Source organism: Rhizobiaceae bacterium (genome assembly GCA_023953835.1).
GTDB lineage: Bacteria > Pseudomonadota > Alphaproteobacteria > Rhizobiales > Rhizobiaceae > Mesorhizobium_G.
The window spans coordinates 54428-109510 of record JAMLJB010000004.1 but is presented as its reverse complement, the minus strand read 5'-3'; the positions used below and the strand labels follow the sequence as shown (position 1 = coordinate 109510).

Here is a 55083-nt window from a genome sequence, read left to right as displayed (position 1 = left end):
CTGCGGACCGATCCTGGCGGGCCGCCATGCGAACCGCCGGATCGCGGCCGCGGATTTCGTCCTCTACCTTCCACAACTCGGCCATTGTCGAGACCGTCTGCGTCGCCAGACGCGACACGCCGCTGACGTGCAACTCATAAAAGCGCCGGCGTAGATGCGCCCAGCATCCCGCGAGTGTCACGGTATCGTTGGCGCCGGCATTTGCCTTGGCGAGCTTGGTATAGGCGGAATAGCCGTCCACTTGCAGGATACCGGTGAAGCCGGCCATGTGGCGTGCGACACACGCGCTGCCGCGACTGTCTTCGAAGCGGTAGGCAACCATGGGCGGCGATGTTGCGCCATATGGCCGATCATCGCGCGCATAAGCCCATAACCACGCTTTCTTCACCTGGCCGCTGCCTGGCGCAAGGGTCGGCAACGACGTCTCGTCGGCAAACACCCTTTCGGCCTGGCGGATGCGCTCCAGCACATAATCGGCCAGTGGCTGAAGCTCGAAGCCGATCTTGCCCATCCATTGCGCCATCAGCGCGCGGCTGAGTTCGACGCCGTCACGGGCATAGATGGTCTCCTGACGATAGAGCGGCAGCCCGTCGGCATATTTGGAGACCGCGATCTGGGCCAGAAGCCGTTCGGTGGGAATGCCGCTCGCGATGATGTGGACGGGCGCCGGCGCCTGGGACACGCCGTCGCGGTTTCGGTAGGCATATTTCGGGCGGCGCGTGACGATCACCCGGAACTTCGCCGGCGTCACGTCCAGGCGTTCCGACACGTCCTCGCCGATCAGGAGCCGGTCCAGACCTTCGCAATCCTCGGGCACCTCCGGCTCGATAACCTGCTCCACCCGCTCGAGATGGGCGGCAAATCCCTTGCGTGGGCGTGGCGCGCGCTTCGCACGACCGGGTGCTACAGCCTCCAGATCGGCAATCGCTTCGCCGACGCCGCTCTCGATCTCCTCGAACACGAAGGCACATTGCTCGTCGTTCAGCCGCTCCGAGCGCCGGCCATAGCGCGATCGCTCCAGCATCTTCACGATCGCCGTCAAGGTGGCGATACGTTCATCGGCCGCTTTGATACGGGCCTCAGCGACTTCCGCCCGACTATCAGAGATAGCGATCCGCTCGGCCGCCAGACGTTCGTTCTGAGCGGCCTGGTTCTCCAGCAGCACTGCCTTTTCGGTCAGCGCCAGAACCATCGCCTTCAGCGCGTCAACGTCGTCGGGAAGCTCTGCGACAGCCGTCTCCATGGCCGTCATCACAGCACAGATCAGGCCGTTTTCCCAACCGTTTCAGAGCCGTGATTCACTTTGCCTCAGGCACGTCAGCCCAAGCTTTGGGGTCGCTTCACCCCTACCGGCCGAACCCGCTTCCAGTCCAGGCCGTCGACCAGTGCAAGCAGTTGCGCATGGTTCAGCCGAAGACGCGCAGGCCCGATCCGGGGCCAACAAAACTGCGATTTCTCCAGCGTTTTTGCATACAGGCAGACCCCGGAGCCATCCCACCAGACGATCTTCACCCGATCTGCTCTTTTCGGACGGAAGACATAAAGAGAACCATCGAAAGGATCCACACCGCCGTCACGAACAAGCGCCATCAACGACAATGGTCCCTTGCGGAAGTCGACCGGCGTGCTCGCAACATAAACAGTAACGCCCGAGGGGATCATGCCGCTCGTGCCGCCCGGATGACCCGTGCAAGATGATCTGGATCCACGTTCGCCCCGACCCGCACGATCAGGTCGCCCACGACAATTTCGATCGCAGCGCCATAGGCCGGCTCGAACCGGGTGAACTGAACCGCAGGACCATTGTCCTCCGAGGCCGGCAAATCCTTCCCAAGAGCTTTGCGCCGCCAGCCGAACAACTGCGACGGCGCCATCCCCGCTTCCCGTGCGATGGCCGAGACGTTTGCGCCAGGCACAAGCGTTTCCGCTACAAGCCGGGCCTTCGCCTCTTCCGACCACTGACGGCGACCTCGAAGGGGACGCGCAGCAAGATGCTCGATCACCTGACTGTTTCTATCATCAGGCATAGGCCTGCTTATGGAAATTTCCATCATCAGCTCCAAATCCCAAAGCTGATGAATCCCAAATCCCCGCTGCCGCCGCTACGTGGGATGTCCTTGCCGCTTACGCTGTTTTACGCCGGACTGGATGAGGTTCGGCAAGAAGTCTTCGACCTGCGCAAGGAGATTGCAGCCCAAGGTGAAAGCTCCGAATGGCGGCCTATGCGGGTCGAGCGGATCGAGCTTCCCACGCCAACGGCGGAAACTATGCTGACCTTGCTCAATGAGGGGATCGGCCCGCTGATAATGGATTACGAGATAGTGGAAACGATCGCCTGACATTGGGCGGGTGAGCGTCAGTTTCCTTCGCCTGCCAGGGAGCCGGAGACTGTTGGAGCGTTCTCGAGGCGAATTGGCTCGATCATTCGGGCATCGTCGTTGCGCATCTTGTCCTTCGTGGATTTGTTGACCTCGCGGCCGACGCGGTAGAATTTCAGCCGCCCATCGAGATTGTGGCTCAGCAACTGTTTTGCGTCCGGAACGGAGGTGACGGGGTCGAGCCAGGCGTCATAGACTGATGGGTCGAGGATGATTGGCTGACGATCGTGAAGCTGGCGCATCGGTTCATCTGCCGCCGCCGTCAGAATGGTGCAACTCGTGAGATCGAGCGCCTTGTTGTAGGCCCACAGACCGGCAAAGCTGAAAGGTTGGTGGTCCGGCCGAAAGATATGCCAGGGGTCTTTCTCGCCATCGGCCGGGCTCTTTGTCCACTCGTAAAATCCGTCCGCCGGTATCAGACAGCGCTTGCTTTTGAAGGCGTCCCGGAAAGCAGGCTTCTTTTCCGCATCCTCTGATCGGGCGTTGAACATCGGATATTTCGGGATCTCTTTTGCCCAAAACGGCACCAGCCACCATCTGCCTTCGTGCAGCTTTTGTCCGTCATCTGCACTGGTGATGAAGGGAACGGTTTGTGTTGGCGCGATATTGTATCGCGGCTCCATGTCGTTCCTGCCGGTGTCGGCCGGCGCCGTGAGCCGATAGAGACGATGGATTTCAGACCAGGGCAGATAGCGGGTGTAGCGGCCGCACATGGGCTTCCTTTCGCGTAGTCAGCGCTTTGCGGCCGATTGAGTCAGCCCGACCTCTTTTCCAGCGTGTCGATTGCGTTCAGAACGGCTTGCCGCTTGGGGTCGACCGGGTCAACCGGTCTGAAGCTGGATAGCTGAAGGGCAGTAAACGCGATCGTGACCTCGTTGACCAGTTCCTGCGCATGACGTTCGTCCTCGACGTCGGCCGCCACGATCCAGGCGAGATCGCCGATGGTGGCGTCGAGGTACTCGCTTGGCTTGGTGGCCTCCTCGACGCGTGATCGAAGCAGGGCAAGTGCCGTCGTGCGATCGACAAGTTGGGTTGCCGGATCGGTGACGAGCTGTAGGTGAGCGCTCAAGGGCGGTGATCGCCCCTGTTGCGCCCATTGCGCACATGCCGCCTTGACGGCCGCGTGGTCGGCCTCGTCCCAGACGGAGGCGTTATCCATGTCCTGGTCCGAAATGTCGAAGTCGTCGGGAAAGCCGGCGATGTCCCAGGCTTCACGTAGGCTGATGCCGTCGGCTGCTTGCGCGGGGGAAATGCCGGCACGGCTGAATACGGCGATCGCCGCGTCCTCTCCACGCTGTAGCTCGTTGGGGGTAGCCTTCGGAATTGAAATCTTGACGACCGGGAAGTTCCGCTCGATGCGTTCGTGTCTCATGGCGAACTCCTGTCGGGGCATAAAATAGGAACAGAATGAGAACGCGAGTCAAGTGGGAAATTTAGAAATCGGGTAGCAAGATCGGTCGGTCGAAGAGGGAGACGGTGTCTATGAGCGGCCGAGGCGTTGATTATGTCGATCGGTGGATCGGCAAGCATGTGAACCTGGAGATGTATGAACGAGGTGACAAGGACCGACCGCGGAAGCTGGCCGAGCAATGCCTTGCCGATGCGGCGAGGGAGGGAATTGTGGCGGGTGAAATCACCGAAGAACTCGGGGATCTGGCACGGAAATTGGGATTCGCGCTCGAGGACACCGTAGAAGGGTGGTCGCGGGACTGATAAGGAAATTATTCCTTTTCCTCTTGACGGTCGAGCCGGATTCTGTGTTCTCATTCTGTTCTCGTGACAGAATGAGAACACAGAATGCGCAAGCCGGAGACAATCGAGCGCCTCTACCTCGATATGGATGGCTTCTTTGCCAGCGTCCACCAGCAGTGTGATCGGCGCCTGCGCGGCCGTCCTGTCGGCGTCGTGCCGTTCGAGGGCACGACGCGCACGGCCGTCATTGCCTGCTCGCGGGAGGCGAAAGCCTATGGCGTCAAGAACGTCATGCCGATTGAAGAAGCGAAGCGGCTTTGTCCCGACCTGATGCTGGTTCCGCAAGAGCCGGACCTGTACCGGCGCGCTCATAATGCGCTGCTGTCGGAAATTGAGACCGTTATTCCGATCGACACGGCGAAGTCGATAGACGAGCTGACGTGTCGTCTCGATGCGAGCGGCCGGGCGGACCCGTGGTCCCTGGCCGCTCGCATCAAGGCGGCGATCGCCGACAACGTCGGACCATGGATTACCTGCTCGATCGGCTTTGCCGCGAATCGTCAGCTCGCAAAAATGGCCTGCAAGGAAGGCAAGCGTCATGTTGGCGGCTATGGCGATGGCCTCGCGATTTGGTCGCCGGCGGACCTGCCCGCGCCGCTGCTGGCCGTGAATATGGAGGATATTCCCGGCGTCGGCGGGAATATGGCGAAGCGGCTTTACCGTGCCGGCATATCTTCCACCGAAGCGCTCTACAGCCTTCAGCCGAAGCACATGCGCAAGCTGTGGGGCAACGTCACCGGCGAGCGCTTGTGGTATGCCCTGCATGGTTACGACATACAGGCGCCCGCTTCGAGCCGCGGCATGTTCGGGCATGGCCGCGTGCTTCCTCCGGAGGCGCGCAACGTCGAGGCGGCGCGCGGGATTTCGCGCCTGTTGCTGACCAAGGCGGCGCGGCGGCTGCGGCGCGAAAATTACTATGCGTCGGGGCTGTGGCTCTGGCTTTCGATCCGCGACGGTTCGTGGATGGGGAAATGCGCCTTGCCTGTCGTCAACGACGACCAGGCCATCCTTTCAGCCCTGGGCGAACTGTGGGGCAGGGTGCATCGCGCCTATCCGCGCGGCCTCACGATTTTCCGTCTTGGCGTGACGCTCTACGATTTGTCGTCGTCGAACGAGCGTCAGCTCGATTTGCTGCTCAACGACGATCGGCAGCGCCGGCGTTGGGAAAACGCCAGCCAGGCTATCGACGGGCTCAACATGCGCTATGCCGGCACGGTGGTCAGCCTCGGCATGTGGCGGCCGCCGGCCGGCGGCCATGTCGGCGGCAAGATCAGCTATACGCGCATTCCCTCGGCGGAGGATTTCTGGTGATGGGCTGGAAACAACAAATCCGTGTGGGTGATCTGGCTGACCATCAAAAGATCGAGGCGCGATGCAAGCGATGTGGGCACGTCCATTACCTGACGCGTGCGACGGTCTGCACGTCTCCGGAGCGCGAATTTATCTACATCGACGAGCTGGAGCGCGAGACGGTGTGCAGGGCGCGCGGGTGTCGGGGCGCCGTCCGTCTGTCCATGGTGCGGCTAGATGAATTGAGCGGCTTTGTCGGCGGGCTGGCCTAGCGCGGTCTCGTCTACCCGAGCACTCATGCCTCGCCCGCCGCGTGCTCCTCTTCGTACTCCAATTCCTTCGCAGCCTTGGGAATAAGCGCCAGCCACTCAGGCCCGACGCGTTCGATGGCTTCGGGCAGTGTGTAATTCATCTCGGCCAACCACTCGGGCCTGTTGAGGACAATAGCAACGGTCAGCCGCTCGCTTGTCGAGAGGACACCGTAGTCATTCTTGCGCTTGGCTGAGCGTGATACGGCAAGTATGTGCTGTAGTTCGTTATCCGTCATTGAATCGTGCCTCCTATACAGTGGCAGGGCCTAGTACACTGCCCTGCCGAGTTGTTGCCGGTTCACTATTGCAGGGCGTCAATGCCCTTGCGGCGGATGACGTTCAGCAAGGCAAGGGCTGGTCCCTTAGCCTGTCGAGCACCGCGCTCAATCTGCGAGACATAGCCGGTCGTCATGTTGAGGTATCGAGCGAACGCGGCTTGGCTCAAGTGCGCCTGTTCGCGCACCGCGCGCACTTCCGCTCCCGTAATCGGCGTCTCGGTCGGCAGGGCCTTCTCCCCAAGGTGGCGGGCCGTGATCTTCTCATAGGTCGCCTCGTCCATGATCCCATGGCGGCGCTGCGCGCCCGCCATTTCCGCGATTTCACGGGCAAGGCGGCTAGGCTTCTTCGTCGTGGTCATGCTCGATCTCCTGCAAATCTCCGTCCTGTAGCGCCTGCCTTACGACCTCGGCCGATGCGGCAAGCCAGTTCGCGCCGATCGTGCGCAGGTCCTCCAATTCGTCATCCTCGATGTTGTCGCGGTCACTCTTGGCAAACCCGTATAGAAACACCGCGCGGTCGGCCGTCCGATAGGCGACGATCATCCGAAACCCGCCAGAGCGGCCTTGTCCGGGCCGCGCTACACGCTGCTTGATGAGGCCGCTGCCTAGATCGGCGTCGATCAATCCGCGCTCTGCCCGCGCGATCGCCTCGCGCAAGCTGGCGTCGGCGATCCGTTGCCGGCGCGCAAACCGCACCACGCCCCTGATCTTGAATATCAGCACGCCGCCTCTCTATAGCACTCTCTACTATAGTACATATTGCTACAGACTTCAACGGTTGGGGGTTGGGGTTGGTTCCGGCTGGGGGCGAAATGCTACGTTAATCGGCTTCGAGGGGCTAGATCATGCTCACTCAAACCGGCTATCGAAGACTCCTCACAGATGATCGCAACACCCTGCAATAAATCCAATACTGCGCAAATTGCAATTTGGGTGAGAAAAACAACAGCAGGCTTACCGCCTAGTTGCGTTCCATAATGTTTATTATGCGATATTTTTTTTATACTGTTATTTTGTAGAGATATATTGATTTTGCAAAGTAGGAATATCACCCTACTCGTTCGTGAGCAAGAGCGAAGACTGCGGGGCGGGACTGATTATAATGAGCGGCGCGAGTTAGGAGAAAGAAGAGGATAGCTCGGATGTGGCGCGGGACGGCAACGATCGAAAAGGTTAGCAACTGTCAACGCCATTCGAGGCGCGATGCGGACAGCGGCGGGAGTTCAGATCTGCCTACGCATGAGGACGGCGGCTGTCGTTCGCTATCGAATATTCTGAGGTGATTTCGGCCAGCGCGCTTGGCCCGATAGAGCGCGATGTCGGCGTTTTCGAGCAACTGACGGGCATCGAAACCATGCAAGGGAGCGAACGCAATGCCGATGCTGACGCCGATGGTCACCGTCTCGTCGCCAATGTCATAGGGTTCGCTGACGGCCCGCCGGAAGCGCCGCGCCGCCACCACGGCATCATCGCCATGGTCAGCACGGCTGATCAGGACGGTGAACTCGTCGCCGCCCACGCGCGCGACAAGGTCGCTGGCTCTTGAAGTCGATGCCAGGCGTCGCGCGACCTCGACCAGTATGGCATCACCGGCCGCATGTCCGTAGCGGTCATTGACGGGTTTGAAACCGTCGAGATCGAGGCATAAGACGGCGACGATCCCTTCCCCTGGATCAAGCGTCGAAAGCGCCCGGTCAAGCCGCCGCTTCAACAGTCGGCGGTTGGCAAGGTCGGTCAAGGGATCATGATCAGCATGATGTTCAAGCAACGCTTCGGCCTCTCTCCTGGCGGTAATCTCGGCCACCGTGCCGGCATAGCAGGCCGGCCGGCCAAGCACGTCGGGGACGATCCATGCCGTCTCAGTGATCCAGATGCGCTCGCGCGTGCCATGCCGATAGATTTCCGACACGAAGTCAGTGACCTTGCCGTGCTCCTTCATCAGCCGGCAGAACGCGTCGCGCCGCATCGGATCGACGTACCATTCGGTCGCGATGTCATTGATAGCGGCAACGAACTCTTGTTCGCTTCGGTAGCCGTGCAGGCTGACCAGCGCAGGATTCGAGCGCAGCAGGCGGCCACCGGGCGTCGATCGATACATTCCGACCACCGGATTATTGAAGAATGCATCGAATTCGGAAGCCGCCACCTCGGGTACGCTGCCGCCAGCGTCAATTTCTTGCACCGCGAGCCATTGCTGACACGCTTCTGCCGTCAGCAATTGGAGCCGGATTGTCGATAGCGCAGTCTGCGGGATGGCATTCTGACCAGAGGCCAAAACATTGTCGTCTGGATCGAAGAGCATAATGGACGGCAAATCGCATAGCAGGCTGCAGGATGCCAGAATGGCGCGACCTTAGCGTTAACGAATGGTTTAGCGGGTGCGCTGGTTACGAAGCACCCTGCCGACCAGGGTTTCACCCAAAGAGGATGCAACCTATTTCAACCATGATTGTCGTTTCCCGGTTCGCGTTGTAATCGCTCGGCGCGTCTTTCCAGCACCTCAGAGGCGATACGAGTGTCACGAGCGGCATCGGTCGGATTCTGTGCCATGGCCATCTTGAGCACGGCTTTCAGGAATACAGAGGTTTCCGGAAGGCTTGTCATGGCATCGATTTCGGGTTCGAATTTCACTACTATTGTCTCTCCATGCGTCTTCGCGTCGATAGCCGTATGCTATCTTCGGTTGTAGGCATCAGCCTGCGAATTCCCATGCGCCAGCGTCTTTGGTAGTTTCAAATCGGGCGAATCAGTGGCTTCTTGATGAGCATCGCAATGGACAGCAAGGCCTCAGGCGCCGAATTTCCTGAATATGTTGATGAAACAAGCATAGTGGTCGCTGTCAGTGGGCTGGTCAAATGGTTCGACGTTGCCAAGGGATATGGCTTCATCCAGCCGGACGACGGCGCTCTTGGAGATGTCTTCTTGCACGCCCACTGCCTGCAGCGCGACCGCTACCCCACGGTCCTTCAGGGCGCGCGGTTGCATTGTCTGGCGGCACAGAGCGACAAAGGGTTACAGGCTTTCAAGGTCCTGTTGGTCGACAATTCACTGGCCACAGCGGGGATCGATGCGGCCGTTGAACGCTGTCTCAATAAGGTAAGGGACATCTATGGTCCCGAACCGGTGACCGTTAAATGGTTCAATCGCGAAAAGGGGTTCGGCTTTCTGACTCGCGGTGTCGGCACCGAGGATATTTTCGTCCATATGGAAACGTTGCGTCGGTTCGGCATGACCCGCCTCCTGCCCGGAGATGCCGTCAAGATCCGCTTCGGGCGCGGCGCCAAAGGTTTGTCGGCCATTTCCATCCACCCGATTGCCTCATAGGGCCTTGAACGACGGGTGATTTGTGTCTTCGATGGCGAGAGCAGCGCGATCGGACAACCGTAGCTGATTTCATTGCAAGCAGTCGCCGAAGAGCAGTGAGGCTATAGCCGACCAGGTCGGAGGTTTCGGGATTTTCGCGACAGGTTGGGGATAGGTTTCATGAAACTTTTTGCCATCTCGGAGCGAAAACCTGCCGACAAGTGGAAGGAGCGATTTTCCGAGTCATGGCCGCGCTATCGTGAGTGGTATCTGAGCGAGGGAGAAGCGGCTCGCCCCACACTGGAACAGGCGAGAACCGCGATAGGCAAGCACATGCCGGAACTCCTGCCGCTCTATGATCGTGTTTGTAATCTCGCGACCGCCGACGCGATCGCGCAGCGCGCATTGTCGCTGTATCGCACGCCGCCTGTCATCTCTGGATGCAGCGTGGCCCTGGCTCCCGGCGACGAACCCATTTTGGTGCGAAACTACGACTTCAGCCCGGATTTCTTCGAGGGAACAGTCCTTCATAGCCGGTGGCTAGATCATGATGTGGTCGCGACCTCGGAAGCGTGGATCGGATGCCTTGACGGCGTCAACGCGGCCGGTTTGGCCGTCGCTCTAACGTTTGGGGGGCGAATTGCACACGGTGAGGAAGGTTTTCAAACACCGTTGCTCCTGCGCTATGTGCTTGAGACTTGTATTACGACTGCGCAGGCCATCCAAACCTTGCAGCGTCTTCCTGCACAGATGGTCAATAACGTGATGCTTCTCGATAGGAGCGGCGATTATGCGGTGGTGTATTTGTCACCGGACAGGAAGACCGCCGTTCGAAAGGTTTCAATTACAACAAACCATCAGCTTGCCTTGGAATGGCCGGAAGACAACAGACGGTCCGAAACGGCCGAGCGGTCGGAGTGCTTGACTCGACTCAGAGCCGACAAACCCGATTTGAAGACGTTTATCGGCGCTTTTCATCAGAAGCCGCTCTACCGCACGGCATATAGTGAAGGGCTTGGAACGCTTTACACTGCTGTCATCCGGCCGATATCCGGAACGATAGAATATCATTGGCCTCGCCAACCGCAATGGGTGCAATCAACGGACCATTTTTTGGAAGGCGCAAGGGAACTGCCGGCCTGAAACGTTGTCGCGAATATCCTACAGACCGTCCTAAAACGCTGCCGGCATGGGCTCGTGGGTGGATCTAAGCTTGATCGATGAGAACTTCTCCGGCGATTTCCGAGTATCGGCGCTTGGCGGCGCATATGGCCTCAACAGGACGCTTCCGGACTGTTTCGTGCGATTATAAGGCGGATTTCGGGGCGATCATGCCTTCGCGGCGGCGATCAGGCCGGGAACCCCGACGATGGTGATGGCCCTTTTGATATTATAGGCGAGCGCGGTGAGGCTGAACTCCCCTCGCACGTTCTCCAGCCGGCGCATCAGGAACGCGCCCTGGTTCATCCACTGTTTGATCGTGCCGAATGGATGCTCGACGCTTTCCCGCCGCCGGTCGAGGACTTCGGGCCGGGCAGCAAGCCGTGCCGCCATGCGGTCGAGAACGGCTTCGTTCTCCAGTCGTGAGACGCGGCGGAAGGTTTTGGTGCAGCGTTCGCGCAGGTGACACGCCTTACATGCATCGCGGTTGCTGTAGTCGATTTTCACATTGTCGCGAGACTTGCTCTCGTAGCGCGCCGACAAAACCTGCTGGCCGGGGCAAATATAGGCATCCCGGGCCGCATCGTAACGGAAGTCGTCCTTGGAGAAGAACCCCTCGCGCACGGCAGGACCGCGGATCGGTTTGGGTACGTAGGCGGTGATACCCGCATTCTCGCAAGCCTCTATGTCCTCGATCTTGAAGTAGCCGCGATCGGCGACGGCCTCGATCTGCTCTACGCCGAGTGTCTCCATTGCCGCCGCGGTCGTCGGCGCGAGCAGCCCCATGTCGAGGACCTGGTTGCTCACTTCCTGTTCGGCGATCAGCTTGTGCTTCACATCGACGGCGAGCTGGATGTTGTAACCGACGCCGACCTTCGTCATGCGCGCCATGGCGCGGGCATCCGGGTCCGTCAGCGAGATCTGATCGTCGCCGGTGCGCTCCAGTTCATCCAGCAGCGCCTTATGCCGGGCGCGCTTGCCCTTGATCGCCGCGATCTTCTCCGCCAGATCGCCGCCCGAGCCGTTGCCGCCGCTCGCCCTCTCCTCGTCGGCATCGCCCGCGTCCAGCCGCTTCATATAGTCGGCCAGCTTCTCGTCCGCCTCGCGGATGAACTTCGCTAGAGTGCCGCGCGTGAAGTTGCGGTCCTTGTTGTTCACCGCCTTGATGCGCGTGCCGTCCACAGCCAGAAGCTCGCGGCCGAACAGGTCAAGCTGGCGGCAAAGGATGACGAAGTCGCGGAATACCTGTTTGAAGGCCACCCGGTTCACGCGCCGGAAATCGGCAATGGTGCGGAAATCCGGCTTCAGGTGCCGGAGCAGCCAGATCACCTCGATATTGCGGTGCGTCTCGGCCTCCAGCCGCCGGCTTGAGCGCACGCGATTGATGTAGCCGTACACGTACAATTTAAGAAGATCGGCCGGATCGTAACCCGGACGCCCCGTCTCCCTCGCCGCCACCCGCACGAACCCGGCGGCAGAAAGATCGAGGCCGTCAACGAAGGCCTCTATGAAGCGGACCGGGTTGTTCGGCCCAACGTAGTCATCAACCGCCTCCGGCAGAAGCAGCAATTGCGAGCGGTCTGTTCCTGAAAGATGCGCCATGGCAAAACCTACCACAGGCCGCTACACGCCGGAATCCTGCAGCGGGTTTTCAGACGGTCTGCCTAAGTTTCGCGACAAGATCGCCGACGCTGATTTTTCAGGGAAAATTCTGTCGCAAATGTCGTGTGCGAAAGTCCGCTTTACGCGACTGATTTTTGCGACACGTCGCGGCCCGAATTCCGGGCCGTTGCGGACGTGGTGTAGGTTTCAGAAGTTTTGCGACTTCGAGATAAAATTGATTCTAAGGCTGTCTCAGCTAGACTACCTCCATGCAGAAGGCACTGGTATTCGGCATAACAGGCCAACTCGGCGCGGCCGTCGCGGATCGACTGCTAGAAGCTGGCTGGCAGGTTTGGGGTGTGGCACGCGGTGATAGGATGCCGCCTGCCTCGCTGCTGAAACACGGCGTTCGCCCGGTTGAGGGGGCGAACGAAAGCTATGAAGGGGTCGTCCGCAACCTCGAATTTCCGATTGATGCGGTTTTCGTTCCCACCGCCTATGATATTCTGGATGCAACGGACCTGCTGGCCGCCAACACAAGGATGGGTTCACTGGTCGTCATCTCGTCGTCCAGTGTCTATGCCGACGACATAGGCAGGTCGTTGGACGAGGCAAGCGAGACGGGATTCCCGGTCTTCGGCGGGCCGATCAGCGAGGACACACGCACCGTCGCGCCGGGGCCGCAAACCTATTCGACGCGAAAGGTCGCCATGGAGCAGGCTTTGCTCGCATCCGGCTTCCCCGTCACGATCCTTAGGCCCTGCGCGATCTACGGCCCGCTTGCCAGACATCCGCGCGAATGGTGGTTCGTGAAACGGGCATTGGACGGGAGGGATCGCATTCCCGTGTGTCGGGGAGCCAGGAGCGTCTTCCACACAAGCAGCGTGCGCGGCATAGCCGACATTGCGGAAATTTGTATGTCGTCACCAAGGCAACGCATCCTGAACGTAGCGGACACGACACCCCTGACGGTCGCGGAAATCGCCTCCGCGATCGCGGAGGCGCTCGGGAAGCCGATCCACCTAACTCCCTTCGAGGGTGGGCCAGTTGGCCCCTCGTACGTCGGCGCGACACCTTGGTCAGTGGAGAGGCCCTATGTCCTAGATACCTCGCAGGCCATGGAACTCGGATGGCACGGAGGCGAATATAGGGGTCAAGTTGCGGATGCCTGTCACTGGATTGTGGAAGCGGCCAGAATAGGAGACTGGAAGCGCCATTTCCCGACCTTCGCCCAATATGGCTATGATGCGTTCGATTACCAGGCGGAAGACGCGTGGTTTGCAGCGAGGTGAACGCGGCGACCGGCGGAAAGACCTTCCGGTGGCGGAATACTCAGAATTTGTGCAACGATCCGGCAACTAGCGGGATAAAGCCAACTTAATGTTCAGCGCAACAAATCGGGTTTCCGGGCTGCTATCCAGTCCCGCAGTCGGCTTTGCAGGCTGGGAACAGCCGCATGGTGATTGAGGAAATCAGTAATCCGCATGACCTCCCATCGCTCCCCTTCGTTGCCGAAGCGTACATCCTCCAATCGTTCCCGGTCCAAAGGCGCAACGAGAAAATAGCTAAAACCTGCTCCTCCTACGGTTCCGGAATAAGGGCGGCACCACTCCACCGTAGCCGCATCAATTGTTAGGCCAAATTCCTCCTCAACCTCGCGGATGGCGCAAAATATCGGCGTCTCATCGCCTTCCCTCCCGCCACCGGGCAGGTCCCAAAGGCCGGGGTTAGGTATGGTAGGAATGTCGTCTCGCTTGTAGGTGACAAGGCAATCCCCCATCACCAGAGCAATCTTGGCCCCGTGAAAATCACGACCGTCCCACATGGGTTCATGTGTAGGGTCGACGGCGATGTATGGCAATGTCCGCATTGGACTTAAACCGACTATCGCAAAACCTAGTATTTTTGCGACAACGAAGATTCGTCTACTCGACCGACAGTGCGGACCCGGCCCTCTCATTTGTACAAGAACGTCGAAAACGCACTAGGTGAAAGATATTGAATCGCCGGATCGGACGCATCCGCCTTTATTCGAGGAGGATCAGGTATGAGCGTTCCCCGATCTCTGCCCACCGTCTCGAGCCACCCTAAGACGGTTTCCACCAGACCTTCGGTGACGGCCTCATCCGTGATTGTTAAGGAGATCGACCTGAGCTTCGTGCCCAGGCCGAACGCGGCTGTTAAATCATCCGGATTGACGCGTCGCACCGAAGCTGGGTTGGACACATCATCAAAGGTAACGAGGAGCGGGTAGCTTGGCCTGGAAACGTTGCGTTCCTCGCGCAGATTTTCCAGCCGCGTAGCCCAAATCTCGACATCCTCTCTGCCGAAACCAGTTTCATCTCTGAACGTCTCTTGAGCGATAGTTTCCGCATTTGTCAGCACCGCAAAAAGGTAACGGCCCGGTGCCACCTCGACGAACGCCGCCTCTCCCTTGACCCCGCCGGTTCCTTTTCGCCCGATCCCCGGCACGTTGTTTTCTATTCGCAGGCTCACCCGAGACACGCTTGAGCCAACCTTCAGCCCATCCGGTGTTTCGACTTTTAGCGTCAGCTTTTGGTTCCACGAAAAGCTCGGCCCCCAAGTGAAATACAGGAATGCGGCGGCAAGAGTCAGAACGACACTGACTAAGATAAATAAGACGCGGTACAACTTGAACCTTCTCGAATGAACCCATCGGAACGATAGTCAGGAGATTTGCGACAATGGCCTCGCCACTCATCGTCGGATGAAGTCGCTACGGCCAAATTTAGAGGCGGCCGTCTGGAAATATGAATTCCTTATGCCTCCATTGCTCAGTGCATCGTGGTGCATTGCCGCCCAACGCGCGAAAAAGTCTTTTGTTAGAATTGCATCGACCTGCCCCTCTGAGACGGGTTGATCTGTGATTTCTAGCGTGATCGCTTTCAGGGCGTAGCCGTGGCCGAAGGTGGCCGCGAGATCGGCAGGATCGACACGGCGCACGGTCTTGGGATCGTTCAGGTCGGTGAACGTCACCAGCAGGGGGTAGCGATTTTGCGGAACCTCCCTCTGGCCTTTCAGGCTTGGGATGCGTGGTAGCCAGTCTCGGCGCAGCTTGGGGAGTTCGCTTTTCCACGTCGCAGCAGCAAGCTCCTTGGACCCTTCACCCAACAGCGCAAACAGATAGTGTCCCGCCGACACTTCCACCGCCGTCGCCTCGCCGGCGATCGTATATTCGACTTCGTTGCCGCTGGCTGGAAGCTGGCCGAACAGCGCGACGACTTGAACGATGCCCATTCCTGACCGTTCGCCGGATGGTGTCTCTACCGTCACCGTGAGTTTCTGATTCCACTCATACCGATCTCGGCACCCCGCCAGCGCAAAGGCGAGCAACGCCACGGCGAGGACCGAGAGAAAGCGGAATCGAGCGTGCAGCATAGGTCTTTCCAAGACAAAATCGCTGCCAGCCTACGCCGAACAAGCTGAAGGAAGGTTTAGGCGGGTTGGTCTATGAATTGTTGCCGCTGTCGCGAAAATCCCGAAATTTGCGACCGAGCGATTCCCAGGATTAAGCGTTTGGCGGTCAACATCGCTGGCCAGAAACAGCGGACTTCGGCGCGAGACCGAAAGGCAATCGGCAAGATGGAGCTATGCGATGGCGCTCTCCGGCCGCGTGAAGGTTTTGACATGGCTGGTGGTTGCGGCATCATTGTCAGCTTGGCGGATCACCAGCGCACCGCCCTTTTCGTGGTAGTCGAAAGCGATTTCGTCGGCCGCGGCCATGTCGCCAGTCAACTTGACGGTGATTGTGTCGCTGCTGTCCGCGAAGGAAATCGTCAGCGTGTTATCGTCGTTGCGGCTGACCACGGCCGAAGCCATCCCGATCTTGCCCGTACCATCATCGCTGAAGCGGTAGATCTCCAGCGGTCCGCTTGTCTCAACGAGATCGTGACCGTCGCCTTGTGCAAAATACAGCGTAGAGACGGTCTCAGATGAGCCGTTGAGGACGATGTGGTCATCGCCCTTGCCGCCGCTGACGCCATGGATGCTGTCGGCGGTGATCTCGATCCTGTCGTCGCCTTCCCCGCCGTCGACCGCCCAGACCATTCCGCCGGCCTTGATCGCAATGTCATCATCACCGCTTCCGGAATTTATTCGGAAAACATCGGCCGCGCCGGAAATCGCCACTCTGTCGTTGCCTTCATCGCCATAGGTGCGGTCGACTCTGCCGTGGCTGGCAATGGAAATTGCGTCATTGCCGGCACCCCCGTGGACGCTATCGACCGCTGCCCATGGCGCTGTGTCGTAAAAACCTTCGGGCAGGGCGGTCGTTCGTATGCCTATGATGTCGTCGCCTCCTCCGGCGTAGACGCCTACCGCCCTGTTAACATTCATGGCGATGGTATCGTCGCCGTCGCCTGTCTGAACCCCGGCCGTTCCCTGTGGGGCGTCGATTGTGACCGAGCTGTTACCCTTCGAATCCATAATGATCTGCATGATCGCCGAGATGGCATTGTTCGCGGTGCCGTCCGTTGCAAGGCTCAGGCTCGCTGAAGCTCCGCGCAATCCATTTGCCGTTGTCTGGGAAATTGCAGCTCTTTGCAGCAATTGCAGCGATGTGCCGGCGGTGGAATTACCGCGGAACGCGGTAGCGATGCTTAGCACGAGGGCTCCCCAATCGCGGTTGAGACGATATTAGCTTCGACACACGTAGCGATTGTCGGTGAATCGTCTTGGCGAAATCTTAACGGGCGGGGATTTACCCGATCAGCGCGCCGACCTCTTCCTCAAGCCGAAGAAGAAAACCGCGCTGAACCCCAACAGCACAAACCCCGCGGCAAGCGGCGCGGCGATGGGCGTTGCTGCGCCGATTATGAAGCCCAGCGCCGAAGATCCCATGGCGCTGCCGACCGCGTAGGCCAGCGCGAAAACCGCACTGCCCGCGACCAGCATTCCCCCGGTGAATGCCTCTCCGAGCATTGCAAGGCCGCATGTGAACAACGCGAACGCGGCCGAACCCATGATCGCGAAGACGACCAAGATGGCAGTCTCGGACGCCATGAACGGAAGGACAAGGTAGGAGAGCGCAGCTACGAGGCCGCAGCACACGGCAATGGTCGGACGGTCGAATTTATCGAGAAGCCATCCGACAACGGGTTGTGCAAGCGCAGTCGGCAGCGCCATCGCCGTCACGCTGAATGCGGCAAACGCCTCCGTGTAGCCCGTCCGGACGAAATAGATCGGCATGGCCGAGATCGCGGCAATGTCTGCAAATCCGTAGGCGACCACCATCGCGACCAGAATCGGAGCGCAGCGGATGAATTTCAGAAGTTCGCCTGATGAGGAATGCGCCGGATAGGTCCGAGTCCGGAAGCTAAGCAGGGTTGTGAGAAAGGCGACCAGGGCGACATAGACGGCGAGCAGCGCGAAGGCGAAGCCGCTTTCTGTACCAAACATTGGGATCGCCAGCGGCCCGAGCGCAAAGCCGCCGCTCATTCCGGCTCCATAGATGCCAGAGACTCTGCCGCGAAGACGATTGGGGCATGCGGTGTTGAGCCAAGCTTCGCTCAGCATGAACACGACGCTCGCGCAAAATCCGAGCGCGTAGCGGGCGAGAAACCACGCCCAAAGCTGGTCGAAGATGGAGAAGCAGCCTAACGCCAGCGAGCAACCTATAAGCCCGCCCATAATCAGGCGATCGCCGCGCGCGAGAGTGGTCAGCGGACCGATGGCGAACGTCGCGGAGGCGAGGCCGGCGGCAAATGCGCCGGCGTTAAGGCCGGATAGCCCGGCCGAAACCCCACGCTGATCCAGAAGCAGCGAAATGAGCGGATACGTCAGTCCCTGCGCTACGGAAAACGCTGTAACGCCAAGAATGACAACGGCGATGGCGGCACGATCCGGCGCGAAATCGAGTTTGACCGCTGCCGCCTGCACAACCGCCCTCCCTTGCCCGACCTGCATTCATTCTAGCCACTCATGGGAGAGTATCGTTTGGGGCGAGACGGTGCAAATGTCAGCGTTTCCGCGACGTAAACCTTATGCAGGCCAGCTTAACACCGGGCTCTCAACTGAGCATTATCCCCACTTCTTGAGAAGCGCGTCGTAGGCATCCTGTCCCATACGGTCGACCAACGTAGGCATTCCTTGGGAAGCCAGGATGTCGTTGAGCGAGATGAAGAAATCAGCGCTCGGGGCGGAACTGTGATCTGTGTTCGGCTACGTCGCCGATGATTTCGGGAGAATGCTGTTGGGCGCTCGGCTCAAAGATTCCGTCAGGGTTTCTCGTCCTAATGAGCTAAGAAATTTATCCATCGAATCGACGTGCTCGGGCGACAATGCAAGCCCCTCTTTGTTGCCCTTCTGCAATGCCAGCCATTCGTCTCTCATCGCCCCCGACATGAAAGATTGGTAGAGATCGGAAGCCTGGATTTTTTTGAATTCCTCAAGTCCTTTCGCGAAGCCATCGAGCTTTTCAAGCCAATCCTTCTTTTCACTCGTGGAGAAATCATCGTTGGCGTTGACGTATGCTTTCGCTTCTTCCCAAGTGTTGAAAGTACCCAAATCGCCTATGACAAGCGTATAGCCGAGAGGTTTGTCCGAGGAAGCGGCATCGACGGTGAACTTGCCGATCGCCGCGGCGGCCGATTTGGTTCCCGCAGACGCTTCGACGGAAACGCCGTTGGCCGCCTTGAGGATGCTGTTGCCGGCGTCGGTCGGTTGTTTGGCCGCGTCCGGACGGTTGAACTGCTGAAAAAGTTGAAGGACGCTTGTATTGATCGGTGCGATCGAGGACATTTTTCGTTTCCTCGTCCCGACCAAGCCAATCATCGACCGGAGAGACTCATATGCTCGACATCATGTCGATGCGCGTGTTGCTCCTACGTTGCATGAACGCTAACGAATCGATCCTAACCAAAAGTATATTTTAACTGTCTGAATTTTTCGCCGGCTACGATCCTCAGCTTTCCGCAGCGAAAACCAAGTTTTGCGCGACACCGAAGTCTCCGGCCGTAACGCTTATTTGCCGAATTTCAGCATTGCGGTTCCTGCGGCGATCGCGATCGCGGACACGCTTCGGAGGGTCGTGATAGGCTCCCTTAAAAACACGACACCGAAAAGCAGAGCGAAGCCGATGCTTGTCGCGCGCAGCGCCGACACCGCCGCCATCGGTGCAACCGAAAGTGCCCAAACGACAAGCCAGTACGCAACAAAGCCAGTCACCCCTGCAATTGCACCCGCCGTCCAACGCTTCACCGATGAAGGCCAGAGCGCCCCACGTCTTGCGACGTACACCATCGGCAGAAAGGCGACGGCATCGGCGAGGCTGACCCAGATCATATAGGCGGAAGCGCTTCCTGCGTGCCGCGCCCCAAGGCCGTCGACGACCGTATAGACGGCAGCAAACGATCCGGTCGCCAGCGCCAGCATGACTGCTCGGGTATCCCGTATCTGGTCGAGCCCCCGCGTAAGCGACAGGCTCATAATGCCGATCGCGATGATGAGGATCGCCGCCAGAGATTGAGGAGAAGGCATCTCGCCGACGAACGTCATCGCCAAAATTGCCACGATCAAAGGCGCGGAGCCGCGCGCGATCGGATAGACGCGACCGAGATCCCCGAACCTGTAGGCTTCCACCAGAAAAAGCCTGTAGGCGGTGTGGAGAACGGCGGCACCGAGAAGAAACGGCCAACTCGCCGCTTCGGGAACAGGGACGAACGCGAGCAGCAAAAGCGAAATTGCTCCCTGCACCCGTAACGATCGCGGTCATGGCGGACATTCCGTCGCCATCACCCTTCACCAATGCGTTCCATAGAGCGTGCAGAAATGCGGCCAGCAGAACAAGGGAGAAAACTTCTGGGGTCATGACCGGCGTTTTGGCCCTTGCCGCCAGAGGTGACGGCAGAGCAACTTGCTCATGCGTGATCGACCATGGCGGCGACGTTTCGTGTTCCCGCATCAACGTCCCGCAACTGCCGCTCATTGAGGCCGGTAAGGCTCCGGTCACGCGATGCACGGCTCGGCAAAAGACCGCGGGCAAGACGCGAAAGCGCGTTCCAGGCTTCGATCGCTCTTTTCCGACTGTTGGTCAGCATGGCCGACAACTGTTAGGGCAGCTTGTTCGTTCTCATGTCTGGAGTCATAACCAATTGAGGTAACGCGTAAAAATGAGTAGTTCTTGCAACAGGTGATAACTTTTCTCATGGATGAATGATGGCCGTTCATTTTCCGGGGCTGCGCGTGCTGCGAGGGTTCGAGGCGGCCGGCCGCCTTCTGAATTTCAGCCATGCGGCCGCCGAGTTGGGCGTGACGCCGGCGGCCATCAGCCATCAGGTGCGGGAACTCGAAGACCAGCTCGGGGCGGAGCTGTTTTCCCGTACCAGTCGCTCAGTGCAATTGACGCCTGCCGGCGAGATTCTTCACCGCGCGGCCGGCGAAGCACTTGCGAGCCTCGCGCGCGGAATGGCGCGGATTCAGGACATTGGCGACGGCAACAGGCTCAAGGTCATCGCCTCGGCGTCGATCGCGGCTAAATGGCTGGTGCCGCGCATTGGCAGATTCATAGAACAGCGGCCCGACATAGATGTCCGACTGGACATTTCATCGCATCTTCGCACGTTCTCGCCTGACGATGCCGATATTGTCATTCGTTGGGGAAAGGCCGCTCACCCCGGCCTGAAAAGCGAGCGCCTGTTCGAAAACGTCGTGTTCCCGGTTTGCAGCCCGGTCCTGCTGCGATCGGCGCCGCTGCGCGAACCAGGCGACCTTGTGCGCCGTCGTCTGATTCATGTCTCGTGGAAGGGCCAGGATCGCGAACGGCCGAACTGGCGGACGTGGTTGCGTGCGGCCGGTGTCGAAGAGGCTCCCGACGATGGGGCGGGACTTCGCTTCGATGAAACCGGTTCCGCCCTCCAGGCCGCAATTGACGGGCAAGGGATTGCTCTTGGAGATTCGTCACTGGTTGCAGACGATCTTGCGGCCGACCGGCTCGTTCGGCCGTTCGAACTGACCATCACCAGCCCGCCGGAATTTGCCTACCATGTCGTTTCTCCGATCGAGATCGAAGAGAACTCCCCCGTCGAGGCGTTCCGCGAATGGTTGTTCGCGGAAGCGATGAGCACACCTTCGAAGCCGGCCAAGTAGCAAGCTTTAGGATTTGCGCGAGAATTGCAATGAGTTGTCCTCGTTAGCTGAGGCCGGGTTCTGCGCCTTTTTCTTGGCGCGATCTGCCTGGGTCTGACCGTCATAGCCCCAGTTGATGGCGGGCAACTCCTTCACAAGAACGTAGGTTGCTGTGGGAAGGGTCGGCAGCGCCCGCCGCAACAGTCGCATGGCATTGCCCACAAACGTCCGCTTCTCTTCCTCGGTGTTGGTCCCAGCCGTCACGCAGACTTCCAGGTGCGCAGCAACCTCCTGCTCATTTGCGCCGATGGTCCACTGGGACGCGCTAGGTGTTTCAACGAGCACCGATGAAAGTTCGCGTTGCTTGCCCAAGTCACTCGCGACGATAGCCGTCAAATCGGCGGCGAGTTGTTCGGCCATATTCGGCGTCGGGGCCGGGATCAGGGTCAATCTGGCAAAAGGCATCGTCCGTTCTCCTTCGATTGCGATGCCATAGTTTCTATCGAGAATTTCCAATGTATAATCGGGAACAGACGCATTCAGACTTGAGATAACCTCATGATTCCCGATCTGCCGTCCCCGCTGTTGCGCAATTTCGTTGCCGTGGTCGATTGTGGCTCGCTCGCCGCTGCCTCTGCGCGGGTGGGACGCAGCGAATCCGCGCTCAGTCTTCAGATGGCGCGGTTGGAGGACATTGTCGGCCAACCGCTGTTCGATCGCGACGGCCGCGCATTGAAGCTCAACCAGGCGGGCAGCCTGCTTCTGCCTCACGCCCGCTCGATCCTTGGCCGAATCGACGCGGCGAGGGCCGATCTCGATCAGGCAGCGGCCCCGCCGATCAGGATCGGGATCGTTCAGGACTTTGTGGGCGGCGTATTGCGGCCGACGTTGGCAGAACTCCGCGCAGATGCAGTCGGCCAACCGATCATGATCGTCATCGGCAACACTGCGGAACTCTTGCAGACGATGGGCGAGGACCGGATAGACGTGGCGTTATGCACCGGCGAGTCAGTTGGCGGAGACGTCACCTGTCGCCTGCCGATGAAATGGTTCGGCAATGCAGATCTTCTAAAAGATGACGTTCTGCCGCTTGTAGGTATCACCCCGCCGTGCCCCTTCCTGACGGCTGCGCAACGGGCGCTGGACACTGTCGGCCAGCCGTGGCGCATGGCGCTCATTACACCGAGTCTCGACGGCCTTCGCGCGGCGGTTCAGGCGGGGCTCGGCATTACGTGCCGGACAGTGGCAGGATTGGGACTGCCGCAATTGCTGGACAGGGGACTGCCCCATCTACCTGACATTTCCTATTCTGTCATCGAACGTCGGCGGAGAAAGGAAGGGACCAGCGCGGTCGCCCTGATGCTGGCCAGACATCTATCAAACGTCTCGCCCGACCAATGAATGTTATGCCCGGCCATCCGGACAATCTGTCGCGAAATTCCTGAAACCTACAATAGTTCTTGCCCTTTAATGGCGGCAGGTTCCGCAAACACCATCCTGGTTCGACGAGGAAGGACAGCCAGCATCAAAAGGCCCCGCGTCAGAAGGAAAATATTGAAGGCCAGCCAAAGGCCGTGATTTCCAAGCGTCGGCAGCACCGCGAACAGGATCACAAGGTAGCAGATGAGCGCGAGAGCCATCGTGTTGCGCATATCGTGCGACCACGTTGCTCCGATGTACACGCCATCCAACTGAAACGCGAGAAACCCTGAAACCGCCGTCAACGCCACCCATGGCAGATAGGTCAATGCTTCGGCCCGAACATCCGGGGCATTCGTCATGATCGCAATGAGATGTCCGCCCACAAAGTAGAAGACCAAGGCCAAGGCGACCGCGAGCCCCATGCTCCAGATGAGAGTTAGCCGAATCCCGCGATGGAACGCTGGCGGGTAATTCGCTCCGATCGCGCGCCCGCATATGTGTTCGGCCGCCGTCGTAAAGCCATCGGAAAAGAAGCTGGCCACCAGATAGAACTTAAAGAGGATGGCGTTGGCGGCCAAGGCAACCGGCCCGAGTTGCGCGCCCGTCCGGGTGAAGAACGCGAAAGCCGTGAGGAGCAGAAACGAACGGATCATTATATCGCGATTGATCGAGAACAAGCGGCCAAGGGCGGCCCGATCCAGGATCAAGCGGATTGTTGGTAGGGGGTGCCGTCGAAACGATGCCGTCACGATCACCATTCCGGCTGCAGCCGCGACGCTCTCGGCAATCACGGTTCCCCAAGCTACGCCGGCAACTCCCCATTCGAGGACAAGGCCGAGCCATACCGACATGGCCATGTTCACGCCGTTCAGCAGGAATTGAAGCGACAGACCCAGCGTCGCCCTTCCCCGGCCGAGCAAGACGCCAAGCACGGCATAGTTGACCAGCGCCATCGGTGACGAAAACAGGCGGATGGACAGATAGGTTGACATCGCCTCGGCAACGTCCGGCGAGGGCTGCATGAACAGCAGTCCTGCCCCTTTGATGAGCTGAGACGCAGCGATGAGAAGTATGCCAAGCGCCAAGGCTATGACGATCGCGCGCCAGAACACCGCCTGCTGCTCACCAATGTCATCCTGTCCGAATGCCTGAGCGACCAGGCCCGAAGTCCCAGACCGCAAGAAATTGAACGAGGCAAAGACGAAACCGAAGACGGTGGAGCCTATGGCAAGACCACCGATCAAACTCGCATTGCCAAATTGCCCGACCACGGCGGTGTCGATGATGCCTAGCAAGGGTGTGCTCAACGACGCGAAGGCCATTGGAACCGAAATGGCCATGACCATTCGGTTTGTTACCTCGAAAGGGCGAATTTCCTTGCTTGTTTGAAGTTCAGCCACGGTCGCACGATCCCGAGTTCATTCGGCTCTCAGCGTACCATCGCCACCTGATCTACTCAGGGTCTTTTTTTCTGCTTGGCCTTCTGCTGACGATCGTTTCTTTTCGCGAAAACCCCGAAACCCGCGACATAGCTAATCCTAGCATTTGCGCGCGATCGTGCGCCTACTTTCCGAATTTCAGCATCGCGGTCCCTGCCGCGATCGCTATGGCCGATGCGCTTCTCAAGATCGTCGCCGGCTCCTTCAGGAACACGACGCCGAACACGAGCACGAAACCGATGCTTGTGGCACGCAGCGCCGATACGGATGCCATCGGCGCGACCGTCAGCGCCCAAACGACAAGCCAGTAGGCGGCGAAACCCGTCACGCCCGCAATCGCTCCTGCCGTCCACCGTTTCGCGGATGAAGGCCAGAGCGCGCCGCGTCTGGCAAACTGCGCCACCGGCAGGAAGGCAACGGCGTCTAGGAGGCTGACCCAAATCATGTAGGCGGACGCGCTTCCCGCATGGCGTGCCCCAAGACCGTCAACGATGGTGTAGACGGCCGCGAACGTGCCGGTCGCCAGCGCCAGGACGACCGCTCGTCCATCCCGCTCCCGGTCGAGGCCCCGCGTGAGCGACAGGCTCATGATGCCGACCGAGATGATGAAGATCGCCGCCAGCGATTGAGGGTCGGTCGTCTCGCCGGCGAACACCATTGCCAGCACCGCCACGATCAGCGGCGAGGACCCGCGTGCGATCGGATAGACGCGGCCAAGGTCTCCGAACCTGTAGGATTCCACCAGGAACAGCCTATAGCCGGTATGGAGTACCGCAGCGCTTAGGAGAAACGGCCAGCCCGACGCGCCGGGGACCGGAACGAAGGCGATCAACAGAACGGAGATTGCCGCCTGGATGGTGACAATAACGGCCATGGCGGACATGCCGTCGCCATCGACCTTCACCAGCACGTTCCATAAGGCGTGCAGGAATGCGGCCAGGAGAACGAGGAAAAAGACTTCGGGGGTCATGATCTGGTTTTCGGCCCTTGTCGCCAGAGATCGCGGCAGAGCAGCTTGCTCATGTCGCGATCGACCATGGCGGCGATCTCGCGCGCTCTGACGCCACTGTCCCGTAGGTCCAGCTCGTCAATGCCGGGCTGCGAGCGCAATCCATGGTTCCCAAGGATGCGGCGAGCGAGGCGGACCAGCCCATTCCAGGCTTGGACAGCTTCTTTCCGGCGCGCGTACGGCATGGCCGGAAGCTGTTAGGGAAGCTTGTTTGTAATCATGTCCGGATTCATAACCAATTGAGGGAGCTGGAAAAAACGAGTAGTTCTTACAGCAGGTGATAGCTTTCCTCATGGATTGGCGATGGTCACGCATTTTCCGGGGCTACGCGTGCTGCGAGGGTTCGAGGCGGCCGGCCGCCTCCTGAATTTCAGCCATGCGGCGGCGGAGTTGGGCGTGACGCCGGCGGCCATCAGCCATCAGGTTCGCGAACTCGAAGACCAGTTAGGGGTAGAGTTGTTTTCTCGTTCCAGCCGCTCAGTGCAATTGACGGCCGCCGGCGAAATCCTTCATCGCGCGGCGGGCGAGGCGCTTGCCAGCCTGGCGCGTGGAATGGGCCGGCTTCAGGATGCCCGCGCCGGCAACAGGCTCAAGGTGGTCGCCTCGGCCTCGATCGCCGCCAAATGGCTGGTGCCCCGCATCGGCAGATTCATAGAGTTGCACCCCGACATAGATGTCCGTCTGGATATTTCGTCTCATCTTCGCGACTTCTCGCCTGACGATGCCGATATTGCCATTCGATGGGGGAAGGCGGCGCTCCCAGGATTGCGATGCGAGCGCTTGTTCGAGAATATCGTATTTCCGGTGTGCAGCCCGGCTTTGCTGCGATCGACGCCGCTGCGTCACCCGCGCGACCTAATGCGGCACCGCCTGATTCATGTGTCGTGGAAGGGTCAGGATCGCGATCGGCCGGACTGGCTGTCATGGCTGCGCGCTGCCGGAGCCGAAGATAGTTTCGATGACGGGGGTGGGCTTCACTTTGATGAATCTGGTTCCGCACTCCAAGCTGCTATCGACGGACAGGGGGTTGCTCTCGGGGATTCGTCCCTGGTCGCCGATGACCTTGCAGCCGGCCGCCTCGTTCGGCCGTTCGATCTTGTCACGGCCAGCCCGCCGGAATTTACCTACTATGTCGTTTCACCGATCGAGGTCGCGGAGAACTCCGCCGTCGCGGCGTTTCGCGAATGGCTGCTCGCGGAGGCGACGAAAACACCTTTGAAACCGATCACGTAGCAGGTTTCAGGAGTTGCGCGACAAGCCGACGGCTGCTGATTGCTACTTGCTATCTGGCCCATCAAGGAATCTCAGAGCTGTCGAGGTAAACGGGACCGTGGAGTCATAAACAGGAACATGGTCGCCACCGGGAATAATCCACAACGCGGCATCCGCTATGGAGCGGTACATGCTTACAGGGATTTCGACGGAGAAAAAGCGATCGCGGTCGCCGTGTATGATTAAGGTGCGTGCGGTGATGGCCGATAAGTCTGTCGCCGTGAAATTCATATCCTCATAATCGTCGCCCAAGGCATTGAACTGCGAAATGAGTTGCTGAATCTGCTCGTCACCGCGCTTTGCGCACGCCCGATACATTTCTTGCACCTCTTGGGGCATGGTGCCAAACGAGGCCCGGCGCAATATCGCTCTTGCCTGATCGGGAAAATGGGAAGTTGCGCTAATTAATACCATCGAGTCTATGCGCTTGGGTTGGCTCGTTGCCATGTGCAGCAGCGCCATTCCGCCAGAACTCATCCCCATAGCCGAGAAGCGATCGACACCCAGCTTTTCGAGCAACAAGAACACGTCACTAGCCGCTCCCCGGTGTGTGAACTTGCCCTCTGGGTTGGTGGAGTGGCCATGACCGCGCAGATCAACGACGATCAGTCGATGACGCCCTGAGAGCTCGGCGATAAAGGCATGCCAGTTCTGTGCAGAACCGCCAAAGCCATGCAAGAGCACGAGCGGCTTTCCGGCTCCGTACTCTTCATAATACATCTCAATGTTATTTATTTTAACGGTATGCCCACTATTGGCTGCCTGTTTGGGGGTGTACGTTGCTGTCATTGGTATACTCCTCAACAGGCTGTCACCGTCTTCGGTGTCGCGAAAATCCCGAATTGAGCACTCGATTTGATCGCACTGTCGATCGCCCTTCAACAGCGAGGTCGCAGCGATCAGGTTATCGGTGCTGTCGCTCGTGCGATCATGTCGGTCAAAAGGAGGGCGAGTTAGCGCCAAATCGGTGGCCACAAAAGAAATCCGGCGATCACCACGTCGACCACGGCGCACTGTTCGGCCCACCACCGCGCCACAACGATATCCCGCCGATAGTGATAGACGTCCCAGGCTGCATGGGCGACCCATCCGATCGCCAGGACGATGCGGGCGCTCGCGTCATCCAGGGTGAGTGCGAGGAGCGTGCCGGCGCCGAACACCGGAACCCCAACCGCTTCCAGCCAGAGGACGCGATGGTTGCGATAACTTCCGCGGACGACGCCCCAGGCAAGGTAAATCAGCGCCGCCACGACGAGCCCGTCGGCAAAGTTCCGCATGATACCGGTCAGGTATAGCACCAGGACGACCGCAAGCCCGAACGCGATCGGCCAATGCCGTGCCGTGGCACGCCACATACCGCCGATCTGCGAATCCCGTCCGGTATTCGCCTTTTCAGTCATGACGGTTCCCCTTCACTTTTTCGGGGTCAGTTCCGGCCGGGGCGGCGGCCATAGTCGTGTGACACGGAGCTTCACGCCTTGCCGTAGGCCGCGAGGAAGATCCTGACCCCGTCAACGGCCTGCCGACGCAGTTCCGCCGGCTCTGGAATGGCCTCGTCGCCAAGCAACATGGCCCGATTAAGCGGTCCGGACATGACCAGCCAGTTGAAGCGCGAGGCCGCCACCGCCGGGTCGTCGAATGACAATAATCCTCGTTCGGCCAGGTGCTCGAAGACCTCCGCCAACGCCGTCATGGCGCGCTGCGGACCATACTCCCAAAGAACCCGGGCCAGGTCCGGAAAGCGACTGACCTCACCGATAACGAGGCGCCGAAGTTGCATCAGTTGTGGGGTTAGCACGGCGGTAAGCTGCCGAAAGGCATATTCTTCAAGATAGGCAGCCACGTCTTCGACCTCAGGCAGGGGCCGGTTGTGAACATGGTCGCTGGTCGCGTTGGTCATGCTTGTGACGACCTCCACGAACAGCGCCTCCTTGCTGGCGAAGTTCTTGTAGACGGTCGGCTTGGAAACGTTGGCGAGAGCGGCGATCTCGTCCATGCTTGCGCCGACATATCCCTCTCGCAGGAACACCTCGGCAGCGGCATTCAGAATCTCGCGGCGCTTGCGTTCAGATCTGCTCAACTCTTTCAGCGCGGTCATGACTCTCTTCCTGGGCGTCGACGCAGGCAAGCCCGTACTCGCTCGCCCTTGACAGAGTTACCAAACGGTTTAGTGTTGTCAATTATAAACTAAACCGTGTAGTTTTAGAGCGACATATGCACATTCAGTTTGCTGAACTTCCCGTGCACGATCAGGATCGAGCGAAGACGTTCTATATCGACCGCCTCGGTTGCGGCGTGGTCGCCGACCAGAAGATGGGCTCCCATGGCTGGCGCTGGATCGAACTCAAGCTGCCTGGAGCGGCCACCAACCTGCATTTCGTCCGACGCGGCAATGACGAACCGTCCGAGGCGCCCGTTCTGGTGTTCGTGGCCGACGATGTCGGGAGCGCGGTCAGCACCCTCAAATCCAGGGGAGTAAAGATCATTACCGAACCCGCGCCGGCTCCATATGACCCCAGCCGCACGGTTGCCGAGTTTCGTGACAGTGAAGGCAACCGGATCGTCGTCAGCAGCTAGCGGGCCAGCTTGGCAATGACAGTTGAAGAGAGATGAGATGCACGTAGGATCCGGGAAAACCTCTACGGTTTCATGCGCCTGCGGCAGCGTTCGTTTGGAAGTCGAAGGCGCGCCGATCGCGAGCCTCGTTTGCTATTGCGATGACTGCCAGGCTGGCTCGCGGGCCCTGGCTGCTTTGCCCAATGCGGCCCCCGTTCATGATGAGGATGGCGGGACCGGATATGTCCTCTATCGAAAGGATCGCGTCCGCTGCACGCGCGGGAGCGAACTGTTGGCGGATCACAAGCTGGACGCCAAATCGGCCACCAGCCGCGTCGTGGCGACCTGCTGCAATTCGGCGATGATGATGCGTTTCGACGATGTTCGCCACTGGATGCCGGTTTACCGAGCCCGATTTGGTGACGATAGTCCGCCCCTGCAATGGCGTATCTGCACGAAGTTCAAGCGCGGTGGCGTCCAGGTTCCCGACGATGTGCGGGGTTACGAAATGTATCCGATGGCCTTCATGGCAAGATTGTTCACATCAGGGGTGGCAGCCCGTCTTCGTATCCGTCGCTGACGTTCTAATTTTGCGGGAGACGATTAGTCATGAACGGAAGGAAACACGAAGGATTCGACGTGATCGGGCTGTCAGCGCGGGTGAGCAACGACGAACCATCCGGCATCGCGGCGTTGTGGTCCCAATTTTACCAGAGCGGCCAACGCGAGCGGGTTCCGGGCGCGGTCGGTAGCAACGTCTATTGCGTCTATCATGGCTACGAGGGCGATCATTCCGCCCCTTTCACCATGACCATCGGCTATCGTGTGTCCGACGGCGCAGCTTGTCCCGAGGGCCTTTCCCGCGTCACGATACCGCCTCAGACTGTTGCCGTCTTTGAGGTAGTCGGAGCGCAGCCGGGAGCCTTAATTTCCCAGTGGCAAGCTATCTGGCGAAGCGATCTTGATAGGGCGTTCGTTGCGGACTTCGACACCCACGATGCAGAAAATCAGGACCGCGTTACGGTAAGCGTTGGGGTCAAATCTCTATAGGCTGGTTGCAAGGCCTGCTGTCGCGAAAATCCCGCAGACCGTCCTAAAACGCTGCCGGCATGGGCTCGTGGGTGGATCTAAGCTTGATCGATGAGAACTTCTCCGGCGATTTCCGAGTATCGGCGCTTGGCGGCGCATATGGCCTCAACAGGACGCTTCCGGACTGTTTCGTGCGATTATAAGGCGGATTTCGGGGCGATCATGCCTTCGCGGCGGCGATCAGGCCGGGAACCCCGACGATGGTGATGGCCCTTTTGATATTATAGGCGAGCGCGGTGAGGCTGAACTCCCCTCGCACGTTCTCCAGCCGGCGCATCAGGAACGCGCCCTGGTTCATCCACTGTTTGATCGTGCCGAATGGATGCTCGACGCTTTCCCGCCGCCGGTCGAGGACTTCGGGCCGGGCAGCAAGCCGTGCCGCCATGCGGTCGAGAACGGCTTCGTTCTCCAGTCGTGAGACGCGGCGGAAGGTTTTGGTGCAGCGTTCGCGCAGGTGACACGCCTTACATGCATCGCGGTTGCTGTAGTCGATTTTCACATTGTCGCGAGACTTGCTCTCGTAGCGCGCCGACAAAACCTGCTGGCCGGGGCAAATATAGGCATCCCGGGCCGCATCGTAACGGAAGTCGTCCTTGGAGAAGAACCCCTCGCGCACGGCAGGACCGCGGATCGGTTTGGGTACGTAGGCGGTGATACCCGCATTCTCGCAAGCCTCTATGTCCTCGATCTTGAAGTAGCCGCGATCGGCGACGGCCTCGATCTGCTCTACGCCGAGTGTCTCCATTGCCGCCGCGGTCGTCGGCGCGAGCAGCCCCATGTCGAGGACCTGGTTGCTCACTTCCTGTTCGGCGATCAGCTTGTGCTTCACATCGACGGCGAGCTGGATGTTGTAACCGACGCCGACCTTCGTCATGCGCGCCATGGCGCGGGCATCCGGGTCCGTCAGCGAGATCTGATCGTCGCCGGTGCGCTCCAGTTCATCCAGCAGCGCCTTATGCCGGGCGCGCTTGCCCTTGATCGCCGCGATCTTCTCCGCCAGATCGCCGCCCGAGCCGTTGCCGCCGCTCGCCCTCTCCTCGTCGGCATCGCCCGCGTCCAGCCGCTTCATATAGTCGGCCAGCTTCTCGTCCGCCTCGCGGATGAACTTCGCTAGAGTGCCGCGCGTGAAGTTGCGGTCCTTGTTGTTCACCGCCTTGATGCGCGTGCCGTCCACAGCCAGAAGCTCGCGGCCGAACAGGTCAAGCTGGCGGCAAAGGATGACGAAGTCGCGGAATACCTGTTTGAAGGCCACCCGGTTCACGCGCCGGAAATCGGCAATGGTGCGGAAATCCGGCTTCAGGTGCCGGAGCAGCCAGATCACCTCGATATTGCGGTGCGTCTCGGCCTCCAGCCGCCGGCTTGAGCGCACGCGATTGATGTAGCCGTACACGTACAATTTAAGAAGATCGGCCGGATCGTAACCCGGACGCCCCGTCTCCCTCGCCGCCACCCGCACGAACCCGGCGGCAGAAAGATCGAGGCCGTCAACGAAGGCCTCTATGAAGCGGACCGGGTTGTTCGGCCCAACGTAGTCATCAACCGCCTCCGGCAGAAGCAGCAATTGCGAGCGGTCTGTTCCTGAAAGATGCGCCATGGCAAAACCTACCACAGGCCGCTACACGCCGGAATCCTGCAGCGGGTTTTCAGACGGTCTGCCCGATTTTTGCAGCATTGGCAACCCTGGGCGTTTGGTATCTTCGGCGTGTCCAGTCACCATCACAATTCGCAGGTTGCAGGGCGTTGGCGTCGGATATGCGACGCCCATCTTCCGCCGATAACCACGAGGCCCATTCCCAATGCGGCAACGAAGTCGATCCGCTCGTTCCAGGTGAGAAAACCGATCAATCCGGCGAAGATCACCGATGTGTAGCTCCACGTAACCACCTTGTCGGCCGGCGCAACGGTACACCCCAACGCGAAAAATAATTGCGCGAGCGTCGAGAATATCCCAACGGCAAGCAGGGGCAATATCTGGTTCAGCGTGGGCATTTGCCACGTCCAGGGCAGCATGACGATGGAACAGGCAAGGGTGAATAGGGTGAAATAGAACATCTGACGCTGCGCGGATTCAGTTTCCGCCATGCACCAGATCACCAACGCCGCCACCCCGCCGAGTGCTCCAGCGGCGAGGCCGGCCGCTTCCCCTATCGAAACGGTCATTTCCGCAGGCTTCAGAACAAGGGCAACGCCAAGGAAGCCTATCACCACACCGATCCATACGTTCCGGTCAGATAAACGACGAAGCACAAGCAAAGCCAGAATGGGAATGAAAATAGGCGACGTCGATTGCAGGAGGACTGCATTGGCGAGAGGGATCGCGCTGATCGCGTAGAAATAGGTCAGGAAGGCGAGATAGGAAGCGACGCCACGCGCAATATGAAGATGAAGCTTCTCGGATCGTAGCGTAGGAAAACCGAAAAGCGCAAACCATAGAAGCACGCAGGCGAAGCTGATCAGGTTGCGCCAGAAAACCAGTGAGAACGTCGTAAGGTCGGGAGAAAGCAGTTTGGCGGCAGCTCCGGAGGCTGCAAACATCAACGCCGATGCAACGATATAGAGCGATCCCGCAACAGGGATGCTCGATGTCTGCACTACCTCTCCCGCTCTCACCTTTCCGTTCCCCCTTCACGGCCCGCTGGTGTCCGCGTCACCGCTGATTTGAGGTGTCGAAAGGCAACCGGTCAACCCGCTACCCTGCATAGGAACGGTGTCCTGCCGTTTCCTTGCCTCCACGATGATGTGAATGGCGACGGCAGCGAAGACGATCAATCCGCCGATAAGCGTGCTGCCGCTCGGCGTCTCGTTGAAAGCCAGCCAGACCCATAACGGGGCGAGCGGCGCGTCCAGGGAGCCGATCAACGCCGTCTCGATCGCCGGCAGCAATCGCGCTCCGAGGGTGAACAGGGTAAGGCCGACAGCCGAGTTCACGAGGCCGAACAGACTCAACAGAAGCAGCTCGTGTCCGGAGACGGCGAGCGGTTCCCCGAACGGCCAACACACCAGCCCGCTCAACAGGGCCGACAGGCACGCGGCTGGCATAGTGGGAATGTTGTGGAACCGCCTCGCGATGACCATCATTCCTGCCATGCAAAGGGTCATGCCGAATGCCAGAAGATCTCCGAACAGGCCGCCCTCTACGCCAAGCCCGACCATCAGGATGATCCCGACCAACGCGGTAAAGCTGGCAAAGACGGCATTCCGAGACGGCCGCTCCCGCATCACGAGCCAGGCGAAAGCGGCGGCGATAAAGGGGACCGTCGCGTAGATCACAGCAACATGCGCAACGGTCGTATGCCTGAGCGAGGTGATGAAAAACACCATCCCGAGCGCCGAGACGGCGGCGAACAGCCAACCGGGCCAGCCCATATCCCGAACCTTCTGCCATGCGCTACGGCGCTCCAGGGCGACAATCACGATCGCGATGCCGAGTGCGCCGAAGACACCGCGCCAAGCTAGTAGGGTCCAACTATCCAGCGGAATGAGACGGGTGAAGAAGCCCGCCGTGCTCCACGCTATAGCCGATGCCGTGACCAACAGCAGCCCAAGGCGGTATTCGGCCGCGCTCATTGCCGTTCAGCGCCAGCGCTCTGCTCGTCGGCCTTCTTTTTCCAATCCCCTGTCGTGTTCCACCAGCGGTTCGGATTGGCGCTGTCGTCAAGGCCCTTGGAGCGACTGGTGAGCACGGATTGGACCCGAATGACCGGCTCCTGATAGCTGTGGGTCTGGAAAATCGTCTCGATCACCTGTTCAATGAGTTGCTGTTCATCGGGAAGCTCGAATGAGATTTCGACGGTGCCCGGCCGCTTACGAACTTCGGTTTCCGCACCAGCGGCAGCGCCTTCGAGCGGACGATAGCGCTCGATGCCCGATCCCGACTGATAGGCATTGCTGTCGTAGTTTCCCATGGCGAGCGGCGTTACCTTAACCACCGCATCCATGATGCGGTCCACGTCTTCGGCCGGCGCTTGAAACGCCAGAAGACACATCCGCTCCATACGCGCCGACTTCGTTTCAAAACCCTGCGCGACCACTTCCGTGCCCTCCCGCGATTGGAAATCGTCGCCAGCATAATCGCGGCCATGCTGACAAGGTGTGTCAGCATCATCGTGGTAGAGGTCGCGAAATACGAGGGAAGTCAGCATGGGCCGATCAAGCCGGCTGTTCGAGATTATTCAGATTCTGCGGCGTGCATCCCGGCCGGTGGCGGCCCACGACATAGCCAGGACCGTCGAAGTCAGCACGAGAACTGTCTATCGGGATATTATCGCGTTGCAGGCCATGCGGGTGCCGATCGAAGGCGAGGCCGGCATTGGCTATGTCATGCGCGAAGGCTTCGACCTGCCGCCGCTTATGTTCACCGCCGATGAGGTCGAGGCGATTGTCGTCGGCCTCTCGCTGATCGGACGGACCGGCGATGCCGACCTGTTGGCGGCCGCCTCTCGCGTCAGCCAGAAGATCACTGACATTCTCCCTGACGCGAACGCCAGCCGAATTGAAGGATCGCCCTTACACGTTTCCCGCTGGAACGCCATTCCTCCTTCCCCGGTGGAGTATCGGACGATGCGACAAGCGATCCGGGAGGAACGGAAGCTCCATCTGCGCTATCAGGACGCTCAGGCTCGTTGCACCGAGCGCACCGTTCGGCCGATCGCGCTCGTTTACTACGTGGATAACGTCATCCTTGCGGCCTGGTGTGAGCTGCGACAGGATTTCCGACATTTCCGTGCCGACCGCATGGATGCCTGCATCGCAGCCGACAGCTTCTTTGCAGGCGAAGGCGATGGATTACGCACCGAATGGCGTGCGCGCCACGAACTGTTCTCCAATCTCTGATCTGCGTTCGGCTTCCGCCTGCCGCAATAATCAGGATTTCCGCGACAACCGACTTATAACGTCTTCGCCATCGGCTGACTGCGCAATTTGCCCCATGCTTGCGGCTCGCCTGCGTTCTCATAGCCAGCAGTGCAATAGAATTGATGCGCCGTAAGAGTGCTCGAAAGGGTGCTGCGCTTCTGTCCCTTCTCGCGTAGATACCCTTCGAGCGCGGCCAAGATCGCCTTGCTTACCCCCTGAAATCGAGCATCCGGCGATACATAGTTCAACGTGATCTCGCCAGCCTCTGTAGCGCCTCCTATGCCGACAATTCTCCCATCCTTTTCGGCAACCAACAGACGCTGTGTCGGGGCAGCAATCCAAGACCGGACATTCTCGGGTGTTTTGTTGCTAAGCCACCCCTCAATCGACTGTAGATCGTCGCCATGGTCAGCAACACATAGCTCCTTGATCGACCTGCGAAGAACTTCACATGCACCTTCGGCGTCATCCGCATGGGCTGTCCTAATTCGCATGGGCTTTCCTATTTGCATTCTCACCTGTCGCGAAAATCCCGAATTCTGCATCGTAACGGGTTTCAGGATTTGCGCTATCGAGTAGGGCTTATCAAGCCGATTCGTGTCGCCAATTCCCCGCCCGTTTGCCGGAAATGGCCCAATAGACGGCTCCGGCCACTATGCCACCACCGAGCATTCCGGCGATGGCATCAGGGGTCGAGGCAAGATCGCTGCCGCCATTCGTAGCGTGCAAGGAAAGTATCGCGAGGATGGACATGCCTATGCCTGCGGCAACATGGACACCGCATTTCCGGTAACTGCGGGCCTCGCTCCAAACAATGAAGATCGCGGCGGGAATGAAGGTGAGAACAAAAACGAATCCCGAAGCGACAATCGAAAGGATGAGTGCAGCACCAATCAAACCGCCCCAATGGCCGCCGCCGGCTTTGCCTGCAAGCATATTCGTCATGGTGGCTATGATGGCGATGGTCAAACCTGCGGAAAGCCCTGCCAGGAGATAACCACCCAACACGCGTCGAACGGTTCCCGGAGCAAACTGATGCGAAAGCGCGTCTGGGGGCTGAGTATAGATCATCGGGAGAGCACCAACACGTCCACCGTAGTCTAACCAAGGCAGGTTGAAAAACGATTAGGCGGTATGGCGCATGAACAGGCGCAGGAAATGGCGAGTACCCACGCCGAGCGTGTTGGCAAGACCAGCGACCGATCCATTGTCGAGATAACCTTCGTCAATCAATCGCATCCCGCGCGCCACTGTGGTTGCGGTTCCCATCCATGCGGGTGATCCGGGCGCTGCTGCCGGTTTTCCGTTTGTGGCTGGATCGATGGCGTCAACGCAGCGACCTTCGTGAAATGGACGACGACCAGCTTCGCGATCTTGGCATCAGTAGAAGTGAAGCGGTCGAGAGGGTAAAAAACCATTCTGGCGATGATCTGTCGCGAAAATCCCGAAACCCGTTACACTTCGCGACCGGGAAGGAGGCATCGCCCATGTCCGATATCATCTTCTACACAAATCCTATGTCACGCGGACGCATTGTGCGTTGGATGCTGGAGGAACTGGGTCAGCCTTACGAGGCGCGGATACTGGATTTTGGACCCCAGATGAAATCGCCCGACTATCTGGCGATCAACCCTATGGGCAAGGTGCCGGCCGTGCAGCATGGGCGCACCGTGGTGACCGAAGCCGCCGCCTGCTGCGCCTACCTCGCCGCAGCCTTCCCCGAGGCGGGGCTCGCCCCGGCCCCGGGCACCCGCGCGAGTGCGGCCTACCTGCGCTGGATGTTCTTCGCCGCCGGGCCGGGTGAGGCGGCGATTACCAATGCCTCCTTCGGTTTCGATCTGCCCGACGACCCACAGGCGCGAGGGCGGTCCGGGTACGGCTCGCTGGAGCTGGTTGCCGACGCGCTTGCCGCGATGCTGTCGGACGGGCGGGACTATGCCACCGGGGAGGCGTTCAGCGCCGCGGATGTCTATGTGGGCTCGCAAATCCTCTGGGGAAGGAGGCTCGGCACCTTACCAGACCGACCGGGGTTTGCAGAATACACAGCACACCTAACGGCGCGCCCCGCAGCGGTGCGGGCACGCGAAATCGACGACGCGCTAATATCAACGCCGGGTTGATACCAACAAATATCAGGAGTTGCGCGACAAGACACCTCGCCGCGATGAACACTCCCCGATGCCCTCAACGACGATACGGATGATGTGTCTGATTTCGGCCTCGGTGAACTGCCCTCCGGCGAGGGCTGAAAGCATCGCCTGCCCGTAGATTCCAAGAAGAACCAACGCCATGAAATTGGGGTCATCATCCTTGCGAATAACACCCTGCCGTTGGCCGAGTATCAGAATATCTCTGACAAGCCGCTGGAATGATGGTCGATCGGGGGGCGGCTCAAGGGATGGCCGCTCGGCCGGGACAAGGGCCAGCTTCGCAAGCGAGGGGTTCGCCAAGCACCAGCGCGCGCTGTCGAGAAAGACGCTTTCGAGCAAGGGAAGCACATCGCCGCCGGCCTCTATTCGATCGCGATAGGGCGCGTCGTTTGCTTCCACGCGGGCTATGAGCTGCGAGGCGATTTCGTCTTTCGAGGCGAACAAATTGTAGACCGTCTTGCGGGTCAGGCCCGCCCGCATCGCGATTTCCTCAACGGAAGTGGCAGCAAATCCCTTCTCCCGAAACGCCGCGTCGGCAGCATCGAGGATTAGGATTCGGGACCGTTCCGTTCGCTTCGGGATTGCCATATCTACACAATGGTATAAATTTACACTCCTGTAAACATTAGCGAGGCAACCGCCATGCTAAAGGAGTTCGGCCCGAATATCTGGATCACGGACGGGCCAACGGTCACGGCGGCGGCCGGATTTCGCTATCCCACCCGCATGACCATCATGAGGTTGAGCAATAGCGATCTGGTCCTTTGGTCGCCAACGGCGCTCACGGACGATCTTCGCGCCGAGGTCGAGACGTTGGGGGCGGTGCGGTATCTGGTCCCTCCCAACTCCCTCCATCACACATTCCTTGGCGACTGGCAGCGGGCATATCCTGACGCCACGGTCTATGCGCCGCCCGGCCTGCGGGAGAAACGCAAGGATATTAGGTTCGACGCTGATTTCAGCGATGGCCCTATCGCGGCATGGGCAGGGGAGATTGACCACGCGATCATGTGGGGCAACCGGATCACAACGGAAGTCGTTTTCTTTCACCGCCAGAGCGGGACCGCGATTTTCACCGATCTGATTCAGCAATTCCCGCGCGGATGGTTCAAGGGCTGGCGGGCGCTTGTTGCCCGACTGGACCTGATGACGGCCGCCGAACCTACGGTGCCGCGAAAATTTCGGGTCGCCTTCACCGACCGACATGCCGCGCGTGAATCTCTCCGGCGTATTCTGGCATGGCCTACGGAAAAGGTGATTGTAGCGCACGGCCCGCCGATCACCGATGAGGGGCAAGCGTTCCTGCGCCGCGCGTTTCGCTGGTTAGGTGACTAGGGACAGATTCCACGGCCTGTCGCAAAAATCCCAAAACCCGCGACAACACCTTGGAATTATGCGACCCGGGCTCGACCTCAGTTTCCGCTTTCCACTTTGGTGAACAATCACGACCGCCTAAACGCTTGGCTCAAGCGCGGTCGGCCGCATCAACAATGAACTCGTAAACGTCAGTATCATTGATCCGCTCTTCGTGACTTATCCACCATGCGGCATTCGTCAGTTTGGCGATTGCATCGGCCAAACGATCGGCCATCTTTGCTAAATCCACATTCAGAGTATCGACCTCCTCTTGTGTCGGAAAGTCATCCGGAACGCGCCGATTGGCGAACTTTTGGAAGATAGAGCCAACGTTGTTGACGGCGGCGGTCATTATCTCTCCGGCATCCTCCAATTCATCCTCCTCACCATCAAGTGCGGGAAGATCGAAAACCTCGAAGCGAAACGCAATCAACTTCAGTTTGCCTTCGGGACCATCCTGCCCCGTCATCATTTCCGCCTGAATATCTGGCTTGTTCATCTGGTCCAAAACTCCCGATAGGCGATCTGGCTGCTGCGGCAAATGACTTCAGCGGATTCCCATAGCAAGGTTCAGCCGAATCGAATATCGGATCTCTCGCTGCGAGATTCCCCACGGCAAGGTCGCGACACGTCTGAATTTCATAGCTGACCGCCTTGCCGGGAATCGTCAAGACTTGGCCAATGATGCGGGTTTTCGACGACCCCATCGAGGGTGATGTCGGTCGAGTTGATTATCTTTCTCATGGTCGTCTCTATCCGGGTCGTTGCGTCTGCCTATTGATCGCGCATCTCTGAATCGCCGCAGACCATGAAACCAAGGAAACCGGCGAAGAATGCACCGTCGGTTTCCGATCGCTCGAGATCGCTCCACCATCGGTCGACCGCGGCAGCCTCAAGATCGCCTTGCCTGATCGCGGTGCGCGTCGTTCCGTCCATCACCCGGTGAAACTGGTCGAGTGGCGTAAAGACCATGTGGGGGGTCACGGTCAGGTTTCGCCCACCCCGCTCGCGCAGCAGCCCCGGCAAACGGCGCCCGATCCACGGGCTGGGGATGGAGTCGGAAGCGAGTTGAACGATCCGCTCCGTCAGTCGTTTGTCGGGTGCATCCACCACGATGCAATCGTAGTCGAACTCGAAGAGCGCGAAGTGGCCGCCGGGACGCAGCACCCGGATCATTTCGTCGAGCGCACGTTCGGGCGTCTCGATGTACATGAGCACGCGTTCGATACGGCACAGGTCGAAATGATCGTCCGGATGGTCCAGCCGGCAGGCGTCGCCGATCTGAAAGGCAACTGACATGTCAAGACCTTCGGCCCGCCGCCGTGCTTCTGCGATCAGCGTTTCGCTTTTGTCGACGCCGATGATCAAGCCGGCTTCGCCCACCTTCGACGCAAGGTCCAGCGTGCTGTTGCCGATTCCGCATCCGATGTCGAGAACGTGATCCGACGATGTTGGCGGATGCAGTTCCAGCATTTGCCGGCGATAGGACTGGATGGAGTCCAGAGCGCTGACTTCATCCAGAAATCTGAACAGCGTCTCCGCCTCGGTGGCGCGGTCCGCATTCTGAAAGCCGACGTGAATGTCTGTCATGGCGTCCTCATTTGATGGAGCAGCCCGCGCCCGCATTCGCTACATTGCATCCGTAGGACGGATGATCGGCCCGCCGACCGACGCCGCGGTCCGCGTTTTCTTCAACCGCGCTTCGTTTCCGGAAGTCGTTATCGCACCCTTCCCGGCCAAGGGTACTCAAGCTGCATCGCGACGACATCGGCGGTGCGTTCGCTGTAACGTGCAGCGATGGCGCGGAGCGTCTGGTTGAGAGCGTCCACCGGTTTCCGGTCCGGGAAGATGGAAACGCGCTTCTCCTGCGACCAGTTACCGGCGCCGTCGTCCGGAATGACCCGAATGCCGTTGCGGGTCTCGACCGCTGCCGCCGTCGGGGCGAACGTCACCGCCTTCGACCTGTAGGTCCGCGACCAGGCATCGGCGATCAGGCCGAGCGACACTTCGTCCATGCCCGGCCGAAGCTCCACGCCAACCTGCTCGCGGTTCCAGAAGGCGAGGACATTGCCGAGCACCGTCGTCGCGAAGGGCCGCGTGAACCGGAAGGCGCTGCTTGAATGGCGGGCGCTCCAGACGGGCAGGCCGATATCGCGGGCGACCGCTTCCGCCTTCTGCCGTCCGGCAATAGCCTCGATCAGCGTCAGCATCATCGGCATGGCCGCCGTAATGCCGGTGGTCGTCGCGACGCCCTTGTCCGTCACCATTCGCCGGTCGGCCACATAGGTGATCGACGGATTCTGATCGAACATCCCTTTCCGATAGTACCAATGCGTCGTCGCGCGCTTGCCGTCGAGGAGGCCGGCGGCGGCGGCGACCTTGGCGCCGGCGCAAACAGCGATGACGGTCGCTCCCTTCTTCGCCTGTTCCTGAAGCCAGGCGAGGACGACCGGGTCGTCGTCGCGGTTCATGGCCGGAACGATTACATAGTCGGCGCCTTCGGGATTGCGTGCATCGAATTCCGCGACCGTCGCGTCGGGTTCCACGGCAAGCGCCGGATATAGCTTGACCGGGCCGGGTCCGGTCGCCAGCAGAACCACGTCGGCAATGTCAGCCCGGCGCAGGATTCCTGTCGGCATCAGGTAATCGTTGGTCTCGGTGGCATCATTGATGCCGACGACGACGACCAGGGGCCGTTCCCGCTTCGGCGGCTTCAACGAAGCCAGCATGGCGTCCATTTCACCCTGCGGTACCGCCTGCGCCTCGGCGCGGCTCGGCATGGGCAGGCTGAATATCCAGGCGCCGAAGCCGGCCAGTGCCAGGGCCAACAGCGCCAGCCCGCTCCAGATGACGTAACGCGCAAACATGATCGGCTCTTCCTCAATCGTTTTCGACCCGGCCAGCTTAGTGTTCTTTGCCATTGGCAGACATGACAATACTATGGTATTTTCTGCCAATGGACTGCGTGGTCTTCGTAGTCTATCCAGGTTTCGAACTCGACCTTGGGTGACCGCCAGAGCGACAGCGCATCAGCGACCGCGCGAGGATTTCGACAGGTGACGGTATATTTTCAGACACCGCTCCTGAAGGGGATCAGCTCCCGTATCCTCGCATCGCGCAGATACAGCCCTCCCCAGATGAAGAGTCCCAGGAAAACACCAAACAGAGTATGTGTGACAAGCGGACTGCCAACGCGAAGATGAGTAGCGATCGCGCCTCCAAGGTAGCCGGTCAGCAGTATCGCACCCAACGCCGTAGTGCGCGGCACAATATAAAGAACGGTGCAAACCAGAAGGATGATACCCAGTTCACGCGCCATCGCCGCGCCCGGGAAACCAATCTGCCCGTTCATCTCCAGCACAATTGGTAGCGCCAGGAGTTTCATCGTTGCATCGATCAGAAGGAATGCGGTGACGAGGCCGCTTACTATCCAGCCGCATATTGCCAGGCGGTCTCCGCTCGGTTTCGTCGTCCAGGTGCCGGACATGTGATACTCCCAGTCGGTTTAGGTGAAAGGAACAGGCTTCCCTGGCCTCCGTTCCCCGCGAAGCGGGATCGAGGATCTCATTCAGCATAACGATGCTCCGTGTTGGTCGAAATGACATAAAGATCAGAATATCTGCCAAAGAGCGGGTACGATTGCTCATACTCAGCCGCTTCTCGATCGAAGACGCAGACGATCAGAGATCCGCGTGCATTTCGCGGAATAGCCGCGGGGCGACGCCGAAATGGCGCTCGAAAGCTTCCGTGAAGCGTGCCGCCGGGAACAGACCTACCTGCATCGCGACCGTCTTCAACGGTAGTCCGCGCGAGAGCAACAGGCGCGCCGTGTCGAGCCTCGCCGTCTCAACGAAGTGAGCCGGCGTCTCACCGGTCGCCGCTACGAATTTGCGATGAAAGGTGCGTTCGGTCATGCCGGCGCGCTCGGCAAGCGACGGCACATCCAGCGGTGCGTCGAGGTTCGACTGGATCCAGCCGATCAGTTCGGCGAATGGGCTGTCACCTTTCACCTGCGCCTTGAGGACCGGGCTGAACTGCGACTGGTAGCCGGGCCGTCTGGCATAGAGGACCAGGCGCTTGGCGACTTCGCCGGCGATGCTGGCATCAAGATCGCTTGCGACCATGGCCAGCGCCATATCGATGCCGGTGGTCACACCCGCCGAGGTCCAGAGCCTGCCGTCGACGACGTAGAGCGCATCGGGATCGACAATGACACCGGGAAACGTTTCCGAGAGCGGCCGCGAGGAGTCCCAATGGGTCGCGACACGATGCCCTTCGAGCATTCCGAACGCGGCCAGCACAAAACCGCCGGTGCAGACCGAGCCGAAGCGCTCTGCCTCGTTGGCGAGCGCCGGCAAAGCAGCCCGGAGATCGGGGTCGGCCATAGCAGGCAACAATCGTTCGCGCTCGGCACCGACGATCAACACGGTTTCGGCTTCGGCAGGGCTCAGTCCAGCGATCGGCCGTGTCTCCAGCGCGATGCCGCTGCTGCTTTCGACCAAACCGCCCGATGCCGAGGCGATCACGACCTCATAGAAGGCACGCGCGCCTTGTTGTTGCAGGGCGCGGTTAGCGCCGCCGAAGACGGAGGCCGGGCCCGAAATGTCGAGCAGTTCGAACCCTGGATAGGCGATGAAGGTCACATGGTGCATTGGCGGACATTACCATATTTTCGTCATTTCTGCCAAGGTGTTTCACCCGTAGAGTGCAAGAAGTTGAAGCGCTGCAATAGGCCACTCGTTGGTTAGCGACGTTTCGGGTTTACGGTCGATCAAACCTCGACAGAATTGGCGTTTGTCCTACGTCCTCGCTTGAAAGGAAGGGATGCCGCTGATGAATGCAAGAAGGCAACTCGCCTCGCCAGCAAACCGCATGTCATCGGAGGTGCGCAAGGCCATTCTCCGCTATCTGAGCGAACGCTTGGAAAACCCGCTAATCTCCACATCTGACGCTATCAAGGTGATCAAGAGGCAGTCGCCGGAAACATCGACAGTTCCGGCTGCTAAGCTTGCGGATATGGTCGCCGAGATAGCAATCGAAGCAGGCTTCGATGTTGCTTTCGACTGGGAGAAGAGCGTCCATTAGCCCGACATTTCAAAGGCTTTCGATCGGAAGCGAGAGCATCCAAAACCCATAAATCTGTTCGCGGGTCATATTTTCGTCAATGCGGGAAGAATCATGGTCTCTGGAGGCGATCTGACGTGCCTCTATTTCTCGGCGTTGCCATTTGTGAGTGATCTTGTCTTGGCGCCGATTCATCCGTTCCCCAGCCGGGTCGTTATTGAGCCTGAAAGATTGGAGAAGAGAATGGCCGTTTTGGAACAGGAAGCAAACGCGTCGATGGTCGAAGAACTGGTCACGAAAGCGACCGTCGAAGCCTTGAACGTCGGCCTGGCGCAGGAAGGCGTATCGCCGGAGCGAATTATCGCCGTGCATTATCTTGAGCCGGCGTATGTGGGCAATGGTCACGGACCACGATATCGTGTTCTATATCGAACATAGCTTTCAGACGGCGATTTTGTCACCTTCGACAGGAGCGAGAAGGGATTAGTCTCTACATGCTGCCGGCGGGAGGGGCGCGTGCGTGATCAAGTATCAGATGCTTGGTTAATCACGAAACCGCATGATCGCGGCATTCAAGGCATTGATGAAGCAACCGCGCGGATGTCGACGGCCATCAGGCCATTGGCGCCGCGACCGAAGCGCACCCTGACGGCATCTCCGGGCAGCAGACTGGTGATACCGAACCGCCGCAAGGTTTCCATATGAACGAAAATATCCTCGGTCGCGGGACCGCGGGTGAGAAAGCCAAATCCTCTGCCGCGATTGAACCATTTGACGATCGCAAGCTCCGGATCGCCGATGCCTGTCACCGTGGCGGGTCTTGTCGATAGACAATTCAGTGGTCGACACGAGGGTCGACGAAGCCATGCAACGCAGCCTCGTCAATCTGGACGGCATTCTCGTCGTATCAGGCGCGAACCAGGTGTCAGGCCATTTCGAACGAACGCGCCTTGGGCGAGCTCCAAGGCATCAGATGCCGGCTGTATCGAGTAATGATAATCGTCGGTGTTGGGCGCCATATCCTCGATGGCGAACAGGGTGCCATCCGCAGAGATGAAACCGACGGAAAGCGGCATGTGTGTATTGCGCATCCAAAACACGCGCGGCTCGGTCGATGGCCATGAAAAGAGCATTCCGGATCCTGCGTCTTCACGGTACATGAGCCCTTGGGCCATCTGTGCGGCGGTCCTGGCGACGGGAACATTTGCGAGGCTGATGTTGCCGCTGAAATAGAGCGTGCAGCGTTCCGTGGGATTGGCGGCTGGTGGGGAACGATCAGAGCCGGCGAGGACCGTCAGAGCAAAACTGATAAGGATCAGGCCCGGTAGTGCCGTAAGCAGAACTGTCCGGCCCGAGCTCATACGACCGACATTGGATCTGCGAGAGAAAGATCGTCGTGCCAGTCGCCGGCAGTTGAAATCGCGCGTTGCCAGATGTCGCCAATGCGCGAATTGGAGGCGTGGTCGATGTTGGCTGTATAGACGATCATCGGTGCGGGCCAGTCGGGCCTGGTAGGCCTGTTGATCATTGAAAAGACCCCCTGCCCTGCCCGACAAATACGCATCTCGAGCTGGTCGGCGAGGCCATAGTCGTAAAGTGCCTGGAGGTAGGCAGTGGCGGACTCGGCCGTGGGATGATGGCGCACCACAAGCGAGTAACGATCGAAATCGTCCAGGGTCGAGATTGTCTTGAGTCCGACGAATCCGGGATAGACGGAGGTGTCGTTGTGGAGCGAGTGATAGATCTCGATGCCCGGCTGAACATCGGACAAGTCATAGGCAGCGATTAGATCGGGCGTGACGCGCTGCTCGATGCGGAAGATTGAGGGAAAGGAAATTCCAAGAGGCTCGCATCGCACGTCGCTGACGTGGCCGATTTTGATCGGAAACGTGATGATGTTGCTCATACGCCCGACCCATCTCTAGCGGCTGCGATCGCCGCGATCACGGTCTTTCGGAGGGGTCAGGACGACGCGAGACGGGATCTGGCGGTCTGTCTGCTTTTCCTGCTCGCGCTCTTTCGCTCTATCGCGGCCGCGCTCATGGCGATCGTCGGCAACCGCCCTGCCCTGATTGGCCTGGGCGATGCGTGAAACGTCGACGCTGCGATTGGTCGAGGTCCGGTCGATTTCGCCCTTTTCAAGCGCAACGTCGCGGCCGGCGGCCGATTTGGTCGACGTCGCGTTCGTGGCTCTTTCGTTGTTTCGGTCCTTGCCTTTGGCCACCCGCGAGTCGAGCTGCAGCTTGACGACCTTGTCGATGACCTTGGTCGCGGATTCGAAGATCGCGCGGTCAGTAGGATTGGTGATCGCCTTTGCGACGGTCGCAGCCGACGTGGTGATTGCGTCTATCGCGGTCTTCGCTTGTTTGGACGTGATGGGTGTGTTGCGCAGCATATGGATTTCACCTTTCTCGTGCGATGGAAGATCGCCGTGGGAGACGGCGTCTTGCAGACGCCGGTATTCGCGCCTCAGTCCGATTGTCAGATCTTTGGTGAGTTCGCGCGCAGTACTCGGTTGCGATCGATCCTTGGCAATCGTGTCGAGCATATCAATGACGCGATTAAGCGACTTCTTTGACGTGTTAAAGCGGTCGACGCCGGCCTGCATTGTTGGGGCTGTCGGTGTATCGCGGATCTTGTTCATGACCTTGGTCATGACGTTGGGCGGCGTGTAGGCGCCCATGCGGCGGAACATTTCCCACTCCCAGCGCTTGACGGGAGGCGGACCAGCTCTCTCTAGGCGCCGCTGATGATCGATAGCGAGCCCCTTTTCTCGGGCTTTCTCAGCGAAGCGTTCGCGCCAGCCGACAAAATGCGGGGTATATGGATTGAGGCGTTGGCCGCCAGGCCCACGAAGACTGACGATGGCGTGGACATGGGGATGCTTGTTTTTCTCATGTCGATTGTGAACCGCGTAGGCAAAGCGGTGACCTCGAAATTCGGAATCAAGGAATTCCCCTGCGGCTTCGATGAATTTGTCCCGGTCCACATTGGCGGGGCCGGACAGAAGTAGGTGCATGAAGTCGCGGGGCTGTCGGCTCTGGAGAAGAGCACCAACGGTACGGCCTTCACGGGTGAGCTCCTTATGATCGCTCGTTGTGATCGCGCGGCGTTCATTGGTGCGCTTGTAGATCGGTGTCTTATTGTCGCGCTCGACCAGGTGAGAGTGGGTTGACAGCGTGACCGCATTGTCCTGCCGCTGCATGGCGTGAAGGGTGGCATTGAGCCCCTTGGGGCCGGATGCAAATTTGGCGGGATAACGGGATAGTGGGGCAATGCCCCGTTCTTTGAGGCGGGCATCGATGCGAAGGTCGATCGCCTGGACATTTTCAATGGTGGGGCTAACCTGGTTGTCAGTTGCACGATCGGCGCGTTCGGACTTCTCGTGAGCCATGACGATGGCGATCTGAAGCCGTGTTTGATCCTTGATGCCGGGGCCAATGCTAAATGCGAAGGTACGTTGCGTATCGCCATCCTGGATGATGCCGTCGTTCGCCAGATCGTCCAGGGCTTTTGCAATGGTTTCACGGTCGGTGTTGGGTAGCTCATAGCTGAGGAAAAGGACATCTTTGGAACCGTCGCGCTTGGTGAATTCACGTTCCCATTGAGCGACAGCATCCTTGATGCTGGTGACTTCGCGGCCGTCCTGGTCGATCGCGCGTTCTTCTTTTGATTGGTACTCGAGCACATTGCGAGCGGATCCCGCGCCGGCACCATAGGAAAGCACTTTCACGACCACCGCATTATGGCCTGTGGCGCGGCTTAGGGCAGTGCTTGTCGCATGGGGGGCGGGGCGGGATTTAGCGCCTTTTTGATGACGGGGCCGCGGGTCACCTGTTCTGCCTCTGCCGCCTCCCCCGCGGCGATCGTCATCTTCAAGCAGCTCGTGGAAGAACGGCAGCCGTTGTTTAGACTGGTTGGGATTGAGGGGTGAGCTGCTCATCGTGCATGGCGATCGACAATTTCACTAGAGTAGAAGTTCGCACAAAAGAAGCGGCGCGGAAAGAGTTGATATTCTCGGAAATGCTCAGGTTCACGCAACGTGGCCGAGAGCGTACGTCGCAGCGAATACGGCCAATTGAAAGACCAGATGTCGAAGAATGGCGATCCCGTTCAGTCAGACAATTCCCCAAGCCCGGAAACTTCCCCTTCCCGTCAGCTCGCGCAGGCTGAATGCTCCGATCAGATCGAGTGCGCCCTGGCGCGACACTTTCAGCGCGCCCTGGACCATTCTGGTCGAAACCATCGGCCGGGAGAGCACCAGATCCATCAGCGCCGGCAGTTTCGAGCTGGCGCGGCGACCACGCAGCACGCGCTCCATCCGCTCCCTGGCGAGCAGCAGGCGGTCGTGTTCCTTCAGGCCAGAGAGAGCCGCCTCGCGCATGGCGTCGATGTGGGCGAGCACCCGCTCGGTGCGGGCGCGCGACCGCCGCCGCTCGCGCGGAATTTTCTGGGCGCCGAGATGCAGACAGGCGAGGTGGTTTGGGGTGACACCTTCCTGGCGCAGCAGGGACGCGACCAGCAATCCACCGATCCAGTCGCCGCGCTGCAGCACATCGATGTTGGCCCAGGCATCAAGAGCAAGGGCTGCCCGCAGTACGGCAGGCAGTTCCTTCGTGCGTTCGAGAACCTGCCGCCATTCGGCCAGGCGCGCATCCTCGTGCCAATCGAGGTCGTAGAGGACGGCAAGGCGCCCGTCGCCTTGCGGCGCGGTCTTCGGCGGAACGGTTTCGCCGGCGAGTAGCCTGGACGATCGCGCCAGCACCGCGTCGATTTCCGCAAACTCCTCGGCCAGCCGGTCCGCCTCGGGCTCCTCCCACAGGTTCTCACCGTCCAGCGAAGCCTTCCCCTCCCCTTCCCGGCCACTCTCCATCGGCGCGGCCGGGGTGCCGTCGCGGCCGGTCAGCTCGCGCAGCCCCTCCTGGTTGAGCGCCCAGTCGCACCGCTGCGACAGGATCCGGCGACGCTTGCGCAAGACGGCGTGCGCGCTCGTCAGCTCATGGGTGGGCGTGCGTTGGTCCATCTCCGCGTCGTGGAAGATCAGGTCTTCCAGATGCACGAGCTCGCCCTCGATCCACAAAGCCGCGACCGCATCGTGGAAATGCATCCGCTCGATCCAGCCGTCGCGAACCGGGGACCGCGAAATGCGCTCGTCGAGCCTAGCCAACTCTTCCGATGCACGCGCCACGGGGTCGAAGAGAGCATCCAGCGGCAATTTTCCAACGTCGTAAGCCATTGATTCTCTTCACAGTTGAAATGGAGAAGTAAAAGCGACATTTGCTGTCGCTTTTACTTGCCGATTTCAAACGGCAAAATGTCATGTGGCGGTTAGGTTTAGGCGCTAAAACGGCCCCGATTTTTCGCTAACGATTTCAACAACCCTTCAATATGCCAAAGCGACTGCAAAGAGCGGCCTCCCCCCTTTCATCCACTGAGGAAGCATGGTCAGCAGCGCGTCGTACGGCTCGCGTGTTGGACAGGGTGCTCGACGGTTCTGGGCAACGACTGGCGGCAATCGATCGGGCGGCCGCCGAGCTGCGGCTCTCGACCCGGCAGGTCCACAATCTGCTGGCGCGCTACCGAATTGATCGGACGGTGACGTCACTACTGCCCCGTCTCGGCGGTGTTCGTATGAAGCGCCTTGACCAGGGAATCGAGGAGATCATCGCGAAGACCCTGCGAGAACTGTGGCTGGTGCTGGAGGCTCCGCCGCTCGCTCCCGTCGTGGACGAGATCCGGGCCCGCTGCGAAGAGGCCGGACTGGCCGCTCCGTCCTATGTCACCGTCGCCCGCCGCATACCCGCGCTGTTCAGCCCCGAGGAGATCGCGAAGAAGCGATCAGCAAACCCCAAACATCTCCAGCGGCTCAAGCCGCGGCCCGGATACATCCACGCGGCGCACCCGCTGGATGTCTGCCAGATCGATCACACGCCGACCGACATCAACTTCGTCGAGGTCGTCGAGGGCGGCGGAACGTTCATCGGCAGGGCATATCTTACGCTCGTCACCGACGTGGCGACGCGCTGCATTCTTGGATTCTGTCTCACGCTTGAGAAGCCGTCGGCGCTGTCTGTCGCGCTCTGCCTCGCGCAGGCCATGTGTCCAAAGGAGGGATGGCTCGCCGCGCGGGGCATCGAGCACGGCTGGCCGATGTTCGGCCGACCGAGGGCGCTCGTCACCGATTCCGCCAAGGAGTTCAAAGGGCACGCCTTCCAGCTCGGATGTGACAACTATGGCATTCGCATCCGCTACCGGGACCGTGGACGCGTCCACCAGGGCGGCGTGGTCGAAAGGCTGCTCGGGAAGCTCAACGCGATACTGGCGATGCAGCCCGGCTCGACTGGCCGATCCGTGGCGGATCGCGACGGGTATCCCGCAGAGCGGCGAGCCCGTCTCAGCTTTGCCGACCTCGAGCGGTGTGTGACGCTCGCCGTGATTGACCACAACCTCCAGGAGAACGCGAAGACGTTAAGGGTGCCGGTCAAAGAATGGAACCGGCGGGTGCGCGACCTCCCCCGCTTCCAGGATGATCCGATGCGGATCCTCCTGGCATTCATGCCCGGCAAGGAGAGGCGGCTCTCGCCACAGGGCGTGAGCATGTTCTCGCTCGACTACTACTCGCCATGGCTTGGCGCCCTCGTTCCGCAGCGCGACCGGCTCGGCAAGCTCGAGGTGCGTTATGATCCACGCGACATCAGCCGCGTCTACATCCTGGACCCGGAGACGAGGGAGTTTCGGTCCGTCGAGCGGCGTGATGGAATGCTTGCACCGATAACGTTGTGGGAGCACGAAGCTGACCGCATGTGTCGACGCGCCACAAATGCGCGATCAAACGTCGAGAAGGTCACGCTCCGCCGACAGATCGCGGAAATCGCCGACGGGCCAAAGCCGTCGAAAATCGCGCTGCGCAATGCCGCGCGCAAATCGCACGCGGCAGCGGCGCCCAAACCCTATGACGCGATGCGTCCGGCAACGCCGGCGCCTGCCGAGCATCCCGCGCGTCAGAAGCGCCGCTTGCCGGTCGAGGATTGGTGACGTGGCGGATCACTTGCTTGACCACGTTCGCCCTTATCTCGACCGCAGCATGGAAGAGCGGATCGCCTATATCCAGGCGCCGCGTTGGATCGGACATCAGGTCGCGATGCAAGCGCATGAGCGACTTGCCGAACTGTTGGCCCGGCCACCAGGGCTGCGGACCCGAGGGCTGATGCTGGTCGGGCCCTATGCCAACGGCAAGACCATGATGGCGGAACGGTTTGCCGTCGAGCATCTGAGGTCCGCCGAGCAGCAGCGGGTCTGGGTGGTGCAGACGCGCGAGGGGGCTGGCCTCGTCCATTTCTATGGAAGCATCCTGCACGCGTTGCGCGCCCCGGTGGGCGGTGGCCGGGATGTCGGCCGTAAAGCCGAGCAGATCGATCACCTGCTTGGCTGCCTCAAGCCCAGGGTCCTGATCTTCGACGAATTTCACAATGCGCTGCGCGGTCGCGCCCGAGACGTCGAGGCGGTGCTTGCGTTCCTCAGGCGGATCGGCCGACAATTCGACATTTCGCCGGTCCTGATCGGCGAGGTCGCCATCTACGATTTCGTCAACCAGACGGCGGAAATGGCGACCCGGTTCGACCTTCATGCCGTACCGCGATGGCAGTATGATGAAGAGCTCCTTGCGCTGCTCGACAGCCTCGAAAGCGCGTTGCCGCTTGCTCGCGCGTCCGACCTCTCGGATGAACCCTTGGCGCGAGCGATCTTCCAGCTTTCCGAGGGACTGATCGGCGAGATCGTGGCCATCGTCGCCGCAGCGGCCACTGCCGCGGTGAGATCCGGTGAGGAGCGGATCACGAAACCGGGTCTCGAGGAGCTGCGCTACATCCCAGTTTCGAAGCGCCGTCGGGCGCGGGTGCGCGACGAGCTACTGTGACGGGCGACGTCACCCACGCGAATTTCACCATAGAAATCCGCGAGCGATACGGGGACATCGTCCGAGATCGGTGGCCGGTTTCCGTCGCCCCGCTTCCAGACGAGCTTCTGTCGAGCTGGCTCCATCGTCTTGCACTCGCGAACGGGATCGCGCCACGGCCGTTCGCCAGAGTGCTCGGGCTCGGCGAGGGGATGTGGTCGCCCCGTCTCGACCTTCGCCTGCCGCGTAACGTCACCACGTTGCTCTGCCATCAGACAGGCCTGCCGCCGGAAGACATCTCGGCAATGACGATGAGCGGCTGCGCCATGGCCCCGCTTCTGCTGCCGCTGCGCGATAGCGCGCACCGGAACCGTTCGACCTGGATGCAGTTTTGTCCGCTTTGCCTTGCAGCGGACGGGGCGCCATATTTCCGGCGGCGGTGGCGCTTGGCTTCCCGCGTCTCCTGCTTCGAGCATGGTTGTAGCCTCCGCGACCGCTGCCCCGCCTGCCGCGCCGGCATTGCAGCCTTCGACCAGGGCGAGCTTGTCCCGCAGCATTTTTGCGCACACTGCGGGTTCGATCTACGCGCTGCGCCAAAGGCCTCGGTCAGGCCGGCTGCGCGCCGTTTGGAACGCGCGATCGCTGATATATGCCGGGTGGAGTCGGTGAAGGGTTCGGCGAAAACCAGTGACGCCGTCTCGCGCGTGCTGCGTACGCCGGTCGCCGCCGATGTCCGCTCGGGGAGGACGCTCACGAATCTGTCGTCGGCCGCGCGCATTCGCTGCTTCGAGGCGCTCGCGGCGAAGCCTCCTGACTGGCTTGTGAACGGCATGGACGGCGCCGACACATTCAGACGCTGGATGATCGTGGCCGCAGGCGGCCATGAGACGATGATCGCGCGTTTCGCGGATTTCCTGGAGACGCACCGAAGTTCGCCACGACGGAAGCGCCCGCCGCCCGCCGCCGACCGATCCGCGCTTTTCGCCGCCTATTCTCGGATCATGCAGCCTCGAGGCATCCGCGCTTCAGCAGGATCGCGTAGAGGGCCGCCACCAGCCCCACATTGACGATCGCGAGCACAAAGAATGCAGCAAGCGCGCCGTCTGCCCCATACATGTCGATCAGCAGCGCGCCAAGCGATGGCGACGCAGCCTGCATGATCAGGCTCGGCATGGCGATACGTCCCATGATCGAGGCATAGCGATCCTCGCCGAAGACGGCGAGCGGCAGGGTGCCACGAGCGATCGACTCGATGCCAATGCCAGCGCCGTAGAAGATCAGCGCGGCCGCGATGATCGAGAAGCCGCCCCACAGGAGGCCGACGCCGGTCGCCACGAATATGGTGGAGGCGAACTTTGTCCAGATCGGATGATGGAAACGGCTGATCAGCATCTCGATCGCCCGTGCGCCGACTTGCGAGGGCCCGACGATCGCGCCGAGAGCCACGGCGGCCGCAAGCGCGATCTCGCGGGCCTGCAGGATCGTCAGCAGATGCACCGAGAGCATGGCGGAGATCATTGAGCTGATGGTGATGACGACTGCAATCAGTACGAACAGGAGTTTCGAGCTTGAAGCGAGAGGTCGGGCGGCGACTTCGCCGTCCGAAAATTTTGAAGGCGCAGCGACGCGAAGCTCTCGCCTTTGCTCGGTCGGCAGGGCGAACACGTAGAGCGGCAGCAGCACGGCGACGTGGATGGCCGCGTAGATCAGGCAGGCGTTGCGCCAGCCGAACTGGGACACGAACAGGGCCGACAGCGGCCAGCAGACGGTGCTGGCAAAACCGCCGAACAGGGTGAGCGTGGCTATCGCCGTGCGGGCGCGCTGGCCGTATAGCCGACCGAGCGTGGCGAAGGCGGCGTCATAGAGGCCCGCGCCCATGCCGACGCCGAGCACCAGCCAGGACATGATGTAGAGCGGCAGGTTGGGCGACAGCGCAAGGCCAGCCAAGCCTAGCGCCAGAAATACGGCGCTTGTGGCGAGCACGAGCCTGCCGCCGAACTTCTGGATACTGTCGCCGACGCGCGGCGAGACGATGCCGGCCACCAGTAGGCCGAGCGACAGGCCGCCGACGATCCAGGCCAGCGGCCAGCCCGTATCCGCAGCGATCGGTTGGGCGAGCACCGCCAGTAGATAATAGGAGGAACCCCACGCGAGGATCTGCGTGACCCCAAGGACCGGGATCACGAGGAGCAGGCGTGGCGGACGGTAGGTCGACGGCGGGGCGTCTGCTGCTGAAACGCTCAAGCGGCGACCCCGCAGCCGCATCCTTTGCGGCCTTCTTTCTTGGCGACGGCGTCGGCAAGGCAGCAGGCGTCGGCGGACCTCTCCGGCGCCGGCCCGCCGCAGCACCCGGAGGCCGTATCGCCTTCCGCTGGTAATGTGGTGACGCATACGCCGGTCTCCGGCAGCACGAGCTGCACGTCATCGGCCGCCGCCATGTCACCGGCCAGCGCGGCGGCGATGGAGCGTACCTGCTCGTAGCCGGTGAGCAGCAGGAAGGTCGGTGCGCGGCCGTAACTCTTGATGCCGGCCGTGTAGAAACCGGGCTCGGGATGCGCCAGCTCGCGGTGGCCATGCGGCGGCACAGAGCCGCAATAATGCTCGTTCGGATCGATCAGCGGCCCGAGCGCCCTGGCGCTCTCCAGCCACGGATCGAGGTCCAGCCGCAATTCCCGCGTCAGCGACAAATCGGGCCGCTGGCCTGTCGCGGCGACGATGCGGTCGACTGGACCGAGGGTGCGCGGTCCCGCTTCCGTCTCGCCGTCGACGAGAAGCCGGCCGCCCTGCTCGCGGATGCGAGTTCCGGCGAAGCCGGCGACGAGCGGCACGCGACCGCTCTCGACGAGGTCGCGGGTTTCCGCTCCGAGTTCGCCACGGGCGGGCAACTGGTCGGCGTCGCCGCCGCCATAGATGCGGATGAGATTGGTGCCGCGCGTCGCCCAGACGGCGGACGTGCCGGGCTCCGCCCTGGCCAGACGCGCGAGGTCGAGCAAGGTATTCGCCGCGGAATGGCCGGCGCCAACCACCAGCGTCGTGCGGCCGGCATAAAGCACGCGATCGCGGCCGAGCACGTCGGGAATGCCGTGGGCGATGCGATCGGCGAACGCGCCCTCGCCGTCGGCCGGCAGGCCGCTTGCCCCGAGCGGATTGGGGCTCGTCCATGTGCCGGATACGTCGATGACGGCGCGTGCGAGATCGCGGCGCGTGCCGGTCGGAGTCTTCACTGCCAGCACGAACGGCCGCTCCTCGCGGCCATGGCTCACGACCTTGTCAATGCCCAGCCGCGAGATCGCCAGGACGCGCGCATCTGTCTCGATGACAGTACCAAGTTCGGGGGTCGCGGCGAGCGGCTCGAGATAATCACGGACGATCTCGCGGCCTGTCGGAAACACATCGACGGGCGGCATCCTCCAACCTTGGCGCTCGAGCAAGGCGACCGAAGCCGGATCGACGCAATAGCGCCACGGCGTGAACACCCGGACATGGCCCCAGTCGCGCAAATTTGCGCCGACTTCCGAGCTGGCCTCATAAAGCTTTGCGGGGAGGCCGCGCTGAACCAAGTGCGCGACAGCGGCAAGGCCGACGGGACCTCCGCCGATGACGGCTATAGGCAGATTGAAGTGAGCTGTCATGTTCACGTCTCCGATGTTCGTCAGCCGCGATTGAGGTGGGAGGTTAGTTCCACATCGGACCCTGGCAACACAGCCACCTGAGAACTGATGTAGGATCCCGGAAATACGCCGACCGGATCGTTGTGGTCACGAAGGGGGTTCGGCTGATGCGCGAGCGTTGCGGCGCGTTGAGTCCGGGCTGGTGGAC

General features: G+C 60.3%; 63 protein-coding genes and 2 pseudogenes (1 of these 65 running past the window's edge). 22 read left to right on the top strand and 43 right to left on the bottom strand.

What is annotated here, in order from left to right; translation table 11 throughout:
• The 3 genes from M9924_21805 to M9924_21795 form a co-directional block, all read right to left on the bottom strand.
• Positions 1 to 1243 carry the 5' portion of an IS66 family transposase gene (locus M9924_21805; GenBank protein MCO5067005.1) on the bottom strand. 389 nt of this gene lie to the left of the window's left edge, so the window shows 1243 of its 1632 coding nt (coding positions 1-1243); the start codon lies at positions 1241 to 1243; its stop codon lies off the left edge, out of view.
• A 74-nt stretch (positions 1244 to 1317) separates the two neighbouring features.
• Positions 1318 to 1662 (bottom strand): IS66 family insertion sequence element accessory protein TnpB, encoded by a 345-nt coding sequence (gene tnpB, locus M9924_21800; GenBank protein ID MCO5067004.1) that lies wholly within the window; start codon positions 1660 to 1662, stop codon positions 1318 to 1320.
• On the bottom strand, positions 1659 to 1916 hold the full coding sequence (locus M9924_21795; protein ID MCO5067003.1) for a transposase: 258 nt from the start codon (positions 1914 to 1916) through the stop codon (positions 1659 to 1661). The genes tnpB and M9924_21795 overlap by 4 nt, the downstream gene beginning before the upstream one ends.
• Positions 1917 to 1991: 75 nt before the next feature.
• Between M9924_21795 and M9924_21790 the strand changes: the two genes are divergently transcribed.
• Positions 1992 to 2339: a hypothetical protein gene (locus M9924_21790; protein MCO5067002.1), complete on the top strand. Its 348-nt coding sequence runs from the start codon at positions 1992 to 1994 to the stop codon at positions 2337 to 2339.
• 17 nt (positions 2340 to 2356) lie between these two features.
• On the opposite strand, the gene M9924_21785 is transcribed toward M9924_21790, so the two are convergent.
• Positions 2357 to 3091, bottom strand: a complete 735-nt coding sequence (locus tag M9924_21785) for an SOS response-associated peptidase (GenBank protein ID MCO5067001.1) — start codon at positions 3089 to 3091, stop codon at positions 2357 to 2359.
• Between the two features lie 41 nt (positions 3092 to 3132).
• A complete protein-coding gene (locus M9924_21780; GenBank protein ID MCO5067000.1) occupies positions 3133 to 3750 on the bottom strand; it encodes a hypothetical protein in 618 nt (205 codons plus the stop codon).
• A gap of 110 nt (positions 3751 to 3860) precedes the next feature.
• Between M9924_21780 and M9924_21775 the strand changes: the two genes are divergently transcribed.
• The 3 genes from M9924_21775 to M9924_21765 all read left to right on the top strand — a co-directional run bounded on the left by M9924_21775 (position 3861) and on the right by M9924_21765 (position 5692).
• Complete coding sequence (locus tag M9924_21775; protein ID MCO5066999.1) at positions 3861 to 4091, top strand: hypothetical protein; 231 nt, start codon at positions 3861 to 3863, stop codon at positions 4089 to 4091.
• An 84-nt stretch (positions 4092 to 4175) separates the two neighbouring features.
• Entirely contained in the window at positions 4176 to 5441 is a 1266-nt protein-coding gene (locus M9924_21770; protein ID MCO5066998.1) for a type VI secretion protein ImpB, read from the top strand.
• Positions 5441 to 5692 carry a hypothetical protein gene (locus M9924_21765; protein MCO5066997.1) on the top strand — a complete coding sequence of 84 codons (252 nt, stop codon included), beginning with the start codon at positions 5441 to 5443 and terminating at the stop codon, positions 5690 to 5692. The genes M9924_21770 and M9924_21765 overlap by 1 nt, the downstream gene beginning before the upstream one ends.
• Before the next feature lie 23 nt (positions 5693 to 5715).
• Here the strand turns inward: M9924_21765 and M9924_21760 are convergent, their stop codons facing one another.
• The 5 genes from M9924_21760 to M9924_21740 form a co-directional block, all read right to left on the bottom strand.
• Positions 5716 to 5967, bottom strand: a complete 252-nt coding sequence (locus M9924_21760; protein MCO5066996.1) for a hypothetical protein — start codon at positions 5965 to 5967, stop codon at positions 5716 to 5718.
• Between the two features lie 65 nt (positions 5968 to 6032).
• Positions 6033 to 6368 (bottom strand): helix-turn-helix domain-containing protein, encoded by a 336-nt coding sequence (locus M9924_21755; GenBank protein MCO5066995.1) that lies wholly within the window; start codon positions 6366 to 6368, stop codon positions 6033 to 6035.
• Complete coding sequence (locus tag M9924_21750; GenBank protein ID MCO5066994.1) at positions 6346 to 6732, bottom strand: type II toxin-antitoxin system RelE/ParE family toxin; 387 nt, start codon at positions 6730 to 6732, stop codon at positions 6346 to 6348. Before M9924_21750 ends, M9924_21755 begins: the two co-directional genes overlap by 23 nt.
• 460 nt (positions 6733 to 7192) lie before the next feature.
• On the bottom strand, positions 7193 to 8311 hold the full coding sequence (locus tag M9924_21745) for a sensor domain-containing diguanylate cyclase (protein ID MCO5066993.1): 1119 nt from the start codon (positions 8309 to 8311) through the stop codon (positions 7193 to 7195).
• 137 nt (positions 8312 to 8448) lie between these two features.
• Entirely contained in the window at positions 8449 to 8640 is a 192-nt protein-coding gene (locus tag M9924_21740) for a hypothetical protein (GenBank protein MCO5066992.1), read from the bottom strand.
• 141 nt (positions 8641 to 8781) lie between these two features.
• Here M9924_21740 and M9924_21735 point away from each other — a divergent pair, with 141 nt between their 5' ends.
• Together M9924_21735 and M9924_21730 are read left to right on the top strand one after the other, a co-directional pair.
• Entirely contained in the window at positions 8782 to 9333 is a 552-nt protein-coding gene (locus M9924_21735) for a CspA family cold shock protein (protein MCO5066991.1), read from the top strand.
• 159 nt (positions 9334 to 9492) lie between these two features.
• On the top strand, positions 9493 to 10455 hold the full coding sequence (locus M9924_21730) for a C45 family autoproteolytic acyltransferase/hydrolase (protein MCO5066990.1): 963 nt from the start codon (positions 9493 to 9495) through the stop codon (positions 10453 to 10455).
• Between the two features lie 186 nt (positions 10456 to 10641).
• Here M9924_21730 and M9924_21725 read toward each other — a convergent pair whose 3' ends face one another.
• Positions 10642 to 12075 (bottom strand): IS1182 family transposase, encoded by a 1434-nt coding sequence (locus M9924_21725; protein MCO5066989.1) that lies wholly within the window; start codon positions 12073 to 12075, stop codon positions 10642 to 10644.
• Positions 12076 to 12344: 269 nt separating this feature from the next.
• Here M9924_21725 and M9924_21720 point away from each other — a divergent pair, with 269 nt between their 5' ends.
• Positions 12345 to 13367, top strand: coding sequence for an NAD(P)-dependent oxidoreductase (locus tag M9924_21720; GenBank protein ID MCO5066988.1), 1023 nt, complete (start codon positions 12345 to 12347; stop codon positions 13365 to 13367).
• 92 nt (positions 13368 to 13459) lie between these two features.
• On the opposite strand, the gene M9924_21715 is transcribed toward M9924_21720, so the two are convergent.
• The 7 genes from M9924_21715 to M9924_21685 all read right to left on the bottom strand — a co-directional run bounded on the left by M9924_21715 (position 13460) and on the right by M9924_21685 (position 19767).
• Positions 13460 to 13900 carry an NUDIX hydrolase gene (locus M9924_21715; GenBank protein MCO5066987.1) on the bottom strand — a complete coding sequence of 147 codons (441 nt, stop codon included), beginning with the start codon at positions 13898 to 13900 and terminating at the stop codon, positions 13460 to 13462.
• Positions 13901 to 14031: 131 nt separating this feature from the next.
• On the bottom strand, positions 14032 to 14727 hold the full coding sequence (locus tag M9924_21710) for a hypothetical protein (protein ID MCO5066986.1): 696 nt from the start codon (positions 14725 to 14727) through the stop codon (positions 14032 to 14034).
• A 66-nt stretch (positions 14728 to 14793) separates the two neighbouring features.
• Entirely contained in the window at positions 14794 to 15474 is a 681-nt protein-coding gene (locus tag M9924_21705; protein ID MCO5066985.1) for a hypothetical protein, read from the bottom strand.
• A gap of 210 nt (positions 15475 to 15684) precedes the next feature.
• Complete coding sequence (locus M9924_21700) at positions 15685 to 16701, bottom strand: hypothetical protein (GenBank protein ID MCO5066984.1); 1017 nt, start codon at positions 16699 to 16701, stop codon at positions 15685 to 15687.
• 102 nt (positions 16702 to 16803) lie between these two features.
• Positions 16804 to 18000: an MFS transporter gene (locus M9924_21695; protein MCO5066983.1), complete on the bottom strand. Its 1197-nt coding sequence runs from the start codon at positions 17998 to 18000 to the stop codon at positions 16804 to 16806.
• 255 nt (positions 18001 to 18255) lie between these two features.
• Positions 18256 to 18834, bottom strand: a complete 579-nt coding sequence (locus M9924_21690; GenBank protein ID MCO5066982.1) for a hypothetical protein — start codon at positions 18832 to 18834, stop codon at positions 18256 to 18258.
• Between the two features lie 222 nt (positions 18835 to 19056).
• Positions 19057 to 19767 carry a DMT family transporter gene (locus M9924_21685; protein MCO5066981.1) on the bottom strand — a complete coding sequence of 237 codons (711 nt, stop codon included), beginning with the start codon at positions 19765 to 19767 and terminating at the stop codon, positions 19057 to 19059.
• 483 nt (positions 19768 to 20250) lie between these two features.
• On the opposite strand from M9924_21685, the gene gcvA (M9924_21680) reads away from it, so the two are divergent.
• Positions 20251 to 21180, top strand: a complete 930-nt coding sequence (gene gcvA, locus M9924_21680) for a transcriptional regulator GcvA (GenBank protein MCO5066980.1) — start codon at positions 20251 to 20253, stop codon at positions 21178 to 21180.
• A 6-nt stretch (positions 21181 to 21186) separates the two neighbouring features.
• On the opposite strand, the gene M9924_21675 is transcribed toward gcvA (M9924_21680), so the two are convergent.
• On the bottom strand, positions 21187 to 21675 hold the full coding sequence (locus tag M9924_21675) for a hypothetical protein (protein MCO5066979.1): 489 nt from the start codon (positions 21673 to 21675) through the stop codon (positions 21187 to 21189).
• 42 nt (positions 21676 to 21717) lie between these two features.
• On the opposite strand from M9924_21675, the gene M9924_21670 reads away from it, so the two are divergent.
• Positions 21718 to 22560 (top strand): LysR family transcriptional regulator, encoded by an 843-nt coding sequence (locus tag M9924_21670; protein MCO5066978.1) that lies wholly within the window; start codon positions 21718 to 21720, stop codon positions 22558 to 22560.
• Positions 22561 to 22607: 47 nt separating this feature from the next.
• Here the strand turns inward: M9924_21670 and M9924_21665 are convergent, their stop codons facing one another.
• Positions 22608 to 23927: an MATE family efflux transporter gene (locus tag M9924_21665; GenBank protein ID MCO5066977.1), complete on the bottom strand. Its 1320-nt coding sequence runs from the start codon at positions 23925 to 23927 to the stop codon at positions 22608 to 22610.
• 217 nt (positions 23928 to 24144) lie between these two features.
• Positions 24145 to 24990 (bottom strand): DMT family transporter, encoded by an 846-nt coding sequence (locus tag M9924_21660; GenBank protein MCO5066976.1) that lies wholly within the window; start codon positions 24988 to 24990, stop codon positions 24145 to 24147.
• 342 nt (positions 24991 to 25332) lie between these two features.
• On the opposite strand from M9924_21660, the gene gcvA (M9924_21655) reads away from it, so the two are divergent.
• Positions 25333 to 26262 (top strand): transcriptional regulator GcvA, encoded by a 930-nt coding sequence (gene gcvA / locus M9924_21655; protein ID MCO5066975.1) that lies wholly within the window; start codon positions 25333 to 25335, stop codon positions 26260 to 26262.
• Between the two features lie 42 nt (positions 26263 to 26304).
• Here gcvA (M9924_21655) and M9924_21650 read toward each other — a convergent pair whose 3' ends face one another.
• The 3 genes from M9924_21650 to M9924_21640 all read right to left on the bottom strand — a co-directional run bounded on the left by M9924_21650 (position 26305) and on the right by M9924_21640 (position 28399).
• Positions 26305 to 27090 (bottom strand): alpha/beta hydrolase, encoded by a 786-nt coding sequence (locus M9924_21650; protein MCO5066974.1) that lies wholly within the window; start codon positions 27088 to 27090, stop codon positions 26305 to 26307.
• Positions 27091 to 27254: 164 nt separating this feature from the next.
• The gene (locus M9924_21645; protein ID MCO5066973.1) at positions 27255 to 27701 is read right to left on the bottom strand and encodes a hypothetical protein; all 447 of its coding nucleotides are present in this window, start codon (positions 27699 to 27701) and stop codon (positions 27255 to 27257) included.
• Between the two features lie 71 nt (positions 27702 to 27772).
• Positions 27773 to 28399: a TetR/AcrR family transcriptional regulator gene (locus tag M9924_21640; protein ID MCO5066972.1), complete on the bottom strand. Its 627-nt coding sequence runs from the start codon at positions 28397 to 28399 to the stop codon at positions 27773 to 27775.
• A gap of 116 nt (positions 28400 to 28515) precedes the next feature.
• Here M9924_21640 and M9924_21635 point away from each other — a divergent pair, with 116 nt between their 5' ends.
• From M9924_21635 to M9924_21625, 3 genes are all read left to right on the top strand, one after another.
• The gene (locus tag M9924_21635; GenBank protein ID MCO5066971.1) at positions 28516 to 28878 is read left to right on the top strand and encodes a VOC family protein; all 363 of its coding nucleotides are present in this window, start codon (positions 28516 to 28518) and stop codon (positions 28876 to 28878) included.
• Positions 28879 to 29149: 271 nt separating this feature from the next.
• Positions 29150 to 29437 (top strand): hypothetical protein, encoded by a 288-nt coding sequence (locus tag M9924_21630; GenBank protein MCO5066970.1) that lies wholly within the window; start codon positions 29150 to 29152, stop codon positions 29435 to 29437.
• 29 nt (positions 29438 to 29466) lie between these two features.
• On the top strand, positions 29467 to 29907 hold the full coding sequence (locus M9924_21625) for a GyrI-like domain-containing protein (GenBank protein ID MCO5066969.1): 441 nt from the start codon (positions 29467 to 29469) through the stop codon (positions 29905 to 29907).
• A 199-nt stretch (positions 29908 to 30106) separates the two neighbouring features.
• Here M9924_21625 and M9924_21620 read toward each other — a convergent pair whose 3' ends face one another.
• From M9924_21620 to M9924_21605, 4 genes are all read right to left on the bottom strand, one after another.
• Entirely contained in the window at positions 30107 to 31540 is a 1434-nt protein-coding gene (locus M9924_21620) for an IS1182 family transposase (GenBank protein ID MCO5066968.1), read from the bottom strand.
• A gap of 122 nt (positions 31541 to 31662) precedes the next feature.
• Positions 31663 to 32481, bottom strand: a complete 819-nt coding sequence (locus M9924_21615; GenBank protein MCO5066967.1) for a DMT family transporter — start codon at positions 32479 to 32481, stop codon at positions 31663 to 31665.
• Between the two features lie 90 nt (positions 32482 to 32571).
• Positions 32572 to 33513, bottom strand: a complete 942-nt coding sequence (locus tag M9924_21610) for a DMT family transporter (protein MCO5066966.1) — start codon at positions 33511 to 33513, stop codon at positions 32572 to 32574.
• The gene (locus M9924_21605; GenBank protein MCO5066965.1) at positions 33510 to 33977 is read right to left on the bottom strand and encodes a hypothetical protein; all 468 of its coding nucleotides are present in this window, start codon (positions 33975 to 33977) and stop codon (positions 33510 to 33512) included. Before M9924_21605 ends, M9924_21610 begins: the two co-directional genes overlap by 4 nt.
• 169 nt (positions 33978 to 34146) lie before the next feature.
• On the opposite strand from M9924_21605, the gene M9924_21600 reads away from it, so the two are divergent.
• Positions 34147 to 34779 carry a YafY family transcriptional regulator gene (locus tag M9924_21600; protein ID MCO5066964.1) on the top strand — a complete coding sequence of 211 codons (633 nt, stop codon included), beginning with the start codon at positions 34147 to 34149 and terminating at the stop codon, positions 34777 to 34779.
• 53 nt (positions 34780 to 34832) lie between these two features.
• Here M9924_21600 and M9924_21595 read toward each other — a convergent pair whose 3' ends face one another.
• Entirely contained in the window at positions 34833 to 35294 is a 462-nt protein-coding gene (locus M9924_21595; GenBank protein ID MCO5066963.1) for a GNAT family N-acetyltransferase, read from the bottom strand.
• 91 nt (positions 35295 to 35385) lie between these two features.
• Positions 35386 to 35769: a hypothetical protein gene (locus tag M9924_21590; protein MCO5066962.1), complete on the bottom strand. Its 384-nt coding sequence runs from the start codon at positions 35767 to 35769 to the stop codon at positions 35386 to 35388.
• A gap of 302 nt (positions 35770 to 36071) precedes the next feature.
• Between M9924_21590 and M9924_21585 the strand changes: the two are divergent.
• Positions 36072 to 36149, top strand: a pseudogene (locus M9924_21585) (hypothetical protein).
• A 138-nt stretch (positions 36150 to 36287) separates the two neighbouring features.
• A complete protein-coding gene (locus M9924_21580; GenBank protein ID MCO5066961.1) occupies positions 36288 to 36920 on the top strand; it encodes a glutathione S-transferase family protein in 633 nt (210 codons plus the stop codon).
• A gap of 12 nt (positions 36921 to 36932) precedes the next feature.
• Here M9924_21580 and M9924_21575 read toward each other — a convergent pair whose 3' ends face one another.
• Positions 36933 to 37538 (bottom strand): TetR/AcrR family transcriptional regulator, encoded by a 606-nt coding sequence (locus M9924_21575; protein ID MCO5066960.1) that lies wholly within the window; start codon positions 37536 to 37538, stop codon positions 36933 to 36935.
• 54 nt (positions 37539 to 37592) lie between these two features.
• On the opposite strand from M9924_21575, the gene M9924_21570 reads away from it, so the two are divergent.
• Positions 37593 to 38285: a DUF4336 domain-containing protein gene (locus M9924_21570; GenBank protein ID MCO5066959.1), complete on the top strand. Its 693-nt coding sequence runs from the start codon at positions 37593 to 37595 to the stop codon at positions 38283 to 38285.
• 130 nt (positions 38286 to 38415) lie between these two features.
• On the opposite strand, the gene M9924_21565 is transcribed toward M9924_21570, so the two are convergent.
• From M9924_21565 to M9924_21545, 5 genes are all read right to left on the bottom strand, one after another.
• Positions 38416 to 38805 carry a hypothetical protein gene (locus M9924_21565; GenBank protein ID MCO5066958.1) on the bottom strand — a complete coding sequence of 130 codons (390 nt, stop codon included), beginning with the start codon at positions 38803 to 38805 and terminating at the stop codon, positions 38416 to 38418.
• 275 nt (positions 38806 to 39080) lie between these two features.
• On the bottom strand, positions 39081 to 39896 hold the full coding sequence (locus M9924_21560; GenBank protein ID MCO5066957.1) for a methyltransferase domain-containing protein: 816 nt from the start codon (positions 39894 to 39896) through the stop codon (positions 39081 to 39083).
• Between the two features lie 128 nt (positions 39897 to 40024).
• A complete protein-coding gene (locus M9924_21555) occupies positions 40025 to 41173 on the bottom strand; it encodes a DJ-1/PfpI family protein (GenBank protein ID MCO5066956.1) in 1149 nt (382 codons plus the stop codon).
• Positions 41174 to 41376: 203 nt separating this feature from the next.
• Positions 41377 to 41793, bottom strand: a complete 417-nt coding sequence (locus M9924_21550) for a DoxX family protein (GenBank protein ID MCO5066955.1) — start codon at positions 41791 to 41793, stop codon at positions 41377 to 41379.
• 193 nt (positions 41794 to 41986) lie between these two features.
• Entirely contained in the window at positions 41987 to 42958 is a 972-nt protein-coding gene (locus M9924_21545) for a helix-turn-helix domain-containing protein (GenBank protein ID MCO5066954.1), read from the bottom strand.
• A gap of 172 nt (positions 42959 to 43130) precedes the next feature.
• Between M9924_21545 and M9924_21540 the strand changes: the two genes are divergently transcribed.
• Positions 43131 to 43391, top strand: coding sequence for a hypothetical protein (locus tag M9924_21540; protein ID MCO5066953.1), 261 nt, complete (start codon positions 43131 to 43133; stop codon positions 43389 to 43391).
• Positions 43392 to 43484: 93 nt separating this feature from the next.
• Positions 43485 to 43808 (top strand): hypothetical protein, encoded by a 324-nt coding sequence (locus tag M9924_21535; protein MCO5066952.1) that lies wholly within the window; start codon positions 43485 to 43487, stop codon positions 43806 to 43808.
• A 134-nt stretch (positions 43809 to 43942) separates the two neighbouring features.
• On the opposite strand, the pseudogene M9924_21530 reads toward M9924_21535, so the two are convergent.
• The 5 genes and pseudogenes from M9924_21530 to M9924_21510 all read right to left on the bottom strand — a co-directional run bounded on the left by M9924_21530 (position 43943) and on the right by M9924_21510 (position 48606).
• Positions 43943 to 44158 (bottom strand): annotated as a pseudogene (locus tag M9924_21530) (cold-shock protein).
• A gap of 93 nt (positions 44159 to 44251) precedes the next feature.
• On the bottom strand, positions 44252 to 44731 hold the full coding sequence (locus tag M9924_21525) for a DUF192 domain-containing protein (protein ID MCO5066951.1): 480 nt from the start codon (positions 44729 to 44731) through the stop codon (positions 44252 to 44254).
• Entirely contained in the window at positions 44728 to 45276 is a 549-nt protein-coding gene (locus tag M9924_21520) for a hypothetical protein (GenBank protein MCO5066950.1), read from the bottom strand. The genes M9924_21525 and M9924_21520 overlap by 4 nt, the downstream gene beginning before the upstream one ends.
• Positions 45277 to 45291: 15 nt before the next feature.
• A complete protein-coding gene (locus tag M9924_21515) occupies positions 45292 to 47313 on the bottom strand; it encodes a hypothetical protein (GenBank protein ID MCO5066949.1) in 2022 nt (673 codons plus the stop codon).
• A 174-nt stretch (positions 47314 to 47487) separates the two neighbouring features.
• Positions 47488 to 48606: an RHE_PE00001 family protein gene (locus M9924_21510; protein ID MCO5066948.1), complete on the bottom strand. Its 1119-nt coding sequence runs from the start codon at positions 48604 to 48606 to the stop codon at positions 47488 to 47490.
• Positions 48607 to 48758: 152 nt separating this feature from the next.
• Between M9924_21510 and M9924_21505 the strand changes: the two genes are divergently transcribed.
• From M9924_21505 to M9924_21495, 3 genes are read left to right on the top strand one after another with little or no spacing between them, the layout of a single operon-like run.
• Positions 48759 to 50405 (top strand): DDE-type integrase/transposase/recombinase, encoded by a 1647-nt coding sequence (locus M9924_21505; GenBank protein MCO5066947.1) that lies wholly within the window; start codon positions 48759 to 48761, stop codon positions 50403 to 50405.
• 1 nt (position 50406) lies between these two features.
• Positions 50407 to 51285 (top strand): TniB family NTP-binding protein, encoded by an 879-nt coding sequence (locus M9924_21500; GenBank protein MCO5066946.1) that lies wholly within the window; start codon positions 50407 to 50409, stop codon positions 51283 to 51285.
• Positions 51282 to 52331, top strand: coding sequence for a TniQ family protein (locus M9924_21495; GenBank protein MCO5066945.1), 1050 nt, complete (start codon positions 51282 to 51284; stop codon positions 52329 to 52331). The genes M9924_21500 and M9924_21495 overlap by 4 nt, the downstream gene beginning before the upstream one ends.
• Here the strand turns inward: M9924_21495 and M9924_21490 are convergent.
• Together M9924_21490 and M9924_21485 are read right to left on the bottom strand one after the other, a co-directional pair.
• A complete protein-coding gene (locus tag M9924_21490) occupies positions 52264 to 53448 on the bottom strand; it encodes an MFS transporter (GenBank protein ID MCO5066944.1) in 1185 nt (394 codons plus the stop codon). The two genes, M9924_21495 and M9924_21490, sit on opposite strands and share 68 nt — an antisense overlap.
• Positions 53449 to 53504: 56 nt before the next feature.
• The gene (locus M9924_21485) at positions 53505 to 54896 is read right to left on the bottom strand and encodes a flavoprotein (GenBank protein ID MCO5066943.1); all 1392 of its coding nucleotides are present in this window, start codon (positions 54894 to 54896) and stop codon (positions 53505 to 53507) included.
• Positions 54897 to 55083 lie beyond the last annotated feature (187 nt).

Excerpts from the sequence above, each read along its gene's own strand:
- tnpB (MCO5067004.1), bottom strand. The coding sequence starts at position 1,662 with ATGATCCCCTCGGGCGTTACTGTTTATGTTGCGAGCACGCCGGTCGAC.
- M9924_21790 (MCO5067002.1), top strand. The coding sequence starts at position 1,992 with ATGCTCGATCACCTGACTGTTTCTATCATCAGGCATAGGCCTGCTTAT.
- M9924_21785 (MCO5067001.1), bottom strand. The coding sequence starts at position 3,091 with ATGTGCGGCCGCTACACCCGCTATCTGCCCTGGTCTGAAATCCATCGT.
- M9924_21780 (MCO5067000.1), bottom strand. The coding sequence starts at position 3,750 with ATGAGACACGAACGCATCGAGCGGAACTTCCCGGTCGTCAAGATTTCA.
- M9924_21775 (MCO5066999.1), top strand. The coding sequence starts at position 3,861 with ATGAGCGGCCGAGGCGTTGATTATGTCGATCGGTGGATCGGCAAGCAT.
- M9924_21770 (MCO5066998.1), top strand. The coding sequence starts at position 4,176 with ATGCGCAAGCCGGAGACAATCGAGCGCCTCTACCTCGATATGGATGGC.
- M9924_21765 (MCO5066997.1), top strand. The coding sequence starts at position 5,441 with ATGGGCTGGAAACAACAAATCCGTGTGGGTGATCTGGCTGACCATCAA.
- M9924_21760 (MCO5066996.1), bottom strand. The coding sequence starts at position 5,967 with ATGACGGATAACGAACTACAGCACATACTTGCCGTATCACGCTCAGCC.
- M9924_21755 (MCO5066995.1), bottom strand. The coding sequence starts at position 6,368 with ATGACCACGACGAAGAAGCCTAGCCGCCTTGCCCGTGAAATCGCGGAA.
- M9924_21745 (MCO5066993.1), bottom strand. The coding sequence starts at position 8,311 with ATGCTCTTCGATCCAGACGACAATGTTTTGGCCTCTGGTCAGAATGCC.
- M9924_21735 (MCO5066991.1), top strand. The coding sequence starts at position 8,782 with ATGGACAGCAAGGCCTCAGGCGCCGAATTTCCTGAATATGTTGATGAA.
- M9924_21730 (MCO5066990.1), top strand. The coding sequence starts at position 9,493 with ATGAAACTTTTTGCCATCTCGGAGCGAAAACCTGCCGACAAGTGGAAG.
- M9924_21725 (MCO5066989.1), bottom strand. The coding sequence starts at position 12,075 with ATGGCGCATCTTTCAGGAACAGACCGCTCGCAATTGCTGCTTCTGCCG.
- M9924_21720 (MCO5066988.1), top strand. The coding sequence starts at position 12,345 with ATGCAGAAGGCACTGGTATTCGGCATAACAGGCCAACTCGGCGCGGCC.
- M9924_21715 (MCO5066987.1), bottom strand. The coding sequence starts at position 13,900 with ATGTGGGACGGTCGTGATTTTCACGGGGCCAAGATTGCTCTGGTGATG.
- M9924_21705 (MCO5066985.1), bottom strand. The coding sequence starts at position 15,474 with ATGCTGCACGCTCGATTCCGCTTTCTCTCGGTCCTCGCCGTGGCGTTG.
- M9924_21695 (MCO5066983.1), bottom strand. The coding sequence starts at position 18,000 with ATGCAGGTCGGGCAAGGGAGGGCGGTTGTGCAGGCGGCAGCGGTCAAA.
- M9924_21690 (MCO5066982.1), bottom strand. The coding sequence starts at position 18,834 with ATGTCCTCGATCGCACCGATCAATACAAGCGTCCTTCAACTTTTTCAG.
- gcvA (MCO5066980.1), top strand. The coding sequence starts at position 20,251 with ATGGCCGTTCATTTTCCGGGGCTGCGCGTGCTGCGAGGGTTCGAGGCG.
- M9924_21670 (MCO5066978.1), top strand. The coding sequence starts at position 21,718 with ATGATTCCCGATCTGCCGTCCCCGCTGTTGCGCAATTTCGTTGCCGTG.
- M9924_21665 (MCO5066977.1), bottom strand. The coding sequence starts at position 23,927 with ATGGTCATGGCCATTTCGGTTCCAATGGCCTTCGCGTCGTTGAGCACA.
- M9924_21660 (MCO5066976.1), bottom strand. The coding sequence starts at position 24,990 with ATGACCCCCGAAGTCTTTTTCCTCGTTCTCCTGGCCGCATTCCTGCAC.
- gcvA (MCO5066975.1), top strand. The coding sequence starts at position 25,333 with ATGGTCACGCATTTTCCGGGGCTACGCGTGCTGCGAGGGTTCGAGGCG.
- M9924_21650 (MCO5066974.1), bottom strand. The coding sequence starts at position 27,090 with ATGACAGCAACGTACACCCCCAAACAGGCAGCCAATAGTGGGCATACC.
- M9924_21645 (MCO5066973.1), bottom strand. The coding sequence starts at position 27,701 with ATGACTGAAAAGGCGAATACCGGACGGGATTCGCAGATCGGCGGTATG.
- M9924_21640 (MCO5066972.1), bottom strand. The coding sequence starts at position 28,399 with ATGACCGCGCTGAAAGAGTTGAGCAGATCTGAACGCAAGCGCCGCGAG.
- M9924_21635 (MCO5066971.1), top strand. The coding sequence starts at position 28,516 with ATGCACATTCAGTTTGCTGAACTTCCCGTGCACGATCAGGATCGAGCG.
- M9924_21625 (MCO5066969.1), top strand. The coding sequence starts at position 29,467 with ATGAACGGAAGGAAACACGAAGGATTCGACGTGATCGGGCTGTCAGCG.
- M9924_21620 (MCO5066968.1), bottom strand. The coding sequence starts at position 31,540 with ATGGCGCATCTTTCAGGAACAGACCGCTCGCAATTGCTGCTTCTGCCG.
- M9924_21615 (MCO5066967.1), bottom strand. The coding sequence starts at position 32,481 with ATGTTTGCAGCCTCCGGAGCTGCCGCCAAACTGCTTTCTCCCGACCTT.
- M9924_21610 (MCO5066966.1), bottom strand. The coding sequence starts at position 33,513 with ATGAGCGCGGCCGAATACCGCCTTGGGCTGCTGTTGGTCACGGCATCG.
- M9924_21595 (MCO5066963.1), bottom strand. The coding sequence starts at position 35,294 with ATGCGAATTAGGACAGCCCATGCGGATGACGCCGAAGGTGCATGTGAA.
- M9924_21580 (MCO5066961.1), top strand. The coding sequence starts at position 36,288 with ATGTCCGATATCATCTTCTACACAAATCCTATGTCACGCGGACGCATT.
- M9924_21575 (MCO5066960.1), bottom strand. The coding sequence starts at position 37,538 with ATGGCAATCCCGAAGCGAACGGAACGGTCCCGAATCCTAATCCTCGAT.
- M9924_21570 (MCO5066959.1), top strand. The coding sequence starts at position 37,593 with ATGCTAAAGGAGTTCGGCCCGAATATCTGGATCACGGACGGGCCAACG.
- M9924_21565 (MCO5066958.1), bottom strand. The coding sequence starts at position 38,805 with ATGAACAAGCCAGATATTCAGGCGGAAATGATGACGGGGCAGGATGGT.
- M9924_21560 (MCO5066957.1), bottom strand. The coding sequence starts at position 39,896 with ATGACAGACATTCACGTCGGCTTTCAGAATGCGGACCGCGCCACCGAG.
- M9924_21555 (MCO5066956.1), bottom strand. The coding sequence starts at position 41,173 with ATGTTTGCGCGTTACGTCATCTGGAGCGGGCTGGCGCTGTTGGCCCTG.
- M9924_21550 (MCO5066955.1), bottom strand. The coding sequence starts at position 41,793 with ATGTCCGGCACCTGGACGACGAAACCGAGCGGAGACCGCCTGGCAATA.
- M9924_21545 (MCO5066954.1), bottom strand. The coding sequence starts at position 42,958 with ATGCACCATGTGACCTTCATCGCCTATCCAGGGTTCGAACTGCTCGAC.
- M9924_21540 (MCO5066953.1), top strand. The coding sequence starts at position 43,131 with ATGCCGCTGATGAATGCAAGAAGGCAACTCGCCTCGCCAGCAAACCGC.
- M9924_21535 (MCO5066952.1), top strand. The coding sequence starts at position 43,485 with ATGGTCTCTGGAGGCGATCTGACGTGCCTCTATTTCTCGGCGTTGCCA.
- M9924_21525 (MCO5066951.1), bottom strand. The coding sequence starts at position 44,731 with ATGAGCTCGGGCCGGACAGTTCTGCTTACGGCACTACCGGGCCTGATC.
- M9924_21520 (MCO5066950.1), bottom strand. The coding sequence starts at position 45,276 with ATGAGCAACATCATCACGTTTCCGATCAAAATCGGCCACGTCAGCGAC.
- M9924_21515 (MCO5066949.1), bottom strand. The coding sequence starts at position 47,313 with ATGAGCAGCTCACCCCTCAATCCCAACCAGTCTAAACAACGGCTGCCG.
- M9924_21510 (MCO5066948.1), bottom strand. The coding sequence starts at position 48,606 with ATGGCTTACGACGTTGGAAAATTGCCGCTGGATGCTCTCTTCGACCCC.
- M9924_21505 (MCO5066947.1), top strand. The coding sequence starts at position 48,759 with ATGCCAAAGCGACTGCAAAGAGCGGCCTCCCCCCTTTCATCCACTGAG.
- M9924_21485 (MCO5066943.1), bottom strand. The coding sequence starts at position 54,896 with ATGACAGCTCACTTCAATCTGCCTATAGCCGTCATCGGCGGAGGTCCC.